Below are 44,853 nucleotides of genomic sequence, written 5' to 3'. Positions count from 1 at the left end.
GTTACATTTTTGTGCTTCCCTTTAACCCAGATTTGCAGTTGAAATCTATTGCAAGCCCCAACTACTTCAAACACAAACACTTGCTTTCATTTTTTGGCTTTATCAAAATTTACTATTTTTTCAACCAAAATTCGGCTAAAATGCTTGTCTTTATTGTATTTGAGCCTTTTATAACAAAGTCAACTGCAATGCCTGGGTTTAAGCAATACCAAATAGTAGTGAGGCCTCGCCAAATATATAGAAACAGGAATGTGCTAGCCAAACTATGCCCAGCCAGTTGTGCTGTGCCGCTTTCAAGATTAACTCCACTGTGGAATTGCAATTGGCTTTTTTCAAAATGTTTCTTCTATGGCCATTCACAGTTAGCTTGCTGATAAAAAAAGCCTCGGCTATTTGTTTGCTGTTGCTGCCTTTTAGCAGTTGCTGCAATACTTTTTGCTCCATCTTGGTAAAAATGCTTTTTTCTAAAAGGGGCGTAGCCAACTCCCTGCATACATCATAATAACTGGGTTCGCCATTAAGCCCTATGAAAGACAAGGTTGGGCAAGCATTTTTGTTCAAATGGCTAATGTCTGTATGCACAATCAACCTCCTTACAACCAATCCTTTTTCATTGGTTTGCAGGGCAACGCTTTCTTGTAAAAGACGTATAAATTGCCCATCATCTCTTTTTGCACGGAAGTCATAAGCCATTTTATATTTCATTGCGTTGCCGGGTGGCAACTTGGTTAAAAAATCTGTAGCCCTCAGTTCAAAATCGTCGAAATAAGGAAGGTCTTCCGGGTGAACCATAGAGGTTACTTGGCTAAACTTAAAATAGCTTGGTGCTATTAACCCTAGCACTTCTGTTACTGAAGGGCTTGCATATTCTATTTCTTTAGTATAACAATTAAAAATGTAGTAATAATAATTGCCAGGATGAAATATATCCATTAGTTTCTGATCTATTTCCAGCTCGAAAGGGAACCCATCCCCCACAGCGTGCTTGCCTATTTTGTGCCATGCTTCTTTAATGTCGCCGAATTTGTTAGTAGGCATATATTAATATTTTTAAACGAATGTAGCGATAGAGCCTTTCTTTTTGTTCAAAAACCTTAAATTCCCATGAAAAACACCTACTTGTAGGTGTTTTTTGTTAAAAACATTAACGATACCTTTACATTAAATATAAATGGCAAAGATGCACCAGATATTAGTATTATAGTCTGTGAAGCAAAGGCTAATACATCAATCAAGATAAAAAAGGATAAACTTCTGAATTGAGCAATATGGAAAAGCCAACAACTTCTAACTTTTATCTTGCGGCAAGAAAAATTTGGGAAACTGTTGTTTTTAAAGATGCACCAGAATCATTTGAATTAGAACTACAGTTAGAATTTCATAAAAGGCTGCTAAACATTTTCCAGGCTGGTAATTTTTATTAAGTATAAGTACGAAATTATCTTAATACTATTATTTGCACCTAATTCATAAATACAATAGCAAATTATGAGTTTGCAAGGAAAAAATAGTATTAAGTTAATTATGGCTGATTACTTACTTCATTTTTAATATACCTAAACTTGAATTTGAATGCATGAGCGAAGGGATAACTAAAGTATTAGGCTATGCTCCCGATGAAATGACACTTACGTTTTTTCTGGACAGGATACATCCAGATGATAAGTCTTATTTTTTAGATTACGAATCTAAAATTGCAAGTTTCTTTAAAAGCCTCCCTTTTGATAAAATAAAAAAATATAAAACGCAATACGATATTAGGGTGAGGGCAAAGGACGATAAGTATGTACGCATACTTCAGCAGGCGGTGCAGGTAGAGTATGACCAAAACAATTTTTACCGCACGTTTGATTTACAAACTGATATTTCACATATCAAGCAGGAAGGGCTTCCTACCTTTTCAATAATTGGCTTAGATGGTGAACCATCTTATTATAACATATCAAATACAGAAGAATTTACAAAATCATACGATTTGTTTACAAAAAGGGAAAGGGAAATTTTGAAATGTATTGTAGAAGGCAAAAATAGCAAAGCAATAGCCGAGGAATTAAACATAAGCATACACACGGTAAGCACCCACCGGAAAAACATACTGATAAAGGCAAATTGCAAAACTCCTGTCGATTTGGTAACCCAAGCCATTAATAAAGGCTGGATATAAACAGTGAAATATACCTAGCGCTAGGTATTTTTTAAGAGATAAGCTAATGATAGTTTTGTAAAAAATGAATAGTAGCAAATATGAACCAGTTTTTTTGAGATTATTCCTCGTTTCCTACTGGTAACCAGTGGTACTAAGACACTCACTGCTAGAGGAAAAGCAAATATAGCACAAGCAATTTTTTAATATAAACAACAAAAAACAAAATGAAAACAAACACCAACAACAGGTTCATGGCTGCCTTTACAGCCATATTATTATCAGTAGGCATTGCATCAGCACAGGCGCCCCAAGCTATCCCTTATCAGGCAGTGGTAAGAAACAATGCAGGCAATGTATTGGCAAACAAGAGCATTGGCTTGCGCTTTAGCCTAAGGGATGTTTCGGCAACAGGCACTGTTGTGTACCAGGAAGTACAAACGGCTACAACCAACGCCCTTGGTTTATTCTCGGTAAATGTGGGCCAGGGCACGCTTGGTTTTGGCTACAAGCCATTAACGGTAGTAAACTGGCAAACTGGAAATAAGTTTCTGGAAGTAGAAATTGACACCACGGGGGGAACAACGTACAAAAGCTTAGGAACGCAACAATTACTAAGCGTGCCCTATGCGTTGAATGCCAATAATGGCGTGCCAGCTGGAACTATTGTTGCATTTGGGGGGGATACTTCAAAAATCCCTTCGGGATGGATACTCTGCGACGGGAGGGAGTTAAGTACAACCGACACCAAATACGCCGCATTATACGATGCAATTGGCAGTGCCTGGGGTTCAACAGGAGCAGGCAAGTTTAATGCTCCCTACACTTTAGGTGAATTTTTAAGGGGAGTATCAAACGGGAATGGCTAAGACCCAGAAGTAAACTCCAGGGGAACTGTACTAAATTCAGGTGGTAATAAGGGAGATAAGGTTGGAAGTGGACAGGCCGATGAGTTAAGAAGCCATAATCATACTTTCGTTGCATCAATTACTAGTGCTAAAATTAGGGGTAGTGGTGGTTATGCAGCTGAAAATCCAGGTACTGGAACAACTTCAAATACAGGCGGCACTGAAACGCGCCCTATAAATGTTTATGTAAATTATATAGTTAAGTTGTAGTAGCCTGAACTGGGATTTGCTGTCTGAACTGGGATTTATGTGATTAGGATGATTAAAGGGATTTTATATGGACGATACTCATATTAATCATTAAAATCAAAAGAATCCAAGTTCAGACAAAGGAAGGTTAAATGAATTTTGACAAAGGTTGATAATCCTTTTTTCCGTTTAATCCTAAAAATCCAATAAATCCAGGTTCAGACAAGCAATAAGTTCTTTGACATATTGGTTTACACGTTTTTTATGGCTTTACGGCTGTGATTGTTTTAGGTGTTGTGTTTTAAGTTTGGAATTTATATATTAAAAAAAGCGTGTAAGCCAATTTGTTGCGAATAGGGCTTGCACGCTTTTTTTGTGCTTTGCATGCCAATTGACCCTAACGGGCTTATCAATAAAACAAACAAATTTAATTTAAAAAAACAATCATATAATGAAAGCATGTACCCAATTTTTCATCAGCCTGCTTGTTGCCTTTGGGGCAATGGGGCAAAGTACCAGCCCCACTGTGGTTTCCTCGGCGGGTGGTACCCTCACCGCTGGCGGGGTAAGCGTTTCTTACACGGTTGGGCAGCCCGCAGGCGTTACCCTTACTAGTGGCGGCATCACCCTTTCGCAGGGTTTTGAGCAGCCTACTTATGTAATAAGGGTAACACCCACCATCAGCATTTCAGTGCCGGCCACCACTATTTGCTCAGGCAGCAGTGCCACTTTCACGGCCCTTGCCACCAATGGCGGCACTAGCCCTGCCTACCAGTGGAAGAAGAATGGTATAGCTATTACTGGGGCCACGGCCAGCACCTATACCACGGCGGCAATAACCAATGGCGATTCCATTAGTTGTTCCCTTATCAGCAGTGCTGATAATGCCTACCCGAAAGCCGCAACCAGCAACACACTTTCCATGGGCATCAGCACCGCTGCCAATACCTGGACTGGTGTTACCAGCACCAACTGGGTTACGCCGGGCAACTGGTGCAGCGGCACCGTGCCTGCTAGCGGGGCAGATGTAACTATACCCGTGCAGGGCAGCGGCAGCTACCCTGTGCTTGCCGCCAACACCACCATAGGCAACCTTACTATAAATACAGGTGCAAGCCTAAACTTGAATGGCAAAATCCTTACCCTTACAGGCAGTACTACGGGTACTGGCTATATCAAAGGTTCGGCATCGTCAAGCATCATTGTAAATAGCACAAGCACGTCAGTATTGTATTTCAACCCATCCGGTACTGATTCTTTGCTGAATAGCCTCATCATCAATGGAACAGGCGGTGCCAAACTGGGCAATGGGTTAGGAATAACGAACCTGCTTACCCTAAATGCGGGCAACCTGAACCTGAATGGGCAGCACCTAACACTGAAATCAACCTCTATCGCCAGCACGGCAATAGTTGGTCCAGTAGCAGGTGGTGCTACCATAACGGGCAATGTTACAGTGGAAAGGTATATACCAAAAGGCTATAAGGCATTTAGGGAGCTAGGCACAGGTGGGGTTTATAACGCTGGCAGCATCTTTTCCAACTGGCAGGAAGGCGGCAGCAAGCCTGCTGGCTACGGCACATACATCACAGGAAATAAAAGCAATGCTTCTGGCTACAACGCCACCACGGGGCTGGACAATACCACTTATGGGTATTATGGCATGTACACTTACCCAACTTACCTGACGTTTGCGCCAGTAACCAATACAAAAACCACGCTGTTGGATCCCTACGCTGGCTATCACTTGGTGATATACGGCGACAGGACGGCCAACATATACGCCTCTAATTTCGATGCAAGCCCGTTGATGGCCAATGCCACAACATTGCGCACAACAGGGCAACTGGTAACGGGCACGGTAACCTTCAGCAGCACTGGCGTAACCGGCGCATATAATTCAAGCGTGGCAAGGATACTGCCATTGCACGACACGGGCAGCTTCATAGCTAACCCTTACCCATGCGCAATAGACTGGGAGGCACTTAGCAAAACAGGGCTGAGCAATTACTACTATTACTTTGACCCTACCATGCTTACCACGGCAGGCTACCAAGTTTTCGTGGCGTACAATGCCACTTCGCATACTAGTAACAACCCCTTATCTAAAATAAACCGCTATATACAGCCAGGGCAAGGTTTCTGGGTGCAGACCAACAGTAACACCACCACCACTAGGCAATTGGTGATAACCGAGGCTAACAAGGTAACTAACCAGCCATTAACAGCCATATTTGGGGCAGAAAAACCAGTAAGCAGGATAGCGGTTAGCTTGTGGAAAGATGCGGCAGGTATTGGTAACATCAATGTAGATGGAACGGTAGCCGCATTTGACGACAGGTTTACCCGCCAATACGGCGACGAGGATTCTCGCAAGATGCTGAACGAAAAGGAAAACCTATCCCTCGTGGAGGAAGCAGGGGCATTAGAACTGTCAATTGACGGCTTGCCTAGTCCGAAACAAGGGGATGTTCTTAGCCTGAAACTTTCCCAATTGGCGGCAAACACCATTTACCGCCTGCAAGTGGATGCAGGTATGTTTAAAGCAGAAGGGTTGCAAGCATACTTGCAGGATGCCTACCTTGGCAAGCAAATCGCCATCGGCAGCGATGCCACTGTTTATGAGTTCAGCTCCACAGGAGTGGCAACGGAAAGTAGCAATAGGTTCAGCATAGTGTTTGGCAAGGCCGCTGCAACTACACCAATAGCGGAAATTGGCATTAGCAAGCTGGTTGTTTACCCCAACCCTGCTAAAAACCACACTGCCAATGTGCAATTGGCCAACTTAGCAAAAGGCAGTTACACCATTTCGGTGTACAATGCCCTTGGCCAGCAGGTAATACTGAAAAACATCTGGCACAATGGTGGCACGGCCAGCTACCCCATGAGTTTAAAGGTAGCAAAAGGCGTGTTTACGGTTAAGGCCACGGATGCGGCTGGTAAAGCCATGTTGCAAACGCAATTACTGATAGATTAAACCTGGATTTTGCATTTGACTTCGTTATGAAAGGCTCAAATGCAATAAAGACAAGTATTTGAGCCGAATTTTTGGTCGAAAACATAGTGTACTATGACTAGGCCAAAAAATCAAGCAAATGCTTGTGTTTGAAGTAGTTGGGGCTTGCAATAGATTTCAACTGCAAAATCCGGGTTAAAGGAATGATTTTGCCCTGTCATGCTTCAAGCCTGGCAGGGCTTTTACTAAAATATTTAAATGGAGAACATGAAAAAGGATGCAACAAAATGGTTGTTGGCAATAGCCATAATCTTGGTTTCAACACAATTGCAAGCACAGTTTGGCGGTGGCGGAGGCACCCCCGGCGGCGGTGGTGCCGGTGGGGGCATACCCGCCACGGGTGGCGGGCCGGTTGTGCCGTTTGATGGCGGCATGAGCCTAATATTGCTTGCTTCTGGCGTTGGCTATGCAGCAAAACGGATAAAAAAGTTATCAATGTAATTGTTAATGGACAAGGGCAGCTAAAACAAATAGCTGCCCTTGTTTTAGGTAATCATTTTTATATATAACTAGACTATAAATGCCAAAGCATAAAGAAAAAAATACTAATACGAATGCGTTGTTGTTTATTGCCTTTTGGGTATCAGTTATAACAGAATGCGTGGCTTTGTACAAAAAGCAATACATAGTGTATAGCTTTTCCCGGGTATGGGTAGTGCCGGTGCTGCTAACAAGCATATTGCTATCGCCAGTTGTTAAAAAAGTTAGTTTTTATAGTTATGCAGGTTTGTTTTGTTCATTGTTTGCAGATATTTTTACCATCTTTGGCAATGATGATATAGCCTATATAGGGCTTAGTTTATACACAGCTAGTTACTTGGTATTTGGCTGTTATTTCCAGCAAATGAAGCGCAACCACAACTATAGCCATATCGTGTTTATAGTTGCGCTTTTACTACTTGCAGCAGTTAATTGCTTATGGCTATTTGTACCAAATCTAAGAAATGAAACTTATTATATGCAATTGGCACTGCACAGCGGTATCTTGGTATTTGCGGTATACACAATTCTTGATGCAAAAAAAAGAGTAAACCATCCCGCTATCGGCTTATTCCTAATTGCAGTGGGGTTTATGGTTATTACCAACGTTTTATACGGACTTGATTTACTTTATTTCCACAGGAAATATGCTATCATGGATTCGCTAGTTGGTTTAGGTGATGGGGTTTATTTGTTCTTGGCTACCAAGGCTGTTGTTTCCATTTCAAAAGCTGGGCTAAATGGTTAAATTTATAGAATTAGGCATACGGATGGATATTGTTGCTTCTCGAAGATTGTTAACCCTAGGGAAATCGCTTTTATAATTTCTCAATCCCCAAGGGATTGCATTAGTATAGCAAATTGGATATTTCGAGTTTTCTAAAAGCCCCGAAGGGGTGAAATTGTCAACAATTTCACCCCTTCGGGGCTTTGTTTATGAATATCTAGTATCTGGTTATATAATAATCCCATCCTTTCTGTATTATAAAATAAGGCGACAAATTTAAATTTTCTTAAAAAGTCAAACCTCTTTCATTATCCTATATTCATGAATAAAGGTCAATATGCTATTGTGCTTGTACATCTGGTAAAGTGCATTAAGTATTATCTATCCACATCCAATTGTTTTATAATTACAAAAAAGCAGTAATAGACAATTCCACTAATGTGATATTAATCATAGAATCCTTAAAATCGGGCTTATAAACATTGCGTATTTTAATTTCAATAATGTATCGGCTTGCCTATATAGCTGCATAATAAAAAAGAGGCTACCCTGCTGGGTAACCTCTTTTTATATTAAAGATAGACTTCAAAACATTAATACTTAGCTTTTAGCTCTACCCTTCTGTTCAAGGCACGCCCTGCAACAGTTTTATTGTTTGCAATTGGCCTTTCCAAGCCATAACCAATTGCATACAGGCGGCCAGCATCAATGCCCTTGCTTATGAAATATCCTTTAATAGCGTCAGCACGTTTCTGAGATATTTTTTGGTTAGCAATAGGGCTGCCTACATTGTCTGTATGTCCTTCTATTTCTAGTTTAAATGCTGTATATTTCTGCATTAGGCTTACTACCTGATCCAAAGAACCAAATGCTTTTGGCGAAATAGTACTGCCACCAGGCGTAAAGTAAATGCTTTTGGCCAATTCATTCATTTTGTTTTGAATTTCTGGGCAGCCATTATTTGCCTTGATACCAGGTTCATTAGGGCATTTGTCTTCTTCGTCGTTTATGCCATCACCGTCTGTGTCTGGTATTGGGCAACCATTATACTTGGCAATGCCTGGCACTGTAGGACATTTGTCATCTTCATCGTTAATGCCGTCTTTATCAGTGTCAGGTATAGGACATCCATGATATTTGGCTATTCCAGGAATGTTGATGCAAGAGTCTTGTTCGTCATTTACACCATCATTATCGGTATCGGGTATAGGGCAACCAAAGTATTTAGCTATGCCCGGAATAGTAGGGCATTTGTCCCTGCTATCTGGAATGCTATCTTTATCTGTATCCAACTCCACAATAGGTACTACTTTAGCCATCACTTTCTTCTTCAAGTAAAAAGCTGTACCAATGGAATATGTAAGGTTTTCTTTTGCTGGATTGCTTAAGCCCACCCTTAAAAGGGTTTGTGCAAACAAGAATGCACCTTCGCTTAGTTTAAACTGGACGCCGCCTCCTCCAGTTGCATAAGGGAAAAGCAAAGAGTTGTTATACATAGCTAGAGTGACACCACCTGTTAAATAGGGTACTACCATTTTGTCATCTGTGGCAAACTTGAAGTTTATAAGTGCATCACCTTCTAAGTATAACTTTTGAACGTTTTCTAAAGTATTATTTTTAAGTTTTGTGTAATAAAAATTGGCATCAGATTTCTTGTATTCTGTAATAGTAGCATCCAAGCCAACTAAAAAATCAATTTTTGGAGATAGGCCTTTACTTAAAAAACCAGTCAATCCAGGTGTAATAGGATTTTTCCAGCCTTGTGTATTATGACTGAAAATTTTTGCCGCAGTTGGGAAATCTTTTGCAAAAACAAAACCCCCAATGGTCAAAGGCCTAGTTAAATCGCCACTTGAACTTTTAGGGCTAGTAGTTTTTACGGTGGTTGCTGATGTTGTAACAGGTGCTGGTGTCGTTGTTTTAGGAACGGAACTTTGGCCAAAAAGACCTGCCGCTATAAAACTTGCCAATAAGGGTAAAACTGTTTTTTTCATAATCTTCTTTTAGTGTGTGTGTGTATTACTCGAAGTTTTCAATCAGCATTCTTTGAAATTAAGCTATCATTCTTTTTAGTTATTACTATGGTAATTATTTACTATTAGTACTACTTTTTTTTCGAATTTTAAGGATAATTTAATTAGGAATGCACATTTAAAATTAATAGACAAGTGTTTTATCTTTTTGGCTGCAAAAACGTAGAATTTTTTTTACACATTTAATCTATTTGATAGTCTTTTTTCTATAATTTATAATATAACATATTTATACTTAATGTGAAAACTCATTTTGACCAGCAAGTTTTTACATCTAGCCTATGCTTAGTGCATTGCTTTTTTCTATATTTAAATCATTTTTTACTGAATTTTAATTTTATTTAGCACAGATTATTTATCTTACCTTTTTAAAACAAACCTTCTATGATTCTAAGAAATAAAATGAAAACCACCATTGTAATTTTAATGTTTTTTATGGTTGCTGCAAACATCGCCGCAATTTCGCCAAGTACAGAAGTGCAACCTAAAAAAAGGAATCTGAAAGTGCTGCCGGCAAATATTAGCCATGATAGCCTAGACCAATTGATGGATGAGTACAAGCATTCGCTAAGCGTAAGTTGTGGCTATTGCCATGCGCGCTCTAAAGCCAATCCTAAAAAACTAGATTTGGCAAGCGATGACAACCCTATAAAAGAAGTTAGCCGTAAAATGATATTGATGACCAATGAAATGAACGACAAATACTTGCATAGTATTAGCCACCAACCATCAGATAGCTCAGCAGTGCAAGTGGTTACCTGCAATACATGCCACAGAGGCCATGCAAAGCCAATAGTGCCAAGTATAGAAGGCAAATGAAAATAGTATAGTAGTATAATTACAAAAGCCACTTTCAAATTTCACTTTTTAGTAGAAATTTAAAAGTGGCTTTTATGTTTAATGGCCTTTGAGTCTTACTTGAAATCAATTAGTTCTACATCAAAAATTAGGGTGCTGTTTGCCCCTATTTGTGCACTTATCTGCCTGTCGCCATAAGCAAGGTTAGGGTGTATGAAAAACCTGAACTTGCTGCCTGCTGGCATCAACTGCAAGCCTTCTGTCCAGCCTTTTATTACCCTGTTCAAAGGAAAAGATGCAGTTTGCCCACGGTGTACACTGCTATCAAACACAGAACCATCTAGCAAAGTGCCGTGGTAGTGGCAAGTAACCGTGCTGCTAGACAATGGTTTGCCACCAGTGCCAAGGATCAAAACTTCATACTGCAAGCCGCTTTCAGTTTCAGTTACTTCGGGCCTTAATTTGTTTGTGGCCAAAAAATCTTCGCCAGCCTTTAGGTTGGCAGTAATTTTGTCTTCACGTAACCCAGCTAATTTATCAGCGATACCCATAATGATTATTTTCTGCGAAAGTAGGCCAGTCATGGCATTTATTTTGAAAAAAAGGGAATATTTAATGATGATTTATGAATGATGAGTTATGTATGAGTGATAGGGAGAGCGAAAATTGAGGCTAAGTGATACTTTTAAAATAATTTCCCCCATTCAGGTTAGTTTCTAAAAAATAATTTAACCACAACGAACACAAAAATTTTTGCGCAAAGAAGCTCAAAGAGAAGGGTGCATTTCAAAATTTCGTTTTTTTATTGTTTTCAATATATTTCAACTGCAAAATCTAGGTTTAAAAAGTATCCTATATGGGGGAAATTTTGGATACTCATGGGGGAATATTTCCCCCATATAGGATTTTTATTTTGGACTATATACCTTTTAATGTCAATTTTACATTAAAGGAGGAACTACGGGCATCTTGGCCTTGCCTCTCGCATCTGATGTTAGTTGGTTTAGGAAAATAATAATCCACTACCAAAATCTTATCAGTTTCTTATCAATAAATTATCATTCTACTATAGTAAAACTATCATTCCATTATCAATACATTATCGTAAAATTCACTTAAATTATAATAAAAAATGAGACTTAAAAAACACAAACAACTGAATATCAATGAGTTATAGGCAAAAAGGAGAAATAGAAAAAAAATAAATCACTTAAAAACAGAAAATAAGCCATTCCAAATCTTCGCTTAGTTCTTCTTATTCCCTCGTTTGTTCTTGCCCCCCTCTCCTTGTTCTTGCTCCCTCTCCCTTTGTAGAGGGTTGGGGTGGGGTCGGGAATAGGGTACGCCTATCACCATCAATTATCTATCTTGCTGGAAAATAAAAAAGGGAATAAAAAGAGAAGATTTGAAATGCACCCAAAGAGAATCTAGTTTAAGGTAAAACGGTTCACTTTAAGGACACAAAGGACAACGAAAAAAGGTTGATAAAATGAAAAAAATCTTATTCGGGAATGGATAAAGTTATTTAAAAATATTTCTAATCTATCAATTAACAAAGTTCCACCAGATGCCTACATGCGTCCACAGCCCTGTTGCTGGGTAATCGACTAGTTTAAAATTGTAATGGTTGAAAGAAAAGCCTTTGCTTGGACTTAGCGTATTTAAGTTTTCAAGCCTCACAAAGGCCTTAAAGCTCCTGATACGGAAGTGGAAAAAGAAGTTAACATCGGGCCTGTTGCTAAGTGTATAATTGTCCTGATAAAAAAATTGTCCTGTAAAAGGGGAATAGTTTGGTGCTTTGTAATTGCTTAGGTATCGGATTTCAAACCCTGTTGAAAGGAATAAATTAGTATAAAAATTACCCTCATACGCTATCCTGTGGCGGGTAATTAATTGTGGCATATTCAATGGTGCGCCTCCAGTAGCCTGTTGCAAATGGAGCTCGGCATAATAGTGCCAATGTTTGCTCAAATCAAACCGTTTTTCGCCATAAACATGCAGTACGTTAAATAAAGTAGCATCTTGTTTCACGGTAAAAAAACTATCGCTATAGGCGTAATTGTTTACCAAGTAATAATCACCCCCTAGTTTTACCTTGGCCAAGGGGTTTTCATAAACGGCAAACAAATGGATGGTGTTTTCTTTCTTGAATGTCTGGTGTAGCTGCACTGGTAAACTGGTGCTGTTGCTATAAATAAACGATGGCGTTTTGTTTACATTTTGAAAACCTAGTTGCAAGCTGCCTATTGTTTTACTCAGTTGCCTTTTCAGACTTATATATGCTTGATAATCGCCGCCGTTCAAGCCATTCAGGTACAATTGACCATTGGCAATTATGTCCCATATATTGTTCCTTGTCCTGTTCCTGTATTCGCCAACCAACGAGACATTGTAATAAGTATGCGAAATGGTGTCGTTGCCTTTATAAAACAGGTTTTGTATAATGGCACCCACTTTGGCATACTGGCTTTGGTTGTTTTTATCTGGGAAAGAAATAAGGCTAAATTCATTGCTCAGTTTTGTCCATTTGTCTTTAAACATGATGGTATCCACGCCATTGGCACTAGGATTAGCAATTGCATAATTAAAATACTGCTTATAAACACTGTCCACGGCGGCATTGTCCATAAACATGTACTCATTGCTTGTGAACAACAACGTGTGCTGCATCCTGAAACGTGGGTAGAACAAATGATAAGTTACAGAATCTGTAACCAAAGAATCTTTAGTACCCAAATCGTACTGGTGTCGGTACATGATATTGGTTTCCTTGTAGATATTGCCTGTATTAACCTTGGTATTAAAAGGGTTGGTGTTAAAAAGTATTGGACTACCCAATCGGGTATCTATTTCATAAGGGTTGCCTAAAGCAAGGCTATCCAACTTTCCTTTATCAACCAAGCCCCCGTTTTCTGAGCTGGCGTGTTTGTTAGATAAATAGATAAAAAAAGATTCATACCGCTTATTGGGCGATTGGTAATGGGTAGCAAACCTAACATTGTTGTGACTTGCATTCTGGGTGCGGTACAAGCCTGGGGAATTGGAAAAACGGTATTCAAGCGAAAAGTTAAAATTGTTCTTCCTGTTTTGCGTGTGGGTAAAATTGATCAGTTGCTCGCTTTTGCTCCCTAGCAAATAGCCCAGCTCGGTAAAAGGGCGGGTTGTTTGGTAAAACTTGGTGTTCTCTATGGTGAATTTATACAAATCGTATTGATGGAAGCCAGCATCCCAGCCTGCTTTTAAGCCAGGGCTAAATAGCAACGGTCTTGCGGCAGTACCTAGATTGCCTAAATCTTCGTAAGTGTAAGGCACAGGAAAACGTTTATTGAAGTCATTTAAGGACGAATCGAGCGTTCGTGTACGGGTAGAATCGAAATATCGGTAGTAAATCGTAATGGAATCTACAAATTTGTCCCTGTGCTGGAGGGAGTCTTGTTTGTTGGTTTTTTTAATAGGCCTTCCTTGGTTATCGTAGGCAACACCAGTGTTGCCATCGCCTTGCGTATTCCCCGTACTAGTGCGTTGGGCAGATGCCTCGGCACGAGCCAAGCCTATTAAAACAGTTAAATAAACGAATACTTTGCCCAATAACCTCATTCAAATAATATAATGCTGCAAAGTAAATGGAAGTTATGAGTTATGAATTATAAATTATGAGTTTTAGAAGTCGCTTACTTACTTATGACTTACGACTAAAGAATTAATAACTGCTTGTGGTAAAAAAGGCGAAGCATCGCCTCCGTTTTTTAATATATCCCTTACAATGGTAGAAGCTACTGAGGTATATTTAGGCTCGCCAGTTAAAAAAACGGTTTCTATATTTCTATCTAAAGTGCGGTTGGCATCGGCAATGGTTTTTTCGTATTCAAAATCGCTTACATAGCGTATGCCCCGGAGTATAAAGTGGGCATCTATTTTTTTGCAGAACTGAACCGTTAGCCCCTCGTAAATGGCACTTTCCACACGGGGTTGATCTTTGTATATCTCATTAAACCATTCCAGCCTTTGTTCTGAAGAAAACATGGGGCTTTTAATTGCATTGATGCCAATGCCTATATAAATTTTATCAAACAAAGGCAACGCCCTGTTTATAATATCAATATGCCCTAGTGTTACGGGGTCGAATGTGCCGGGGAATAAACATATACGCATATAGAAAAGATTAAGAGCCAACCCTCCTGTTCCTAAAGGGAGGGCTTTTAAGCCTCCCCTATTATGAGATTTAGGATTAGTTTCAAAGGTAAGGATAATAAAAATATTAGGGCTTCTTTGAGCCTTAGCGCCTTCATGGCTCAATACTAATATTAAGGTCGCAGCAAATACAATACTGCCATCCTAACCGCCACCCCATTTTCAACTTGGTTCAGGATTATGGAATTGCTGCCGTCAGCCACATCGCTGTCTAGTTCTACCCCCCTGTTAATGGGGCCTGGGTGCATGATGGTTATTTCTTTGCAAATACTATCCAGCAGCTTCCTGCTGATGCCATAGGCTAGGTTATATTCCCTAAGTGATGAAAACAGTGGCTGGCTTTGCCGCTCAAGCTGTATCCTCAGCACATTGGCTACATCGCACCATTCCAAGGCAGCTTTTACATTGTATTCTACTTTTACGCCCAATGCTTCTTTTATATATTTGGGTATTAGCGTTGGCGGCCCTGCTACCATTACCTCTGCGCCCATTTTTTTCAGAAGGTAAATATTGCTTAGTGCCACCCGGCTGTGCATGATGTCGCCAATAATGGCCACGTTCAATCCTTGCAAGGAGCCGAATTTTTCCTGCATGGAAAAAGCATCCAGTAATGCCTGCGTGGGGTGCTCGTTAATGCCGTCTCCCGCATTCACAATAGCTGCATCTATTTTTTTAGCTAGAAAGTGCGGGGCGCCGCTTGCACTGTGCCGCATCACTACCATGTCCACCTTCATGCTTAGGATATTGTTCACCGTGTCTAAAAGCGTTTCGCCTTTTGCCGCCGATGAGCCGCTTGCAGAAAAATTCAGTGTATCAGCACTTAGCCGTTTCTCCGCCAATTCAAAGCTCATACGAGTACGAGTAGAATTTTCATAGAACAGGTTTACAATCGTTACGTCTCGCAAAGAAGGAACTTTTTTCACTGGTCTTTGCAACACATCTTTAAAATCTGCCGCAGTAGAAAGTATGGTTTCAATATCTTCCTTTGTAAGGTGTTTTATACCCAGTAAATGCTTAGTGGAAAGGTTCATTAAAATGCGAAATTAAAGGAAACGCTGAACAAATCATAAACTGATGTTACGCATTTTTATGCACATTTATTTTTTATTACATAGGCACATAGCTGAAAGAAAACGCTTCGCTTGCATAAGGCCACAAAGACTTGCAAAAATCCAAATGTTATTTTATGAAATGAAGCCTATTTTGCCAATCCTAACTAAATGACCTTGTATTCTTTTTCAAATCTATGTGCCTAGTGTGCTATGAGGTGAGTAGTAACCGAACGTGGTATGCCAATTATGCACTAAGCTCATTCATGATCCCCATTATTGCTCCAAAACCTGGCCTGCTCCATACATCTTCCTGCATACAAGCTGCTTTCAATTCATGCAAAGCCTTGGTATTTTCGTTGGGGGCAGTAAGGTTTAGTAAGTCTTCAAGCAGGCAACCAAAAGCAAACACTTCAATGCGTTCCAACAAATAACTGATCTGTGTTTCCGTTGTGGCATAAACAGTTGCGGCACCAAAATCACCAATTAGTGTGTGGGCATCAGGGTTTGTAAGGATATTGTGGGCGTATAAATCGCCGTGCATAATACCTCTATTGTGTAAATGTGCTGCTACAGAGGCGATAGAGGTAGCAATGATGATAGTTTCTTGCTTGGTAAAGGATATGCCTTCGGTAAATACATCCCTGGTGCAGGTTGCAAAACTAGGTGGCTGCCCAAGGTTGCGGTAAATGGGTGGTATTAAACCCAAAACCAATCCTTTTTGTTGGGCAGGGTGGTTGCTTATTTTGCCAAACAGGTTTACCAAATTGGGGTGCGTGCCTGCCAATAAGCAGGCATCCATTTCGTGTTCCGGCAGGCCGTCGCTGGTTAATTCGCCTTTAAACACTTTTACGGCCACGGTTTGGGTTGGGCTGCTGTCCTGTTGCCATATTGCTTTGCTAATAATACCCGATGCGCCTTCGCCCAATTGTTTTGTTACTGTTAATGATGCCCAGTCAATGCTTGCAAGCTCAGCTTTATTATCGACATTTTCCTTACAAAAAGGGTTGCCTGAAAATGCCAGCCATGCCAGTTTGGGCATTTGCAACAGCCAATCTGGTAAACTTTCTAATTGGTTGGCAGAAATGCGCAGCAAAGCAAGGTTTTTGCAATTGGATAATTCTACGGGAAGTTCTTTTAAACAATTGCCCGCCAGCATCAGCTTTTCCATCCGTTTGCAGTTGCCAATAGAAGCAGGCAGTTTTTCCAGCTTGTTATTGGTCATGATAAGCCAGCGTGAGTTTACTGGCAAGGCATTTTCGCTTATGGTGGTTATTTTATTAGCTTTAAAACCAATCATTTCTAATTGTGGGCATTGACCCAATATTTCTGGGAAGATGGTAAATTGATTGTTGGACAAGAACAATATTTTTAGCTGTTGTAACTTTGCAAAGTCATCAGGCAGGACAGAGAGGTTGTTGCCAGACAAGTCGAGTATTTCCAGCGTATCGGCCAAATCGAATATTTCGGGTGATAATGTAGTAAGCCCACAGCACAATTTGATGGTGGTACTGCCTTTTAGTTTGCCTGATTGTAATTGCGCTAAAGTTTGCATAGAAATCTATTCTTTGATAATATGCAAATAACGTGTAATAGACTATGCAATCCCAATATGCTAATTTTCACTACGACTTCAAAAAATACTTACATGGCAAAGAACCCCTACTTATAACATTTATCAAACCTACTTATCAGTAACATTGCAACTATAAACAGCAGCACTGAAAAAAGGTATCGCAATATTAATATGGGCTTTGTTGGGCATGGGTACAGGCAATGCCCAATTATCGAACATGCATACCAAAAAAATAAAAGCAAGCGGTATCGTTCAGCTAGACAAGCTGAGCATTGTGCCTAACACGCTTTTTATTAAAAACTTAGATACTTTTTTCTATTCCATTGACTATATAAAAGCCACCATCCGCTGGAAAAAAAAGATACAGGCAGATAGCGTTTTGGTTACTTACCGCACGTTCCCTTTTGCGTTTACCACCCCTGCCAGGCGTTTTAACTACGATAGCGTGAGCAATAATTTTATTGCCCATGGTACCACATTTTTCCAAGGCAATGCGGGCAATACTGGCAATGGGTTGTTCGACTTTGGGGCTGTCAACTACAACGGTAGCTTTGGGCGCAGCCTAAGTTTTGGCAATAGCCAGGATGCAGTATTCAACTCACAATTAAACCTGCAACTAAGCGGCATTATCGGCGACAGCATAGAGATAGCGGCTGCCATAACCGACAACAACATACCCATACAGCCAGACGGCACCACACAGCAATTGAATGAGTTTGACAAGATATTACTACAGTTTAAAAAACGCAATTGGGAGCTGGACTTAGGCGATATAGACATAAGGCAGGACAATAATTATTTCCTAAAATTTTACAAGCGGCTTCAAGGCGTATCGTACCAGCAAAAAACAAAAATAGGGCAGGAGGGGAGCAATAAATTGCTGCTAAGCGGTGCTATAGCCAAAGGGAAATTTACCCGCAATATTTTTCAGGGCAGCGAGGGTAACCAAGGGCCTTACCGCCTGCAAGGGGCCAACAATGAATTGTATTTTGTAGTGCTGGCCAATACGGAGCATGTTTTTATTGACGGGCAATTGTTGCAGCGTGGTGCAGACCAAGACTATACCATCAATTACAACACCGCAGAGGTAACGTTTATGCCCAAGCGGATGATAACCAAAGACACGAGGATACAAGTGGAATTTGAATATGCCGACCGCAACTTCCTGAATAGTTTGTTATACGCCAATGACGAAGTAAAGTTGAACAAACGGCTAACGCTTGCCGTTGGGATATACCAAAACGCCGATGCCAAAAATTCGCCTATTAACCAAGCGCTTGACTCCAACGAAACCCGTTTCCTTCAAAATATTGGCGACAGCATCCAGAATGCTTTTTATCCTATTGGTAGTATCGACACGTTTAATATTTCTAAAATAATGTATGCAAAGCGGCCAATAACCAACAGCACCGATTCTTTCTATCAATATTCAACCAGTCCAGATAGTGCTAGGTATGTGTTGAGTTTTGTAGAAGTAGGTGCCAATAAAGGCAATTATGTGCCTTATTTCAATGGGGCAAATGGGAAGGTTTATCAATACCTGCCGCCAGTAAACGGTGTGCCACAGGGAAATTTTGAACCTGCCACCTTCTTGGTTACCCCCAAAAAGCAACAACTGGTAAACCTAAGCACTACTTATACAATTAATGCAAATACAAGTGTACAAACAGACGTGGCTGTAAGCAATTATGATGCAAATACATTTTCTACCAAAAATAAAAGTGATAACACCGGTCTTGCAACTAGGTTGCTGCTAAACCATGCTGGCAAGTTCCATTTGGATGGAAAGCCCTTGCAGTACAACACAACTTTGGGCTATGAAAATATTGGCAAGCAGTTTACGCCCATAGAACGGCTGCGGTCGGTAGAGTTTGCACGGGACTGGGGGCTGCCGCTTGGCACAAAAAGTGCCACTGAGAAATTGCAGAGCATGGCCATGCAAATAAAAGACAGCAATAACAATTCGTTCCAGTATTCCGTTGCAGGATATATAAGAAGCGATGCCTACAAAGGCATACGCCAAACTATGCAGCATATACATGCCTTTAAAGGCTGGAAAACAAATGCAGGCATTAGCCTTACCAACAACAACAATGCAGGTGCAAAAGGGTATTATTTCAAGCCTTCCATAGACATAAATAAAATATTACCGCATTTGGGTAATATGATTATTGGTGGGGGGTATGTGATGGAGCATAATGTGCAGCGCATTGCAGGGGCAGATTCATTATCCACAAATAGTTTCGACTTTGATATTGTAACCGCATACCTGAATAGCAACCCCCAGAAACTAAACAAATGGAGCTTTACCTATACCACACGAAGCGACAAACAAGCATACCAACAAGGATTTTTACAAATAGACCGCAGCCATAATTATAATTTCCAGCTAGAGCTATTGCAAAACAAAAAACAGCAATTGCAGCTGAATGCCACTTACCGGAAATTGCAGGTGTATAACAAAAGCATTACCAACCTCACGGCCGATAATAGCCTTGTGGCCAGGACCGAGTATAGTTTTAATGGGCTGAAAGGTTTTATATCGGGCAATACCTTGTACGAAATAGGGGCAGGGCAGGAGCAGCAGCGCGACCTAAGTTATATACAAGTGTCGGCAGGGCAGGGGCAGTATGCTTGGATAGATTATAACAACGATGGCATACAGCAGTTGAACGAGTTTGAATTTGCCCGATTCTCGGATCAAGCAAAATACATTAGGATATACACGCCTACCAATGTGTATATCAAAAGCAATTACACGCAGTTCAATTACAGCGTGATGCTAAGCCCAAAAGCTTTGGCAACTGGCATAAAAAACAAGTTTTTGAAAAACATACTAAGCCGCATCAATACCCAGTCTGCCCTGCAAACAGGCAAAAAGGTATTGGCACAAGACAACCCTGTTTTTAACCCCTTTAATGGGAAAATTGCCGATACTGCATTGATAACTTTGAGGGATGTATTGAGCAATACCCTTTCCTTCAACCGTTCCAGTAGCATTTGGGGCGTTGACATAAGCAACATACTAAACTATACAAAAAACCTGCTGACCTACGGCTTTGAAAGCAACCAGCTAAGTGAGTGGAGCGTGAAAGGGAGGGTAAGTTTCAACAGGAAATTTACATTGGATTTTCAGCAGAAAATAGGCAGCAACGATTCCCGAGCGCCATCTTTTGCCAATAAGAATTATTCGCTGAAAACCATTTCTACCGAGCCTAGGTTTACCTACAACAACGGAACACTATACAGGCTATTGGTGAGCTATCTGTATCTAAAAAAACAAAATAGCCAAGAATATGGCGGGGAACAATCAACCAGCAATTCCCTAACGCTTGAAACTAAATACAATGCCGTGCAAAATACCAGCATTACGGCAAAGTTTACCTACAACAATATCAGCTATGTAGGTACTACCAACAGCACCGTTAGCTATATCATGCTAGACGGGCTGCTGCCAGGCAAAAACTACTTGTGGAACATAGAGCTAACCAAACGCCTCATCAATAACCTAGAGCTTAGTTTTAGCTACGAAGGCCGCAAACCCGGCGAAACAAAGGTTATCAATATTGGGCGGGCAAGTTTAAGGGCGTTATTGTAAGATAGTGCCAAAAAAGGCTGCGCATAATCTGCACAGCCTATAATCTATTTAACTAGATTCATATATTAGTTAAGAAATACCAAATGGCTTCACTATTGCAAGCACATCTGCCGATGTCAATGGCTCGTCAAATGCTTCTGACGCAACAGTTGCTGTAATAGATGTATATCCATTGATGCCCACAATATTAAGGCCTGCTTGAACACTTACTTCCTCACCAGTATAGCTAGCAGATGTTGAAGTGGAGCTAGCAATTCCGTTGTAGTTTGAAGTAATCCATGGCTTTACCCCAGCTACGGTGCCACTTCTGCCTGCCCTGATTTGCCTTATTTTAGATGCATGCCTAGCTTCAACAGCATGTATCTGCAAAGCAGGTGCTAGGTAAGCAGACCCCTGTAAACTACCTGCTTGCCCTTTGTATGCCCTTACGCCTGTGTCTTCAAATGTTTGTGCATAAGCCAAGAAAACATCATAGTTGCTAAACAAATTGGTGATAGTGCCGCCGGCTGTAAAATCAATAGTAGGGGAAGCAACTGGCGTTCCACCAGCACCTGTTATTGCTGCTTTCAGGAAAGTAACATGCTGGCTTTCGTGCTGGCTGATTATTTGTATTGCTGCTACGTCGGCTGCAGGGATTAAGCCAGAAGATGTTAAACCGTTAGCATAGAAACTAGATTCTAAATATTCAAGCTTTAAGGCAAAATTCAAGGTTGCAATTACGCTTGGGGGTACTGTTTGCCCATAAGCTTTTGTAAGCATAGCCCCTAAAGCAAAAGGAAGCGCCGTGAGTGCCACACGCTTGCCCATATTGCCAAGATGCGATAATGAGTTTCTGCGGGTGCTGATGCGCTCGTAGATTTCCGGGTCTACATTTTCAATTTCTGATAAAATATTTTGTAAGTTCATATTATTATTTTTTATTATTAATGAATGAAGTATTGAGTTTTATAAAGGAAGTTTGCTTACGTCTATTGAATTATAAATATATACGCTTGCAGATTTTAGCACATTGGTAGGGGTTATTGCCCTGTCAATACCTGTAGAGGCATCAATAACATCTGATCCTGCAAAACTGCCTGGTGTTATCAGTTCTCTTATGTAGGCAGCATGGCGTGCTTCCACAGAAACTATTTTGCCTGCCAGTGTTAAATATGCAGCATTTGCAATGCCATGAGCCACGCCATTGTATGCGCCAACGCCCAAGTCTTCAAAAGCCATTGCGGCACCAAGCACGCTTGCACGGTCTTTAAAATTAATCGAGGTGAAATTTACGCTTAAACCTCCAATTGCTTTTGCGCCTAAAGCAGATTTGAAAAATTCCCTGTGGGCAACTTCATGGTTTTTTATGTCTGTTAGCAGCGACAGTTCAGAAGCCGAGATGCTAGTGTAGGGTGTAGCAATTACCTGCGTGTAAAAAGCAGCTTCTAGTTGTTCCAGTGCGTATGCATAATTTAAAATGCCATAATCATCGGCAGTTAGCGTTACACTTGCATAGGTAGCAGGGGTGTTGTCATCCGATTTTTTACAGGCATTTAATAAAAAAGCAGAACCAAGCGTTGCAGAACCAGCAAGAGCAAGGAAATTCCTGCGGGAACTAGAAAAGGCAGGCATCCCTTTTTCATGTTCTTTGTTTGTTGTTGCTTGCCTTTCATGCGCTAGTACTACAACATCATTCTTGTACTTGCTGGCTGTTGTTTGTTCTTTTTCCATTTTTGTTGAATTTTTGAAATGTGATAAAACTTATTTTACGCAATAGCTTAGCATCAAAACATATTGCTAATAAGTGTAGGGGTTTATAATAGTGCCAGTTTTATAGTGATGGGTAGAAAGAGATAAATTTAAAATAAATAGTGTGTTTTGTTTAATTATTTTATCATATTCGTTCGATATGATAAGACAAATAGCCAAAAACATAGCTTAGTGTTGCTTTTAATTGCCTTGGAGACATATTTAGTATAATGTAGATGTTTTACTACAATAAAACAATTCGTATATTAATGTACACAATAAATCAACGGAAGAACCTTATAGCGTTGGTTCATTTGCAATGTTTAGGCTCTTTTAATCATATTTATATATTAGCAAAGGGCATCCAAACAATACTTGCCTGTACGGCTTAAATAATTAATTTGTAATATTTTTATTTATTACTGATTGTATATTACAATTGTAATAAACAAAATAATTACAATCAAATTATTACAAATTGAATTGAGTAAATTGCACAGAATTTTTATCAAGCCAATTTAATGTTTCAAGTTTCGGTTTTTTATTGTAAACAAAATATATATGCTACCAATGAGACAGCCAATAGAAAAATTTTTATGCACCCTTTCTCCCACAGCAAATCTTTTTATTGCTATTTTCAAGTAGGTTTGTGCCATGCATAGTTTTGAAGAATTGGCAAAACGGTTTACTGCCCGTTTCAATGTGCCGCATTTTCCTGGCCACCCGGCAAGTCTGTACGAGCCGGGCAATTATTTTTTAAACATTGGCGGCAAGCGCATAAGGCCGGTAATGTGCGTGATGGGCAACGAGTTGTTTGGCGATATTTCTGAAGATGCCTGGCAGGTGGCAATTGCTATAGAACTGTTCCACAATTTTACACTGGTGCACGACGATATTATGGATGCTGCCACCTTGCGGCGGGGCATGGAAACGGTGCATACCAAATATGGAAACAGCGTTGCCCTGCTTAGTGGCGATGTAATGATGATAAAAGCCTACGACTACATCAACAAAATTAGTCTGGAACACCTGCGTGCAGTGCTTGATTTGTTCAATAAAACGTCAAGGGAAGTTTGCGAGGGTCAACAGCTAGACATGGATTTTGAGCAGCAAGCAGCCGTTTCTTTTGACGAATACCTGCACATGATTACCTTGAAAACATCTGTTTTATTAGGGGCTAGCCTAAAACTCGGTGCAATCATCGGTGGGGCTGGCGAGGCCAATTGCAACCATATTTACAATTTTGGCCTTAACCTAGGCTTGGCATTCCAAATACAAGACGATTATTTAGACGCTTTTGGCGACCCTGCCAAATTTGGCAAAGATGTAGGCGGCGACATAAGGCAAAACAAAAAAACGTTCTTATTGCTACATGCGCTGGAAGTGGCAACCACGGCACAAAAAGTTACCATTAATGCATTGATTGCCACCAATCCTACCGATAAGGTTGCACAAATGTTGGATATTTTTAAAGAATGTAATGTAGCCGCATGGGCGAATCAACTAAAAGAGCAATACCTCGCAAAAGCCTACACGCACCTAGATGAGATAGCTGTAACAGCAACCCGAAAAAAAGCATTGACGGAACTGGCTGCATTTTTAATAAAGCGTGAACATTAGGTTGCAATTGCCAAAGCAAAGACCGTAATTCTTTTCTTTGCTTCAATCCTTCGTGCCGCTTTGTGCTTTTGTGTCTTTGTGGCAAAATACTAAGCTGCTTGCAGTTTAAACCAGCCTCAAATTAGTAAATTTAAAATATCTGCTGACGTTTGTCATGCAGTTAAGCTAAATTGCAAAATAAATTTAAGTATTTTATGTTATCAATGAAAACTCAATATGCTTTCAAGGCTTTGATGTATTTGGCACAAAAAGATACAGATGGCCCCGTCCTGATAGCAGAAATTGCAGAAAAGAAAAATATACCCCTCAAGTTTTTGGAAAATATATTGCTGGAGCTGAAAAAAGCAGGTATTTTAGACAGCAAAAAAGGAAAAGGCGGGGGTTACTTTTTCAACCAGCGGCCATCAGATGTGCGGCTGGCCAAAATAATGCGGCTGATAGAAGGTCCCATAGCCCTGTTGCCATGCGTAAGCCTTAACTTTTACCAGAAATGCAAAAACTGCGATGAGCGTAATTGTGGCCTTAGCACGGTGATGAAACAAGTAAGGGATGCAACTTTGCAGATACTAGAAAATAAAACTGTGGCGGATATAGCCCAGCTTGCAATTTCCCCTTAGCCTATTTTTGAAATCTTGAAAAATATTTTATTACATCGAATATGCTTTTTTAGCTACAAAGGCACAAAAACATGAAGATTAAAAAGTATTAATAACATAAATTTTCTTCTTTTTCTTTTCTTCTTCTTTCCCTTAAAACTTTGTGCCTCTTTGTGTCTTGGTGCCTTAGTGGCAGATTAACCAAACTTGCACCTGTGTAATAACATTTTATTCAATTATTGTTATAATATTTTTTAAAATTTTAAATGTATGTTGCCAGAATACTTAGTCAACCTTTGTAAAAACCAAGCTTACAACCCAGATAATTTCTTTTTAATAGCAGGCCCTTGCGTAGTAGAAAGTGAGGAAATGGTGATGGAAATTGCAGATAAAGTTTATAGCATTTGCAAAAGGCTAGAAATACCATATATTTTCAAAGCCAGTTACCGCAAAGCCAACCGTACTAGTGCCAGTTCTTTTACAGGTTTGGGCGATGACACAGGGCTAGAATTGATACAAAAGGTAGGCAAAACCTTTGGTTTGCCTACTACTTCTGATGTACATGCCCACGAGGAAGCTACCATTGCTTCATCATACATAGACATATTGCAAATACCTGCGTTCCTGTGCAGGCAAACCGATTTGTTGGTTGCCGCAGCAGAGACTGGCAAGGTTGTAAATGTGAAAAAAGGGCAGTTTTTAAGCGGCCCGTCCATGAAATTTGCAGTGGATAAAATACAAAAAGCAGGCAATGAACAAATAATGCTTACTGAAAGGGGTACTACTTTTGGGTATCAGGACTTAGTGGTTGATTACAGGAACATCCCTTGGATGCAAGCCCACAATGTGCCTGTAATTATGGATTGCACGCATAGCCTTCAGCAACCCAACCAAACAAGTGGCATCACAGGTGGCAACCCTCAATTGATTGGCACTATAGCCAAAGCTGCAATAGCAACAGGGGCTGATGGGCTATTTATAGAAACGCACCCAAACCCAGCCGTGGCTAAAAGCGATGGTGCAAACATGCTACGGCTTGACCTGCTAGAACCCTTGCTAGAGCAATTGTTGCGGATAAGAAAAGCGGTGGTTTAGAGTGGGGTTTAAGCAAAAAATAATTAATGATATTAGGCAACACTACGATACAGGTTTAGTTTGCACACAACTGTGGATAAAACACCCTTGCTAAAACATTATATTGATTAGTATTTACTGTATATAAAAACTATCTTCGCACACCTTAATAGTGAAGAATTATTTGTTTTTATAAAACAAATACGTGTTAAACATAAAATAATCCATTTTAAATAATAATTGGATAAAAAATTAAGTGAACCGCTGAAATGGAAGAAACACCGCAAGAATTGCCTGAGCAAACCGCCGACAACGACCGTATTATACTGGTGAATATTGAAGAGCAAATGAAAACAGCCTATATAGATTATTCTATGTCTGTTATCGTTGGCCGTGCCTTGCCCGATGCAAGAGATGGTTTTAAGCCTGTTCACCGGAGGGTACTATTTGGGATGTACGAGCTGGGCAACAATAGTAACAAACCGTACAAGAAATCTGCCCGTATAGTAGGGGAGGTGATGGGTAAGTACCACCCCCATGGTGATGCTTCCATATACGATACCTTGGTGCGTATGGCACAGGGCTGGACAATGCGCTATAAAATGGTGGACAGCCAGGGAAACTTTGGCAACCAGGATGGAGATCCTCCGGCCGCCATGCGTTATACAGAGGTAAGGCTGGAAAAATTTGCCGAGGCGATGCTAGAAGACCTTGAAAAAGAAACAGTTGACTATCAACTGAACTTTGACGATAGCTTGAAAGAGCCAACCGTTTTGCCTACAAGGATTCCCCAGTTATTGGTCAATGGCTCATCTGGCATTGCCGTGGGTATGGCTACCAACATGATGCCACACAATCTGAGCGAAGTAGTGGACGGCTGCATAGCTTATATAGAAAACAACGACATTACTTGCGAGGAGCTTATAGACTATGTAAAAGCACCCGATTTTCCCACAGGCGGTGTTATTTATGGCATGGAGGATGTGAAACAAGCATTCTTAACTGGCCGCGGGAGGGTAGTGGTGCGTGGCAAATGCCATGTGGACACTAAGCCAAGCGGCAGGGAGCAAATTGTAATTACAGAAGTACCTTACCAAGTAGGTTTGGATGCTTTGACAAACAAAATAGGCCAGCTAGTAAACGACAAAGTTATTGATGGTATTGCGCATGTAAACAACGAAAGTAATCAACGTGAGGGCAATAGGATAGTGGTGGACTTGAAAAGGGATGCCGTGGCACAAGTAATCATTAACCAATTATACAAGTTTACCGAGCTGCAATCTAGCTATGGCATCAACAATGTAGCTATTAGTAAAGGCCGCCCTAAAACAATGAACCTACGCGATTTAATAGTAGAGTTTATTGAGTTTAGGATGGATGTGGTAATCCGCAGGGCTAAATTCGAGTTACGCAAGGCGGAAGAAAGGGCGCATATATTAGAAGGCTATTTAAAAGCACTTGACCATCTTGATGAAGTAATTAAACTAATCAGGGAAAGCCGCACGCCTGACGAGGCCAAAGCTACTTTGATTGCAAAGAGCAAGGAAGAAAACTGGTACATCAACCAATCAGCCTTTGAAGAGTTGACTGATGAATTGTACAGGCAGGAGCAAGGCTTGTCTGAAATTCAGGCAAAAGCTATTTTGGAGTTGCGCTTGCAACGCTTAACTGGCATGGAGCGTGATAAAATTGTTGACGAGTTTAACGATTTACTCAAAGTAATTGCCAAGTTAAAAGAATTACTGGCAAGTGAAAAATTGCGTTTCGACCTTATCAAAACCGAATTGCTGGAAATAAAAGACAAATTTGGCGATGCTAGGAAAAGTGAAATACAGTTCCTATCCAGCGAAATGCGGATGGAAGATTTCATCAAGGAAGAAGATGTGGTAGTTACCATATCCCACCTTGGTTATATCAAACGTACCACAGCCACAGATTACCGCCAGCAAAAAAGGGGCGGCAGAGGAGCTATTGGCAGCAAAACCCGCAATGAAGATTATGTAGAACACTTATTTGTGGCATCTACACACCATACCATGTGCTTCTTCACCGAAAAAGGCAGGTGCTTTTGGTTGAAAGTATATGAAATACCAGAAGGGGAGAAGCAGTCCATGGGAAGGGCTTTGCAAAACCTAATGCAAATACCACAAGACGATAAGGTAAAAGCAATTATTGATGTTGGCCGCCTAGAAAACAAGGAATTTGTTGACAGCCACTATATTATTTTATGTACTAAGCAAGGTACTATCAAGAAAACGCATCTGGCAGACTTTAGCCGCCCAAGGGCAAATGGCGTAAACGCCATTACCATAAACGAAGGCGATGAATTGCTGGAAGCAAAAATGACTGATGGCAATAACGAGATAATGATGGCCGTGAAAAGCGGAAGGGCTATCCGCTTCCCTGAAGCTAAGGTAAGGCCAACAGGCCGTGGTGCCATAGGTGTTAGCGGCATTGAGGTGGACGATACAAAAGATGAAGTGGTAGGTATGATTTGCGTAAATGCCGAAGACAAAACGAGGAACGTATTGGTAGTAAGTGAAAAAGGGTATGGCAAACGTACTGCCGTGGATGAATACCGCATTACCAATAGGGGTGGGAAAGGTGTAAAAACCATCAACATCACTGAAAAAACAGGTAAATTGGTAGGCATAATGGACGTGAGCGAAACGGAAGATTTGATTATTACTTGCAAATCGGGCATTACGCTTAGGACTTCGCTGGCCTCTATCAAAGAATCGGGCAGGGCAACACAAGGCGTGAAACTGATTAGGGTAGATGAAAAAGACGCTATTGCTGCTATTTCTAAAATAGAGGAACAAGAAGAACCAGTTGAAATTACTGAACCAACTGGGGAATTGCCTGTTGATGGTGATACCACTGAAACACCAAGCCCAGAAAACACAACGGGTGATGATGCATCAACAGATATAGATAACACAGAAAATACAACAGAAACAGAATAATAAATAAAAATTTCTTTTATGAAGAAGCTTGTATTGCTTGCCATGGTTATAGGTAGCTCGGTGCTTGTAAAAGCGCAGGATTTTAAAAAAGTATCCAACGCAGTATTGATAAGGCAAATGGAAACTGCAAAGGGGGAACTGGATAAAATAATGGCAGACCCCAAAGCACAGGCAAAGCCCGAAGGATGGTTTTGGAAAGCGATGATTTATGCTAGTTTTTATAACGACGAAGTTTTGAAGGGGAAATATCCCAACGCCTATAAAATTGCAGATGAGGCCTATGACAAATATATTGCCTTAGACCCCACAGCAAAATTATTGAAAGAAAATAATGGTGCTGACTTGGTATTCAAGATGTACAAACCAGCTTTTAATAGTGGCGTTGGTTCTTTCAACAAGAAAGACTGGGATTCTGCGGCGTATTATTTTGGGTATTCTGTAAAATATACCGACATACTTTTTCAAAACAAATTCAACTCCAACAAGGAGGCCGCTTTTGATACCACATCCATTCTTTATGCTGGGTTTTCTGCACAAAATGCAAAAAAGCCAGAATTGGCCATGAAATATTACAGTAAGTTAATAGACAGCAAAGTATCGGGTGAAAGCTATATAGACATTTATAAATTCCCTTTGATTAATGCGATTAACAGCAAAGACGAAGCAGCATTTAATAAATACCTAGCCATTGCAAAATTAATGTATCCTAAAACTAACTGGGAAGACTACGAGCTAAGTTATTTCAATCAAAACTACTCACTAGCCGATAAAGCTGCCATGTACGACAAAGAAGATGCAGCAGGCACTATGTCTGTAAATAAATACATTGAATATGCCCAGGCTTTTGCTAACCTTACAAAAGAAGAGAAGGCAACCGTGGATAGCGTTCAGCAGATCAAATACCTAATAAAAGGTACTGATGCTTTTGCTAAAGCAGCAACAAAGAAGCCAGATGATGGAATCTGGGCTTTTAATGCAGGTATTACTTACTACAACCTTTATGGTATATATGACGATCAATCCAGGGCTTATAAAAGAGCATTGCAGGAACTGAACAGTAATAGGGTTGTAGAAAAAGACCCCAAGAAAAAAGCAGCCGCTGATGCCAAGTACAAAGAACAAGCAGATTTACTAAAAAAACAAAAGGCAGATTTAGAAAAACCGATGGCAGATGCTGGGGAAGCTACCTTGGTTTGGCTGGAAAAATCATATTCACTTCTAAAAGATAAGCCTAGCAGGACTACCACCGAAAAAAATTGCTTGAATAAATCTGTCGATTGCCTTTCTAACATTTATGCGATTAAAAGGGACAAGGCGAGGGGTACAGACCCTAAAGGCTTCGACCTTTATGATGCAAAGTACAAGTTGTATGATGAGTTGCATGGCAAATTTTAAAGCAAAGAGGGGTTATATTATATAATATTAAAGCAGTTTGCCGAGTATAGGTATAACTGCTTTTTTTATTCCTAACATTTAGATTTGGACGTGAGCTGTAGTTATGATTTTGGAGGAAGCATCAATTTTGATTTATACTATTTAACATAATATAAATTATAGGCGTTTTAATGCTATTTAAAAATCTATAGTATAGTAGAAAAAGACTAGTAAATGCTTGTGTTTGAAGTAGTTGGGGCTTGCAATAGGATTTCAACTGTAAAAACTGGGTTGAACATGAGCACACAAAAAAACAGGCATTAAGCCTGTTTTGAAATAATTTATTTTAAAATTAATTTTTAAATCAAATCTAACCCTTTTGCAAAAAAAGTAACAACGCCTGGCAATGCTATCCAAAAAAATTCACGGTAAACAACCATCAGCGTTACCAACAAACCTAACCATAAAAAAAAGTACAACCAATATTTTCCTAACGATTTATCTGCTTCCATTGTTTTATTTTTTACAAATATAATATTACTAATAATTAGCACAAAATCTTTAATTTTTTTGCCCCTGAACATCATGCTTTGCTCCGGGGCTTTCAGGTACAACCTTATCTAAGAAAAGCATTTTCAAAGCTGTTACCAGCATCATGATTGCAAATACTTTTTTTACAGTTGAAACAGGCAATACCACGGCTAGTTTACTCCCTAAAAAACCTCCAATCAAAAAGCCTATGGAAACATACAATACAACTTTAACGTCAATATATCCCTTTTGGTAATACTGCGTTACAGCCAAAATGCCCACGGGAAGCAATAATATACCCAACGATGTACCCTGTGCCGCTTTCTGCGAGAAAGCTAGGAAATATACAAGGGCAGGCACTATAATAAGGCCACCACCTACGCCAACAAGGCCGCTTAAAATACCTGCTGACACACCAATAACAAGGAGTATAATAATTGTTGATGTAGTCATTTGTATTTGTTTTGCCTGTTGTTATTACCTAGGGAAATTTTCTTTATAATATGCTATGGATTCTTCCACAATAGCTATTGCCTTTGTTTTGTCGCCAAATTCTTCAACCCGTACTGCTTTTTTCTCCAATTTTTTATATTCTTCAAAAAAGTGCCTTAATTCATCAAAAAAGTGGGGCTGTAATTCTTCTATGTTATTGTAATGGTTTACGGTTGGGTCATTGGCAGCTACGGCAATTATTTTGTCGTCAGCCTCGTCTTGGTCTATCATTTGCATCACTCCTATTACTTTAGCATCCATCATGGTGAGCGGCACCACTGCTAATGAGGTAATTACAAGTATATCCAAGGGGTCTTTGTCGCCACCATAAGTCTGGGGTATAAAACCATAATTAATTGGGTAGTGAAACGATGAATAAATGATCCTGTCCAATTTTAATAAGCCAGTTTCTTTGTCTATTTCATACTTGCAACGGCTCCCCTGTGGAATTTCGATGATAGCTGTTACTACTCTTGGGGCATTTTTACCTGGAGAAACACTGTGCCATGGGTGTAGGACTTGTGTTGTAATCATAAGTTTTTATTGTTTTTAGTTAACCAATTTTACTAAAGCAGCAATTCTATTATATATACTTTATTACCAAAAGAAGTTGCAATAAACAACTTTATAGCGACAATTTGGTATTATAAAGATATTTTTTTTCCCAAGGGTACGACAGAATGATATTATAAATTTGGATTGAAGGTGTATTTAAAATCAACTAGCCATCTGCCATTTTGTAACATCACTTTTACCTTGTGCCCAATTTTATCGTAGGAATTACTGTAATTAATGATAGTCATGCTTTCTGTTACTTCATCTACTTCTGCAATATTAATGGATGCCTCCCTATACTGCTGCCTACCTTCCCTCCCCTTTTCCCGGTATTGCGTTTCAATTTGTGCCAAGTATTTTTTATTTTGCTCGTCTTGCACCATGTAAAAACCAGCTTTTATAAAATCGCCTTTCAGGCAAGCGTCAATAAATCCCCTTCCAGCATCCAAGGCATTTGTGGCATCTTTATAGTCAGAAGTTGGGTTGCCGCAAGCAGAAATTATTAAAAAAGCAATACAAAGGGTTAGGTATTTCATCAATCAAATAATATTTTAAACAATTGCAAAGATATATAATGATTGATTGGTTGGTTAGGATATAAAAATGGGGTTCATAAAACTTTTTCGCTTCGTACTTATACCCCCAATCTATAAAAACCTTACCTTTGTTTGGAAATGCACTTGATTCAAGCTACTTACCAAACTAGTCTCTTGGCATACTAATCGTAAATCTTTTTTTATAACTATTAAAACAGTTGTAATCTTATAATTTGGTCTTGTATTTATGGCTTTAAAATACGCACTAATCACTCAAAATTAAGCATAAAATAAGCACAAAATATGCACAAATCACTCAAAAAATAAGCACAAAATACGCATGAATTACGCACAAAAATTTGATGTTGTTGTTGATAATCAATGGCTTACAAGGGCGGTAACGATTTTTGAAAAAAGAAACAGCGTAAAAATCCCACAAAAATGGCAAAACTGAAACTATTTTAATAAAACACTAGGAAATATTGATATTATTAAAAAAATGCAAACATTATCTCCTTGCTCTGTTCCTGTTACTCTTTCCTTTGCGTAACTTGTAACGTCCTTTCAGGAGTGGTGATTTTAGGCTTAGTTGATTTTTCTATAAAAAAGCTTAAAAGGTTTATGCAGCAAAAAAATTGCTTTATTTAATAAATAATACATACTTTTGCAGCCCCAAATCTGTCTTGGCAGATTCTTCTCTATACTATTTCGAGATGTCCAATGGGATAAATCCATTTTATAAAATAAAAATCTGTAAATGAACAGTTACGAATTGATGGTGATTTTTACACCAATCCTTTCTGAAGAGGAATTTAAAGCCTCCCAGAAAAAGTATTCCGACCTTGTTACCGAAGCTGGTGGCGAGGTTGTACACAGCAACCCATGGGGTTTAAAATCGCTGGCCTACCCTATCCAGAAAAAAACAACTGGCATCTATTGGGTAGTAGAATTTACTGCTTTGAACGATTTCAATGAGAAATTGAAAATTCAATTGCTTCGCGATGAGCAAGTAATGAGGCACATTATCACTAGGCTCGACAAAAACGCCATCGAGTACAACTATGTGAAAAGGAATGGCGGATTTAAAAACCTTGATAAAGCAACTGTATAACCATGGCAAAGAACGAGATAAAATACCTGACTGCAATTAAGCAGGAGAAACCTAAGAAAAAATTCTGCCGGTTCAAGAAATATGGCATCAAGTATGTTGACTATAAAGATGTTGACTTCTTGAAAAAATTCATCAACGAGCAAGGTAAAATGTTGCCTCGCCGTTTGAGTGGCAACTCTTTGAAATACCAACGCAAAGTAGGCGATGCTATAAAAAAAGCAAGGCAAATGGCTTTATTGCCTTATGTAACAGATTTAATGAAATAAACAATTTTTAGTAACCTTCCCTAATCCCAAATAAACAAAATTGGGAGACAGCTACAAAAGCTGGGTTCAGGGGTCTAATATATCAAATTATGCAAATTATATTAATACAAGACGTAGACAATTTAGGTGGCCGCAACGAGTTGGTAACCGTAAAAAATGGCTATGCACGCAATTTCCTGTTCCCGCAAAAATTAGCTGTTGAAGGAACTCCATCTAACATTAAAAAGTTAGAAGAAACCTTGAAAGTAAAAGCGAAGAAAGAAGCTGCTATGCTTGCAGAAATTAAGCAAGTAATTGCTGTAATTACTTCTTCTCCTTTGAAATTAGGTGCTAAAACAGGTACTTCTGGCAAAATTTTTGGCAGTGTAACTTCTTTGCAAGTATCAAGGGCTATTCGTGACCAAAAAGGTTATGAAGTAGATCGCAAAAGGATTACGTTGAACGATGATGTAAAAGAACTAGGCACCTACAAAGCAACCATTGATTTTGGCAATGGTCACGTTACAGAAGTTGAATTTGAAGTAGTAGCAGAGTAAAAAATGCTGTTAAACATAAGGAAAAACCACATTTTTAATTAAATGTGGTTTTTTTTATGCGTAAAAGTTGCTTTTAACAATAAATAATATACATTCGTGTTTACAATGGTCAGTTTCTATCCTCTCGAACGTTTTTAACGTAAATGATTCAGGGTTTTTGGTTACTGTTAAGCCATTGATTATTTATTTTTAATTACACACACATGAACATTTACGTTGGAAACTTAAACTGGGTGATGACCAGCGAGGAACTTCAAGAACTTTTCGCTCCCTATGGCGAAGTAACAAGTGCCAAGATTGTTACAGACAAATTCAACAACAACCGTAGCAAAGGTTTTGGTTTTGTTGAGATGCCAGATGACGAAGCTGCAAAAACAGCTATCAGTGCATTGCACGACATGGACATCGAAGGCCGCAAAATTGTGGTTAACGAATCTACCCCTCGCCCTGAAGGAGAAAGAAGGGAAGGCGGTGGAGGTGGTTACAAAAAGAGCGGTGGCGGTGGCTACGGCGGCGGTGGAAGCCGTGGTGGTGGCGGCGGTGGAAGCCGTGGCGGCGGTGGATACGGCGGTGGCGGCGGTGGTCGTGATCGTGGTAACAGCGGCGGCGGTGGAGGTTATAGCAGGTATTAATTTTAATTTAAAATAATAGCTTATTATATTTCTTTACACTTATTAAAAATCCGTGTTGGCTTTTGCTTACACGGATTTTTCTTTTTTGCCACGAAGGCGAAAAGACAAAAAGATGCAATAAGTGTTGAAGGAGGTAGAAAAATTATGTTTGCAATACCTTTTAAGCTTTATTTCCTTAGTGCCGCTTTGAGTATTTGAGTCTTCGTTGCAAAAAATACCTGTCTTACAAAAAACACCTGTTGATACAAAAAACTACTACCAAGCAGCCCTAGCTGTTGGGCTTGTATCTAACCCCGCAAATTGGCCAGATAAATATTTATAGTGTGCAGTAATAGCAATCATAGCTGCATTGTCTGTGCAATATTGAAAAGCAGGTATATACGTTTTCCAGTCATGCTTCTCTCCTGCTTGCTGCAAAGCCTTCCTAAGCCCGCTGTTAGCACTTACGCCACCCGCAATGCACACCCTTTTTACATTGGTTTGCTCTACAGCCTTCTGCAACTTTTTCAACAATATATTGATGATGGTATGTTGTATTGAGGCACACAAATCATTCAAATTGGCTTCAATAAAACCTGCTTCTTGTTTTTGCAGGAAATAAAGGATAGAAGTTTTCAGGCCGCTAAAACTAAAATCTAGATTGGGCATCTGTGGCTCGGCAAATTTAAAAGCAAGTGGGTTGCCGTCTTTTGCATATTTGTCTATCAATGGCCCCCCAGGATAAGGCAGCCCCAATAGTTTAGCCGATTTGTCAAACGCCTCCCCTGCCGCATCGTCAATGGTTTCGCCTATTACTTCCAGTTCCAATGCCGATTTTGCCAGTACTATCTGTGTATGCCCGCCGCTAACAGTAACGCATAAAAATGGGAATTCAGGGTGGTTGTTTTCATCAATTAAATTTGCCAATACATGAGCCTGCATGTGGTGAACGGCTATTAAGGGCTTGCCCAAAGCCAATGCCATACTTTTGGCAAACTGCACGCCTACCAATAAACTCCCAATTAACCCAGGCGATTGGGTGAAAGCAATGGCATCAATATCCTTCAACTCAATATTTGCAGTTTGCAAAGCTGTTTGCACCGTAGGCACTATATGCTGCATGTGTGCCCTGCTGGCAAGTTCTGGCACTACCCCACCATATTTTTCATGCACAGACTGGTTGGCAATAATATTTGAAAGTATTTTGCCCCCAGCACACACAGCAACACCCGTATCATCGCAGGAAGACTCTATGGCAAGAATAATGGGGGCTATTTTATTATTTTCGGTCAATATAAAACAATCATTGGTTGTAAACATCATTATTATCTATTTCAAAATCTGTAAACATAATTGTAAATAATAAGGACAAAAGTAGCTAATTTACAAACAGACTTGTGCTATCTAAAAATTCCTAATTCTTAATTCCTAATTAGTATGCAATTTTGGCACTAGACCCATATCCTGCCTGCCAATTTTATCACACCTACTGGCAATTGTATAGCAATAACGATAACTAAAAAAATCATTAACTGAAAATTTGGCTTATCGCTAAGCCGTGGCACAATAATAGTTGCTCAAGAAGAAAAATAAATTCTTTAACTCAAAAAATCAATAATTATGGCTTCTGAAAAGTTAAGCATCACACCGCTCCACGATAGAGTGATAGTAAAAGCGGCTGCTGCCGAAGAAAGAACTGCTGGTGGCATTATTATCCCTGATACAGCTAAAGAAAAACCACAGCGTGGGGTGGTAGTTGCTGCTGGTACAGGCAAGAAAGACGAGCCAATGACTGTAAAAGTTGGCGACACTGTTTTGTATGGCAAATACGCTGGAACTGAAATAGCAGTTGAAGGACAAGATTTGTTAATCATGAGGGAAAGCGACATACTTGCAATAGTATAAAACCCCCTATCACCCAAAAGGGTATTAAAACAAAAATTATTAATTATTAATTCTTAATTGAAATAATATGGCAAAGCAAATTTTCTTCGACATCGAAGCAAGGAACAAAATGAAAAAAGGCGTTGACACTTTGGCAAACGCTGTAAAAGTAACACTAGGCCCTAAAGGCCGTAATGTGGTAATAGAAAAAAAATTCGGCGCACCTCAAGTAACTAAAGATGGTGTTTCTGTTGCTAAAGAAATAGAACTGGACGACCCTATCGAAAACATGGGTGCCCAAATGGTGAAAGAAGTAGCTTCTAAAACTGCTGATATAGCCGGCGATGGTACTACTACTGCTACAGTTTTGGCTCAATCTATTATAGGCGAAGGCTTGAAAAACGTTGCTGCTGGTGCAAACCCAATGGATTTGAAACGTGGTATCGACAAAGCTGTTGCTAAAGTTATCCTTAACCTGAAAGCCCAATCTCAATCTGTTGGCGATGACAGCAAAAAAATTGAACAAGTAGCTACTATTTCGGCTAATAGCGATGCTGTTATTGGTAAATTGATTGCTGATGCAATGGCTAAAGTTGGTAAAGAAGGCGTTATTACCGTGGAAGAAGCAAAAGGCACAGACACTACAGTTGATGTAGTAGAAGGTATGCAATTTGACCGTGGTTATATCTCCCCTTATTTCGTTACCAACAGCGAAAAAATGGAAGTAGAATTGCAAAACCCTTTCATCCTGATTTATGACAAGAAAATCAGTGCCATGAAAGACATCCTGCATATCTTGGAAAAAGTGGCACAAAGTGGCCGACCATTGGTAATTATTGCTGAAGACCTTGAAGGTGAAGCATTGGCTACATTGGTGGTAAACAAATTGCGTGGCACTATTAAGGTGGCCGCTGTAAAAGCACCTGGCTTTGGCGACCGCAGGAAAGAAATGCTGACTGACATTGCCATACTTACTGCTGGTACCGTTGTTAGCGAAGAACAAGGCTACAAATTGGAAAATGCAGATTTGACTTATTTAGGCCAAGCATCTTCTATCACTATCGACAAAGACAATACTACTATTGTTGGTGGCAAAGGAACTAAAGAAGACATCAAAGCCCGTGTGAACCAAATAAAAGCACAGGTTGAAAATACAACTTCAGATTATGACCGCGAAAAACTACAAGAACGCCTTGCTAAACTAAGCGGTGGTGTTGCTGTATTGTACGTTGGGGCTGCTACTGAAGTAGAAATGAAAGAAAAGAAAGACAGGGTTGATGATGCTTTGCACGCTACAAGGGCTGCCGTTGAAGAAGGTATTGTTCCTGGTGGTGGTGTTGCGTACATCCGTGCTATTGAAAGTTTAGAAGGCTTTAAGGGCGAAAACATTGACGAAACAACTGGTATCCAAATTGTAAAACGTGCTATTGAAGAACCATTGCGCCAGATTGTGGTAAACAGTGGTATTGAAGGTTCCATCGTTGTACAAAAAATTAAAGAAGGCAAAGCAGACTTTGGTTTCAATGCAAGGACTGAGGTCTACGAAAACCTTTTAGCTGCTGGTGTTATTGACCCTACTAAAGTTACCCGTGTAGCTTTAGAAAACGCTGCTTCTATTGCAGGTATGTTGTTGACTACAGAATGTGTAATTGCCGACAAACCTAAGAAAGAAGATGCTCATGGTCATGGTGCTCCTGATATGGGCGGCATGGGTGGATATTAATCTTTTTGAAGAGTGGATTTTATATAAAAGCCTTGTCGACTGTAAAGTTGGCAAGGCTTTTTGCTTAACAATGAATTAACGTTATAAATCTAACAACCTCCTATGATAGCTAAGCTGCCCCAAATGATAGGTTAAATGGGTGGCAAGGTGTATTAATAAATAACCAGTCGAGGTTTTATTTTCAAAAACCAACATTGGGTATTCCTGTGGCAAATTATCTTCAGTTATCATGTCCAGAGAGGTATTTACTACAATAATCGTTTCTTCTATTTTTTGCAACAATTCTATTCTGGGAATATTCCTAGCAGAAAATTCCAAATCCCGGTTCCTTATATAATCCGTTTTGCCCAATTCTGCCCCTATATAAGTATTTAGGTTGCCAATTAAATGCAGGCAAAGATTGCCTGCTGAATTTGAGATGCCTTTTCCCACCTCCCAAATCGTAGCCTCATTTTGGTACAGATTAACTTCGTTTTTTAATTTGTCCAAATTCTTAGCGAATATGATTTTTAGTGTTTCTATTACCATAGACAGTGTTTAAAAAGATAAAAACTAATCAAATGCAATTAGATTGCCTTCTAATATTATAACCGCATCATCTTTCCAGTACAATTATTTTGTTAGTAGTAGTCACTTCTTTAGGTTTATACTCTTTTATTGCGTTGAATGTACTTAGTGCTTCTTTGAGCCTTGGTGTCTTCGTGGCAATTTTTTACCGGTTAGCCTCTTTTTCCTGCATCATCCTCATTTTTTTTGCGTCCTGCAAAAATTCAGATGCGAAAATGAATCCGTTCAGCAGTTTGTTATCGCTGAAAATTATTTCTTTGTTGCTCCCCTCCCACTGCTTTTTGCCTTGGTGCATATATACAATATGGTCGCCAATTTCCATTACGCTGTTCATGTCGTGGGTAACTACGATGGTGGTAATATTGTATTCCAGGGTTATGTCCCGTATTAGCCTATCTATCAGCAAAGAAGTTTGCGGGTCAAGGCCAGAGTTAGGCTCATCGCAAAAAAGATATTTGGGGTTTAGCACAATGGCACGGGCAATGCCTACCCTTTTTTTCATACCCCCACTTATCTCGGCAGGGAATTTTTTATTGGCACCTGTAAGGTTTACTTTTTCCAATACCTCGTTTGCCCTTTTTTTCTTTTCTTCCTGTGTTAGCTTGGTAAACATATCTAAAGGGAACAATACGTTTTGCTCCACCGTCATGCTGTCGAACAAGGCGGAGCCTTGAAACAACATGCCAATTTGCTGGCGCAATAGCTTGCGTTCGTCGTCCTCCATTTCAATGATGCTTCGGCCATCAAAAATTATCTCCCCACTGTCTGGCTGGAACAGCCCAACCATGCACTTAGTAAGCACGGTTTTGCCACTGCCGCTTGCCCCAATAATGAGGTTGCACTTGCCTTCCTGCATTTCTGCTGTAATATCGTCGAGTATTACCCTGCCATCAAATGACTTGTGTATGTTGCGAAGCTCAATCATGATGTTGCAAGCTAAGGAAAGTTGTACGTTTTAAGTTATACGTTTTAAGTTAATAACAGTTTTAAACATTTATTACAAAACAACTACTTGATTTCTCAACAAATTTTCAAACACATCCCTTCTCCTTATCAAATGGTATTCCCCATCTTTTACCAGTACCTCGGCTGGCTTATAGCGGCTGTTGAAGTTGCTGCTCATTTCAAAGCCATAAGCACCTGCATTGGCAAAAACAAGGTAATCGCCCTCACGCACTTCGTGAAGTTTCCTGTCCCATGCAAAGGTGTCTGTTTCGCAAATATTACCTACCACGGCATAGTGCTGCTCCTCCCCTTCCGTGTTAGAAATATTGGTTATTTGATGATAGGCATCATAAAACATGGGGCGTATCAAATGGTTGAATCCACTATTTACGCTCACAAAGTTTATAGTACCCGATTGTTTCAACACATTTACCTGCGTAATTAAATACCCTGCCCCACTTACCAAGTATTTTCCAGGCTCGAACCATACCTGTAAATGCTTGCCATTGGGGTTGGGGTGGTTGGCAAACGCCTCTCCCACGGCTGCTGCCAATTGTTGTATATCTGTCTGGTGGTCGCCTTTTTTATAAGGTACTTTAAAGCCCCCGCCCAAATCTATAAATTCCAGCTCGTTAAACAATGGGATAATATCAAACAGCACTTCTATGCCTTTGATAAATACCTCCACGTCTTTTATCTCACTGCCCGTATGTATGTGCAGCCCTTGAATAAACAGGTTGGTTTCTTTTATTATTGCCAATAATTCATCCATTTGGTCAATCGGTATGCCAAATTTGCTTTTATCGTGCCCAGTAGAAATTTTCAGATTTCCACCAGCCATTATATTGGGGCGAAGTCGTACACCCACGGGGTAGCTATGCCCGTATTTTTCCCCGAATTTTTTCAGGTTGCTAAGGCTGTCTATATTAATATGCACGCCAAGGCTTTGGGCTTCTTCAATTTCGCTAAAAGCAATGCCATTGCTGGTGTACAGTACCCTGTCAGGCTCAAAACCGGCATGTAATGCTAGTTTTACTTCATTAATAGAGCTGCAATCTATATTAGAACCAAGCTGTTTAAAATGCTTTAAAACATTGATATTGGTCAATGCCTTGCAGGCATAAAAAATCTTCACGTCCTGCCCTGCAAAAGCTGTGGTTAAATTGTTGTATTGTTCTGCCATCTTTTCTGCATGGTAAACATATACAGGCGTGCCAAACTGCTCGGCAATAGCATTCAATTGTTGATTAGATAAAGCCATTATTTGGGAAATAATCTTTAAAAGAAAGTTTGCTTATTTGTTAAAAAGAAGGTTACCCAAACAGGAGTTGATTAAATTAATACCGCTCTCCTGTTTGCTAATTGTCTTCAATATTAGGTGTAGTTGTTACTATTTGATTACCATTGCTTGTAAAATCCAACTTCGAAATAATCGTCCCTTCTACCACTTGTTCTGCAAGCACTTCCCTTATTTTAGGCAAATCATCTGCAGAGTTGATGCCAAAATAATCCATGAAACTCTTGGAAGTGGTGTATATCAATGGTTGCCCCGGCATTTTTTCGTTACGGCCCGCTATCAGTATCAATTCCTTTTCCAATAGCTTCTGCACGCTGTAATCGCTGTTTACGCCCCTTATACTTTCTATTTCTCCTTTGGTAATGGGTTGTTTATATGCAATAATGGCTAGGGTTTCCAAAGCTGCGTTAGACAAGCGTTTCAAGAACTTGTCGCCATTTAGCTGGGCAACAGTTTTATGGAAAGCGGGCTTGGTTAAAAACTGTAAGCCGCCCCCGCTTTCTTTTATTTCAAAAGGGTAAAATTCGGAATTATATTTTTCTTTTATGCCGCCAATACAGCTTTCTACCTGCTCCAGAGAAACCCGATGCTCCATGAAACCAAACGCATTGTTGATTAGCTCAACAATTTCCAAGGCCGTCAAAGGCTTGTCGCTCGCAAATATCAGTACTTCTATATGTGGTATTATTTCGCTTAATTCCATTTCTTATCCCTGCAATGCTGCTGCGCCACTTACAATTTCCGTCAATTCGGTGGTGATAGCGGCTTGCCTTGCCCTGTTGTAGCTAATTTTCAAGCTCTTTAATAATTCATTGGCATTTTCGCTTGCCTTGTCCATCGCGGTCATCCTGGCGCCATGTTCGCTTGCGTTGCCGTCTAGCACGGCTTTGTACAACTGCGTGTTCAATATCTTTGGCATCAATTCAGCAATCAATACATCCTGTGCAGGCTCAAAAATAAAATCTGCTTTTTTTGCACCTGCCTTGGGCGTTACTTTAGGTATGGGTAAAAATTGCTCTGCCGTGAACACCTGTGTCGCCGCATTTTTAAACTCGCTGTATATTATTTCCACAGCATCAAACTCGTTGTTTTCAAACGCTTGCATAGCGGCTTTAGCGGCTGCCTGCACATGCTCAAAATTCAGGTTTACATAAATATCTTTAAACGTGGCATCTGTTTTATAACCCGACTTAGTCAAGCTTTCCCAGCCTTTTTTGCCAATGTTCCAAATAGTAATATTGCCTTTGGCAAATTGGCTGCTGTATTTTTCGGCTATAACCGCTTTTGCCAGCTTAACAACGTTGGCATTGTAAGCACCGCAAAGGCCCCTGTCGCTTGTGATGGCTATCAGCAATACTTTTTCTATCGGCCTTTCCTGGGCAAGCTTTATTTCCACATTGCCATCGCTGTTGCTTACAATGTTGCTCAGCATCTCTTGCAGTTTCATGGCATAAGGCCTCATTTGAATAATAGCATCTTGTGCCCTGCGAAGCTTGGCAGCGCTCACCATTTTCATTGCCTTGGTAATTTGCTGGGTGCTTTGTACACTTTTTATCCTGTTGCGGACTTCTTTTAATTGACCTGCCATTTTTTTATATTTCTTTTTTCAAGATTTGTGTTATGGGCAACAAACTTGCTACGCCAAAACCCTTTGCCTCTATTTTAGGGTGCAAAAGTAACAGAAATGCGTTTATGAGCCTAGATCCTTTTTAAGGAAAGTTATTAAGATGGTGAACAAGTGGTAAGTAGGTAAAAATCGTGGTCCAAAAAAGCATTTTTAATTGCTAAAGACAGCTAATAAAAATGAGTTTGTATTGTTGTTTACCGTTGTAATATTTATTTTGCAATAATTGTATTTATGACAAAAAATTTATTACAAGGTTGTAATAATTATTTTGCAATAATTTGGTGTATTACAAAAAATTTATTACACTCTAATTTCACGTTTTTATGATTTCTATTGAATAATTGAATTATTTTTAGACAACTCAGCAAGGCAGCAAAAAGGCATTTTAATTTTATTCAAATATCTTTTATACACACTTTAAATAAATCTATACCATTTAACAGTAGTTTTGATGAAATATTTTTATTATTCTTTAAAATTTTTACAATGATTGGTTCTTTAAAAAATATTCGTCTAGGCTTAATCCTTTTACTGGTAGCATCTTCTTTTTTAGGTCATTCGCAAGAAAATAGCCCTTGGAAAAAACTTACAGAACATGACAATACAGTTTCAAGCGTTTTTGTTGGCCTTGGTAGGCATGAGTATAGCCTTACTGGTGGACAAGGTTTTGCTGTTTACCTAAAAAATTATAATATAGAACCAGTGTTGGTAACAGGCACTGTAGTTGCAACAACCATTTGCGGCAACGAGATAACAACCAATTTCAGTACTACACTAGCCCCAGACCAAGAATCGTCTGGTGGTGATTTTTCCAACACTGCAAACAGCCAAACTGGCGTGGTGCTGCCAACAGACTGCATAGGCAGGAAAACATACAAAGGCAAAAAGGCTTTTGTAAACAGGATAAAAGATGTAACTATCAGGAATTTTAACGTGAAGCCCCTCGGCTTGGTGGCCAAGCCATTGTCGCCCCTTGCTACCCAAAAACTAGAGGAAGCAAAACAAATAGTTTTTATTAAACAAAAAACACAAGACTCTTTGTTGTATGTGATAGATACTTTAAAAAAGAAAAAACTGGCATTGCAAGAAGGCTATGACAAACTGAGCTTGGAAAATAACAACTTGCTTCTGGCTGCACAAAAAGATTCATTGACAAAAAAGATGGCCAAACTAAAAAAAGATACCCTGAAATATGGTTATGCAAGTAATACTTTATATACAAGTCCTTATTTTGGTATTGGTTGGGATAATTTGCCAATCTTTATCAACGAAGATGTAGTTAACAAAACATCCGCCACAGGGGCTAGTTCGCATCCCGTTTTAGCAGCAGGGGTTGTTTTAAGCGTATTGAACCATTCTGCCATATCAATAAAACTAAACGCTTTTGGCAGCCATGGTGCTAACATAGCTACCAAAACATTAGGAAGTCATTTAGAAATAGGTGGCTTATTGACTATACTGGGTGGGGCACATTATTATTCTCATTTGAAGGCCTTTGCAGAAGGCGGCATCATATACCGTGAAGGCAATTGGAAAAAAGACGTGGAAGTTAAAAACACAGCGTCTCCTGCCACTACTCTTCCTGCTACGCAATCGGCAGATTATGAATACAATGTATTGCGTTTTGGCGGGGGGCTTCAATACCAATGGAACAAAGGTGAATCGCATATAAAGCCAGGCATATTCTGGGACAAGCCTTCTATCACTAATGGCAGCACTGTAATGCTTGAACAACTTGAGTTTCAGCTTTGCGACAAATTGAAAATAATAGGCACCTACGGGAGTGATTATTTTGTTGGTGGAAAAAATAGTTTTGTTATTGCTAATAAAGAAAAGCAGGATTATTTTAGCATACGGATGTTGATAAGCTGCCGGACATTTGTAGCACATTTATAACAATACAACTACTTATTACATTTTTAAAAATAAGGTCTCTGTTTCTTAAGGGATAGAAAAGCAAGGTTTAATCCACCTTCCTTTTCTATCCCTTCTCCGTTCACGAATTGCTACCTAATAATTTATAGTTCTTCTTTCAGTATGGGGTAATTTGTGCAAATAAAAACTTGTTATCTGCTTAAAGCACCTCTATAACTATAAATAAATTTT

39 protein-coding genes are annotated in these 44,853 nt (G+C 39.7%); 20 read left to right on the top strand and 19 right to left on the bottom strand.

The window, feature by feature from the left end; translation table 11 throughout:
- Positions 1 to 198: 198 nt before the first annotated feature.
- Entirely contained in the window at positions 199 to 1,038 is an 840-nt protein-coding gene (locus ACHFIY_RS16680) for a LuxR C-terminal-related transcriptional regulator (protein ID WP_410847256.1), read from the bottom strand.
- Positions 1,039 to 1,268: 230 nt separating this feature from the next.
- Between ACHFIY_RS16680 and ACHFIY_RS16675 the strand changes: the two genes are divergently transcribed.
- From ACHFIY_RS16675 to ACHFIY_RS16650, 6 genes are all read left to right on the top strand, one after another.
- Positions 1,269 to 1,424, top strand: coding sequence for a hypothetical protein (locus ACHFIY_RS16675; RefSeq protein WP_410847255.1), 156 nt, complete (start codon positions 1,269 to 1,271; stop codon positions 1,422 to 1,424).
- Between the two features lie 152 nt (positions 1,425 to 1,576).
- Positions 1,577 to 2,164 carry a LuxR C-terminal-related transcriptional regulator gene (locus tag ACHFIY_RS16670; RefSeq protein WP_410847254.1) on the top strand — a complete coding sequence of 196 codons (588 nt, stop codon included), beginning with the start codon at positions 1,577 to 1,579 and terminating at the stop codon, positions 2,162 to 2,164.
- Between the two features lie 206 nt (positions 2,165 to 2,370).
- Positions 2,371 to 3,012 carry a tail fiber protein gene (locus tag ACHFIY_RS16665; RefSeq protein ID WP_410847253.1) on the top strand — a complete coding sequence of 214 codons (642 nt, stop codon included), beginning with the start codon at positions 2,371 to 2,373 and terminating at the stop codon, positions 3,010 to 3,012.
- Between the two features lie 679 nt (positions 3,013 to 3,691).
- Entirely contained in the window at positions 3,692 to 6,217 is a 2,526-nt protein-coding gene (locus ACHFIY_RS16660; protein WP_410847252.1) for a DUF8693 domain-containing protein, read from the top strand.
- A 246-nt stretch (positions 6,218 to 6,463) separates the two neighbouring features.
- Positions 6,464 to 6,697 carry a hypothetical protein gene (locus ACHFIY_RS16655; RefSeq protein ID WP_410847251.1) on the top strand — a complete coding sequence of 78 codons (234 nt, stop codon included), beginning with the start codon at positions 6,464 to 6,466 and terminating at the stop codon, positions 6,695 to 6,697.
- Between the two features lie 79 nt (positions 6,698 to 6,776).
- Complete coding sequence (locus ACHFIY_RS16650) at positions 6,777 to 7,484, top strand: hypothetical protein (RefSeq protein WP_410847250.1); 708 nt, start codon at positions 6,777 to 6,779, stop codon at positions 7,482 to 7,484.
- A 572-nt stretch (positions 7,485 to 8,056) separates the two neighbouring features.
- Here the strand turns inward: ACHFIY_RS16650 and ACHFIY_RS16645 are convergent.
- Positions 8,057 to 9,457 carry an OmpA family protein gene (locus ACHFIY_RS16645; RefSeq protein WP_410847249.1) on the bottom strand — a complete coding sequence of 467 codons (1,401 nt, stop codon included), beginning with the start codon at positions 9,455 to 9,457 and terminating at the stop codon, positions 8,057 to 8,059.
- Positions 9,458 to 9,880: 423 nt separating this feature from the next.
- On the opposite strand from ACHFIY_RS16645, the gene ACHFIY_RS16640 reads away from it, so the two are divergent.
- On the top strand, positions 9,881 to 10,315 hold the full coding sequence (locus ACHFIY_RS16640) for a c-type cytochrome (protein WP_410847248.1): 435 nt from the start codon (positions 9,881 to 9,883) through the stop codon (positions 10,313 to 10,315).
- Positions 10,316 to 10,410: 95 nt separating this feature from the next.
- On the opposite strand, the gene ACHFIY_RS16635 is transcribed toward ACHFIY_RS16640, so the two are convergent.
- The 5 genes from ACHFIY_RS16635 to ACHFIY_RS16615 all read right to left on the bottom strand — a co-directional run bounded on the left by ACHFIY_RS16635 (position 10,411) and on the right by ACHFIY_RS16615 (position 17,089).
- Entirely contained in the window at positions 10,411 to 10,878 is a 468-nt protein-coding gene (locus ACHFIY_RS16635) for an FKBP-type peptidyl-prolyl cis-trans isomerase (protein WP_410847247.1), read from the bottom strand.
- A gap of 961 nt (positions 10,879 to 11,839) precedes the next feature.
- Positions 11,840 to 13,891 carry a putative porin gene (locus ACHFIY_RS16630; RefSeq protein WP_410847246.1) on the bottom strand — a complete coding sequence of 684 codons (2,052 nt, stop codon included), beginning with the start codon at positions 13,889 to 13,891 and terminating at the stop codon, positions 11,840 to 11,842.
- A 78-nt stretch (positions 13,892 to 13,969) separates the two neighbouring features.
- A complete protein-coding gene (coaD, locus tag ACHFIY_RS16625; RefSeq protein WP_410847245.1) occupies positions 13,970 to 14,446 on the bottom strand; it encodes a pantetheine-phosphate adenylyltransferase in 477 nt (158 codons plus the stop codon).
- Positions 14,447 to 14,598: 152 nt separating this feature from the next.
- Positions 14,599 to 15,516, bottom strand: coding sequence for an aspartate carbamoyltransferase catalytic subunit (locus tag ACHFIY_RS16620; RefSeq protein ID WP_410847244.1), 918 nt, complete (start codon positions 15,514 to 15,516; stop codon positions 14,599 to 14,601).
- A 265-nt stretch (positions 15,517 to 15,781) separates the two neighbouring features.
- Positions 15,782 to 17,089: a leucine-rich repeat-containing protein kinase family protein gene (locus ACHFIY_RS16615; protein ID WP_410847243.1), complete on the bottom strand. Its 1,308-nt coding sequence runs from the start codon at positions 17,087 to 17,089 to the stop codon at positions 15,782 to 15,784.
- Positions 17,090 to 17,297: 208 nt separating this feature from the next.
- On the opposite strand from ACHFIY_RS16615, the gene ACHFIY_RS16610 reads away from it, so the two are divergent.
- Positions 17,298 to 20,708, top strand: coding sequence for a DUF8818 domain-containing protein (locus ACHFIY_RS16610; RefSeq protein WP_410847242.1), 3,411 nt, complete (start codon positions 17,298 to 17,300; stop codon positions 20,706 to 20,708).
- A gap of 69 nt (positions 20,709 to 20,777) precedes the next feature.
- Here ACHFIY_RS16610 and ACHFIY_RS16605 read toward each other — a convergent pair whose 3' ends face one another.
- Both ACHFIY_RS16605 and ACHFIY_RS16600 read right to left on the bottom strand, forming a co-directional pair.
- On the bottom strand, positions 20,778 to 21,614 hold the full coding sequence (locus ACHFIY_RS16605; protein ID WP_410847241.1) for a ferritin-like domain-containing protein: 837 nt from the start codon (positions 21,612 to 21,614) through the stop codon (positions 20,778 to 20,780).
- Between the two features lie 39 nt (positions 21,615 to 21,653).
- On the bottom strand, positions 21,654 to 22,418 hold the full coding sequence (locus tag ACHFIY_RS16600) for a ferritin-like domain-containing protein (protein ID WP_410847240.1): 765 nt from the start codon (positions 22,416 to 22,418) through the stop codon (positions 21,654 to 21,656).
- A 672-nt stretch (positions 22,419 to 23,090) separates the two neighbouring features.
- Here ACHFIY_RS16600 and ACHFIY_RS16595 point away from each other — a divergent pair.
- The 5 genes from ACHFIY_RS16595 (at position 23,091) to ACHFIY_RS16575 (ending at position 30,087) form a co-directional block, all read left to right on the top strand.
- Positions 23,091 to 24,056 carry a polyprenyl synthetase family protein gene (locus ACHFIY_RS16595; protein WP_410847239.1) on the top strand — a complete coding sequence of 322 codons (966 nt, stop codon included), beginning with the start codon at positions 23,091 to 23,093 and terminating at the stop codon, positions 24,054 to 24,056.
- Between the two features lie 203 nt (positions 24,057 to 24,259).
- Positions 24,260 to 24,673 carry an RrF2 family transcriptional regulator gene (locus tag ACHFIY_RS16590; RefSeq protein ID WP_410847238.1) on the top strand — a complete coding sequence of 138 codons (414 nt, stop codon included), beginning with the start codon at positions 24,260 to 24,262 and terminating at the stop codon, positions 24,671 to 24,673.
- 249 nt (positions 24,674 to 24,922) lie between these two features.
- Complete coding sequence (kdsA, locus tag ACHFIY_RS16585; protein ID WP_410847237.1) at positions 24,923 to 25,747, top strand: 3-deoxy-8-phosphooctulonate synthase; 825 nt, start codon at positions 24,923 to 24,925, stop codon at positions 25,745 to 25,747.
- A 248-nt stretch (positions 25,748 to 25,995) separates the two neighbouring features.
- Positions 25,996 to 28,692 carry a DNA gyrase subunit A gene (gene gyrA / locus ACHFIY_RS16580; RefSeq protein ID WP_410847236.1) on the top strand — a complete coding sequence of 899 codons (2,697 nt, stop codon included), beginning with the start codon at positions 25,996 to 25,998 and terminating at the stop codon, positions 28,690 to 28,692.
- 18 nt (positions 28,693 to 28,710) lie between these two features.
- Entirely contained in the window at positions 28,711 to 30,087 is a 1,377-nt protein-coding gene (locus ACHFIY_RS16575) for a hypothetical protein (RefSeq protein WP_410847235.1), read from the top strand.
- A 338-nt stretch (positions 30,088 to 30,425) separates the two neighbouring features.
- On the opposite strand, the gene ACHFIY_RS16570 is transcribed toward ACHFIY_RS16575, so the two are convergent.
- From ACHFIY_RS16570 to ACHFIY_RS16555, 4 genes are all read right to left on the bottom strand, one after another.
- Positions 30,426 to 30,578, bottom strand: coding sequence for a hypothetical protein (locus tag ACHFIY_RS16570; protein ID WP_410847234.1), 153 nt, complete (start codon positions 30,576 to 30,578; stop codon positions 30,426 to 30,428).
- Between the two features lie 49 nt (positions 30,579 to 30,627).
- A complete protein-coding gene (locus ACHFIY_RS16565; RefSeq protein WP_410847233.1) occupies positions 30,628 to 31,050 on the bottom strand; it encodes a sulfite exporter TauE/SafE family protein in 423 nt (140 codons plus the stop codon).
- A 24-nt stretch (positions 31,051 to 31,074) separates the two neighbouring features.
- A complete protein-coding gene (locus ACHFIY_RS16560; protein WP_410847232.1) occupies positions 31,075 to 31,623 on the bottom strand; it encodes an inorganic diphosphatase in 549 nt (182 codons plus the stop codon).
- A 152-nt stretch (positions 31,624 to 31,775) separates the two neighbouring features.
- The gene (locus ACHFIY_RS16555) at positions 31,776 to 32,183 is read right to left on the bottom strand and encodes a hypothetical protein (protein WP_410847231.1); all 408 of its coding nucleotides are present in this window, start codon (positions 32,181 to 32,183) and stop codon (positions 31,776 to 31,778) included.
- Between the two features lie 754 nt (positions 32,184 to 32,937).
- Here ACHFIY_RS16555 and rpsF point away from each other — a divergent pair.
- The 4 genes from rpsF to rbp all read left to right on the top strand — a co-directional run bounded on the left by rpsF (position 32,938) and on the right by rbp (position 34,725).
- Positions 32,938 to 33,291, top strand: a complete 354-nt coding sequence (gene rpsF, locus ACHFIY_RS16550) for a 30S ribosomal protein S6 (RefSeq protein ID WP_410847230.1) — start codon at positions 32,938 to 32,940, stop codon at positions 33,289 to 33,291.
- 2 nt (positions 33,292 to 33,293) lie between these two features.
- Positions 33,294 to 33,557: a 30S ribosomal protein S18 gene (gene rpsR, locus ACHFIY_RS16545; protein WP_410847229.1), complete on the top strand. Its 264-nt coding sequence runs from the start codon at positions 33,294 to 33,296 to the stop codon at positions 33,555 to 33,557.
- Between the two features lie 89 nt (positions 33,558 to 33,646).
- Positions 33,647 to 34,093: a 50S ribosomal protein L9 gene (gene rplI, locus ACHFIY_RS16540; RefSeq protein WP_410847228.1), complete on the top strand. Its 447-nt coding sequence runs from the start codon at positions 33,647 to 33,649 to the stop codon at positions 34,091 to 34,093.
- A 203-nt stretch (positions 34,094 to 34,296) separates the two neighbouring features.
- Positions 34,297 to 34,725, top strand: coding sequence for an RNA-binding regulator (rbp, locus tag ACHFIY_RS16535; RefSeq protein ID WP_410847227.1), 429 nt, complete (start codon positions 34,297 to 34,299; stop codon positions 34,723 to 34,725).
- A 255-nt stretch (positions 34,726 to 34,980) separates the two neighbouring features.
- Here the strand turns inward: rbp and tsaD are convergent, their stop codons facing one another.
- On the bottom strand, positions 34,981 to 36,027 hold the full coding sequence (gene tsaD, locus ACHFIY_RS16530) for a tRNA (adenosine(37)-N6)-threonylcarbamoyltransferase complex transferase subunit TsaD (protein ID WP_410847226.1): 1,047 nt from the start codon (positions 36,025 to 36,027) through the stop codon (positions 34,981 to 34,983).
- A 297-nt stretch (positions 36,028 to 36,324) separates the two neighbouring features.
- Here tsaD and ACHFIY_RS16525 point away from each other — a divergent pair, with 297 nt between their 5' ends.
- Both ACHFIY_RS16525 and groL read left to right on the top strand, forming a co-directional pair.
- Positions 36,325 to 36,609, top strand: coding sequence for a co-chaperone GroES (locus tag ACHFIY_RS16525; protein WP_410847225.1), 285 nt, complete (start codon positions 36,325 to 36,327; stop codon positions 36,607 to 36,609).
- Between the two features lie 67 nt (positions 36,610 to 36,676).
- Complete coding sequence (gene groL, locus ACHFIY_RS16520) at positions 36,677 to 38,311, top strand: chaperonin GroEL (RefSeq protein ID WP_410847224.1); 1,635 nt, start codon at positions 36,677 to 36,679, stop codon at positions 38,309 to 38,311.
- A gap of 81 nt (positions 38,312 to 38,392) precedes the next feature.
- Here the strand turns inward: groL and ACHFIY_RS16515 are convergent, their stop codons facing one another.
- The 5 genes from ACHFIY_RS16515 to atpG form a co-directional block, all read right to left on the bottom strand.
- Entirely contained in the window at positions 38,393 to 38,839 is a 447-nt protein-coding gene (locus ACHFIY_RS16515; protein WP_410847223.1) for a DinB family protein, read from the bottom strand.
- A gap of 184 nt (positions 38,840 to 39,023) precedes the next feature.
- Complete coding sequence (locus ACHFIY_RS16510; protein WP_410847222.1) at positions 39,024 to 39,803, bottom strand: ABC transporter ATP-binding protein; 780 nt, start codon at positions 39,801 to 39,803, stop codon at positions 39,024 to 39,026.
- 72 nt (positions 39,804 to 39,875) lie between these two features.
- On the bottom strand, positions 39,876 to 41,084 hold the full coding sequence (lysA, locus tag ACHFIY_RS16505; protein ID WP_410847221.1) for a diaminopimelate decarboxylase: 1,209 nt from the start codon (positions 41,082 to 41,084) through the stop codon (positions 39,876 to 39,878).
- A gap of 97 nt (positions 41,085 to 41,181) precedes the next feature.
- Positions 41,182 to 41,823 (bottom strand): SMC-Scp complex subunit ScpB, encoded by a 642-nt coding sequence (scpB, locus tag ACHFIY_RS16500; RefSeq protein ID WP_410847220.1) that lies wholly within the window; start codon positions 41,821 to 41,823, stop codon positions 41,182 to 41,184.
- Positions 41,824 to 41,826: 3 nt separating this feature from the next.
- A complete protein-coding gene (gene atpG / locus ACHFIY_RS16495) occupies positions 41,827 to 42,708 on the bottom strand; it encodes an ATP synthase F1 subunit gamma (protein WP_410847219.1) in 882 nt (293 codons plus the stop codon).
- 525 nt (positions 42,709 to 43,233) lie between these two features.
- Between atpG and ACHFIY_RS16490 the strand changes: the two genes are divergently transcribed.
- On the top strand, positions 43,234 to 44,643 hold the full coding sequence (locus tag ACHFIY_RS16490) for a hypothetical protein (protein WP_410847218.1): 1,410 nt from the start codon (positions 43,234 to 43,236) through the stop codon (positions 44,641 to 44,643).
- Positions 44,644 to 44,853 lie beyond the last annotated feature (210 nt).

Source organism: Parasediminibacterium schistidii (assembly GCF_046546515.1).
Lineage (GTDB): Bacteria > Bacteroidota > Bacteroidia > Chitinophagales > Chitinophagaceae > Parasediminibacterium.
The sequence above is the reverse complement of the archived record's forward strand: the minus strand, read 5'-3'. Positions and strand labels throughout refer to the sequence as shown.

Bases quoted from the DNA above. Each gene is read 5' to 3' on its own strand.
- rpsF (WP_410847230.1), top strand. From the start codon at position 32,938: ATGAACAGTTACGAATTGATGGTGATTTTTACACCAATCCTTTCTGAA.
- scpB (WP_410847220.1), bottom strand. From the start codon at position 41,823: ATGGAATTAAGCGAAATAATACCACATATAGAAGTACTGATATTTGCG.
- atpG (WP_410847219.1), bottom strand. From the start codon at position 42,708: ATGGCAGGTCAATTAAAAGAAGTCCGCAACAGGATAAAAAGTGTACAA.
- ACHFIY_RS16570 (WP_410847234.1), bottom strand. From the start codon at position 30,578: ATGGAAGCAGATAAATCGTTAGGAAAATATTGGTTGTACTTTTTTTTA.
- ACHFIY_RS16605 (WP_410847241.1), bottom strand. From the start codon at position 21,614: ATGAACTTACAAAATATTTTATCAGAAATTGAAAATGTAGACCCGGAA.
- coaD (WP_410847245.1), bottom strand. From the start codon at position 14,446: ATGCGTATATGTTTATTCCCCGGCACATTCGACCCCGTAACACTAGGG.
- ACHFIY_RS16515 (WP_410847223.1), bottom strand. From the start codon at position 38,839: ATGGTAATAGAAACACTAAAAATCATATTCGCTAAGAATTTGGACAAA.
- ACHFIY_RS16630 (WP_410847246.1), bottom strand. From the start codon at position 13,891: ATGAGGTTATTGGGCAAAGTATTCGTTTATTTAACTGTTTTAATAGGC.
- rbp (WP_410847227.1), top strand. From the start codon at position 34,297: ATGAACATTTACGTTGGAAACTTAAACTGGGTGATGACCAGCGAGGAA.
- kdsA (WP_410847237.1), top strand. From the start codon at position 24,923: ATGTTGCCAGAATACTTAGTCAACCTTTGTAAAAACCAAGCTTACAAC.
- ACHFIY_RS16655 (WP_410847251.1), top strand. From the start codon at position 6,464: ATGAAAAAGGATGCAACAAAATGGTTGTTGGCAATAGCCATAATCTTG.
- ACHFIY_RS16595 (WP_410847239.1), top strand. From the start codon at position 23,091: ATGCATAGTTTTGAAGAATTGGCAAAACGGTTTACTGCCCGTTTCAAT.
- ACHFIY_RS16565 (WP_410847233.1), bottom strand. From the start codon at position 31,050: ATGACTACATCAACAATTATTATACTCCTTGTTATTGGTGTGTCAGCA.
- ACHFIY_RS16615 (WP_410847243.1), bottom strand. From the start codon at position 17,089: ATGCAAACTTTAGCGCAATTACAATCAGGCAAACTAAAAGGCAGTACC.
- groL (WP_410847224.1), top strand. From the start codon at position 36,677: ATGGCAAAGCAAATTTTCTTCGACATCGAAGCAAGGAACAAAATGAAA.
- ACHFIY_RS16640 (WP_410847248.1), top strand. From the start codon at position 9,881: ATGATTCTAAGAAATAAAATGAAAACCACCATTGTAATTTTAATGTTT.
- ACHFIY_RS16645 (WP_410847249.1), bottom strand. From the start codon at position 9,457: ATGAAAAAAACAGTTTTACCCTTATTGGCAAGTTTTATAGCGGCAGGT.
- ACHFIY_RS16650 (WP_410847250.1), top strand. From the start codon at position 6,777: ATGCCAAAGCATAAAGAAAAAAATACTAATACGAATGCGTTGTTGTTT.
- ACHFIY_RS16490 (WP_410847218.1), top strand. From the start codon at position 43,234: ATGATTGGTTCTTTAAAAAATATTCGTCTAGGCTTAATCCTTTTACTG.
- ACHFIY_RS16560 (WP_410847232.1), bottom strand. From the start codon at position 31,623: ATGATTACAACACAAGTCCTACACCCATGGCACAGTGTTTCTCCAGGT.
- ACHFIY_RS16675 (WP_410847255.1), top strand. From the start codon at position 1,269: ATGGAAAAGCCAACAACTTCTAACTTTTATCTTGCGGCAAGAAAAATT.
- ACHFIY_RS16620 (WP_410847244.1), bottom strand. From the start codon at position 15,516: ATGAACCTTTCCACTAAGCATTTACTGGGTATAAAACACCTTACAAAG.
- ACHFIY_RS16510 (WP_410847222.1), bottom strand. From the start codon at position 39,803: ATGATTGAGCTTCGCAACATACACAAGTCATTTGATGGCAGGGTAATA.
- ACHFIY_RS16575 (WP_410847235.1), top strand. From the start codon at position 28,711: ATGAAGAAGCTTGTATTGCTTGCCATGGTTATAGGTAGCTCGGTGCTT.
- lysA (WP_410847221.1), bottom strand. From the start codon at position 41,084: ATGGCTTTATCTAATCAACAATTGAATGCTATTGCCGAGCAGTTTGGC.
- ACHFIY_RS16590 (WP_410847238.1), top strand. From the start codon at position 24,260: ATGAAAACTCAATATGCTTTCAAGGCTTTGATGTATTTGGCACAAAAA.
- ACHFIY_RS16665 (WP_410847253.1), top strand. From the start codon at position 2,371: ATGAAAACAAACACCAACAACAGGTTCATGGCTGCCTTTACAGCCATA.
- rplI (WP_410847228.1), top strand. From the start codon at position 33,647: ATGCAAATTATATTAATACAAGACGTAGACAATTTAGGTGGCCGCAAC.
- gyrA (WP_410847236.1), top strand. From the start codon at position 25,996: ATGGAAGAAACACCGCAAGAATTGCCTGAGCAAACCGCCGACAACGAC.
- ACHFIY_RS16635 (WP_410847247.1), bottom strand. From the start codon at position 10,878: ATGACTGGCCTACTTTCGCAGAAAATAATCATTATGGGTATCGCTGAT.
- ACHFIY_RS16525 (WP_410847225.1), top strand. From the start codon at position 36,325: ATGGCTTCTGAAAAGTTAAGCATCACACCGCTCCACGATAGAGTGATA.
- ACHFIY_RS16670 (WP_410847254.1), top strand. From the start codon at position 1,577: ATGAGCGAAGGGATAACTAAAGTATTAGGCTATGCTCCCGATGAAATG.
- tsaD (WP_410847226.1), bottom strand. From the start codon at position 36,027: ATGATGTTTACAACCAATGATTGTTTTATATTGACCGAAAATAATAAA.
- ACHFIY_RS16600 (WP_410847240.1), bottom strand. From the start codon at position 22,418: ATGGAAAAAGAACAAACAACAGCCAGCAAGTACAAGAATGATGTTGTA.
- ACHFIY_RS16660 (WP_410847252.1), top strand. From the start codon at position 3,692: ATGAAAGCATGTACCCAATTTTTCATCAGCCTGCTTGTTGCCTTTGGG.
- ACHFIY_RS16680 (WP_410847256.1), bottom strand. From the start codon at position 1,038: ATGCCTACTAACAAATTCGGCGACATTAAAGAAGCATGGCACAAAATA.
- rpsR (WP_410847229.1), top strand. From the start codon at position 33,294: ATGGCAAAGAACGAGATAAAATACCTGACTGCAATTAAGCAGGAGAAA.
- ACHFIY_RS16610 (WP_410847242.1), top strand. From the start codon at position 17,298: ATGGGTACAGGCAATGCCCAATTATCGAACATGCATACCAAAAAAATA.